At 63.6% G+C, this 56,360-nt stretch carries 57 protein-coding genes (2 of these 57 cut by a window edge); 39 read left to right on the top strand and 18 right to left on the bottom strand.

Annotated elements, in window-relative coordinates; translation table 11 throughout:
- Positions 1–270 carry the 5' portion of a 3'-5' exonuclease gene (locus U5822_RS17405; RefSeq protein WP_322856866.1) on the bottom strand. 438 nt of this gene lie to the left of the window's left edge, so only the first 270 of its 708 coding nucleotides appear in the window; the start codon lies at positions 268–270; the stop codon falls past the left edge of the window.
- Between the two features lie 16 nt (positions 271–286).
- Complete coding sequence (locus U5822_RS17400; protein WP_322856865.1) at positions 287–2,203, bottom strand: putative nucleotidyltransferase substrate binding domain-containing protein; 1,917 nt, start codon at positions 2,201–2,203, stop codon at positions 287–289.
- A gap of 167 nt (positions 2,204–2,370) precedes the next feature.
- On the opposite strand from U5822_RS17400, the gene smrA reads away from it, so the two are divergent.
- The 9 genes from smrA (at position 2,371) to U5822_RS17355 (ending at position 10,016) form a co-directional block, all read left to right on the top strand.
- On the top strand, positions 2,371–2,952 hold the full coding sequence (smrA, locus tag U5822_RS17395; protein ID WP_322856864.1) for a DNA endonuclease SmrA: 582 nt from the start codon (positions 2,371–2,373) through the stop codon (positions 2,950–2,952).
- Positions 2,953–3,040: 88 nt separating this feature from the next.
- Positions 3,041–3,238 (top strand): hypothetical protein, encoded by a 198-nt coding sequence (locus U5822_RS17390; protein WP_322856863.1) that lies wholly within the window; start codon positions 3,041–3,043, stop codon positions 3,236–3,238.
- Positions 3,239–3,325: 87 nt separating this feature from the next.
- Complete coding sequence (locus U5822_RS17385) at positions 3,326–3,808, top strand: (2Fe-2S)-binding protein (protein ID WP_322856862.1); 483 nt, start codon at positions 3,326–3,328, stop codon at positions 3,806–3,808.
- Between the two features lies 1 nt (position 3,809).
- Positions 3,810–6,014, top strand: coding sequence for a xanthine dehydrogenase family protein molybdopterin-binding subunit (locus U5822_RS17380; protein WP_322856861.1), 2,205 nt, complete (start codon positions 3,810–3,812; stop codon positions 6,012–6,014).
- Position 6,015: 1 nt separating this feature from the next.
- Positions 6,016–7,002: an XdhC family protein gene (locus U5822_RS17375; RefSeq protein ID WP_322856860.1), complete on the top strand. Its 987-nt coding sequence runs from the start codon at positions 6,016–6,018 to the stop codon at positions 7,000–7,002.
- A gap of 50 nt (positions 7,003–7,052) precedes the next feature.
- Complete coding sequence (locus U5822_RS17370; RefSeq protein ID WP_322856859.1) at positions 7,053–7,679, top strand: methylthioribulose 1-phosphate dehydratase; 627 nt, start codon at positions 7,053–7,055, stop codon at positions 7,677–7,679.
- A complete protein-coding gene (locus tag U5822_RS17365) occupies positions 7,676–8,236 on the top strand; it encodes a 1,2-dihydroxy-3-keto-5-methylthiopentene dioxygenase (protein ID WP_322856858.1) in 561 nt (186 codons plus the stop codon). The genes U5822_RS17370 and U5822_RS17365 overlap by 4 nt, the downstream gene beginning before the upstream one ends.
- Positions 8,233–8,925: an acireductone synthase gene (mtnC, locus tag U5822_RS17360; protein ID WP_322856857.1), complete on the top strand. Its 693-nt coding sequence runs from the start codon at positions 8,233–8,235 to the stop codon at positions 8,923–8,925. Before U5822_RS17365 ends, mtnC begins: the two co-directional genes overlap by 4 nt.
- Before the next feature lie 32 nt (positions 8,926–8,957).
- Positions 8,958–10,016: a DUF3080 domain-containing protein gene (locus U5822_RS17355; protein ID WP_322856856.1), complete on the top strand. Its 1,059-nt coding sequence runs from the start codon at positions 8,958–8,960 to the stop codon at positions 10,014–10,016.
- Positions 10,017–10,028: 12 nt separating this feature from the next.
- Here the strand turns inward: U5822_RS17355 and tfpB are convergent, their stop codons facing one another.
- Genes tfpB through arsC form a run of 4 tightly spaced genes read right to left on the bottom strand, consistent with a single transcriptional unit; the run spans position 10,029 to position 13,298 of the window.
- On the bottom strand, positions 10,029–11,846 hold the full coding sequence (gene tfpB / locus U5822_RS17350) for a type IV pilus assembly ATPase TfpB (protein WP_322856855.1): 1,818 nt from the start codon (positions 11,844–11,846) through the stop codon (positions 10,029–10,031).
- Between the two features lie 28 nt (positions 11,847–11,874).
- A complete protein-coding gene (locus U5822_RS17345; protein WP_322856854.1) occupies positions 11,875–12,234 on the bottom strand; it encodes a DUF2069 domain-containing protein in 360 nt (119 codons plus the stop codon).
- A 58-nt stretch (positions 12,235–12,292) separates the two neighbouring features.
- Entirely contained in the window at positions 12,293–12,898 is a 606-nt protein-coding gene (gene wrbA, locus U5822_RS17340; RefSeq protein ID WP_322856853.1) for an NAD(P)H:quinone oxidoreductase, read from the bottom strand.
- A gap of 46 nt (positions 12,899–12,944) precedes the next feature.
- Entirely contained in the window at positions 12,945–13,298 is a 354-nt protein-coding gene (gene arsC, locus U5822_RS17335) for an arsenate reductase (glutaredoxin) (RefSeq protein WP_322856852.1), read from the bottom strand.
- Between the two features lie 73 nt (positions 13,299–13,371).
- On the opposite strand from arsC, the gene U5822_RS17330 reads away from it, so the two are divergent.
- The 17 genes from U5822_RS17330 to U5822_RS17250 all read left to right on the top strand — a co-directional run bounded on the left by U5822_RS17330 (position 13,372) and on the right by U5822_RS17250 (position 32,157).
- Positions 13,372–13,839: a TlpA family protein disulfide reductase gene (locus U5822_RS17330; RefSeq protein ID WP_425259379.1), complete on the top strand. Its 468-nt coding sequence runs from the start codon at positions 13,372–13,374 to the stop codon at positions 13,837–13,839.
- Between the two features lie 44 nt (positions 13,840–13,883).
- On the top strand, positions 13,884–17,366 hold the full coding sequence (gene dnaE / locus U5822_RS17325) for a DNA polymerase III subunit alpha (protein ID WP_322856851.1): 3,483 nt from the start codon (positions 13,884–13,886) through the stop codon (positions 17,364–17,366).
- Between the two features lie 178 nt (positions 17,367–17,544).
- A complete protein-coding gene (gene accA, locus U5822_RS17320) occupies positions 17,545–18,498 on the top strand; it encodes an acetyl-CoA carboxylase carboxyl transferase subunit alpha (RefSeq protein WP_322856850.1) in 954 nt (317 codons plus the stop codon).
- Entirely contained in the window at positions 18,482–19,837 is a 1,356-nt protein-coding gene (tilS, locus tag U5822_RS17315) for a tRNA lysidine(34) synthetase TilS (RefSeq protein ID WP_322856849.1), read from the top strand. Before accA ends, tilS begins: the two co-directional genes overlap by 17 nt.
- Positions 19,838–19,924: 87 nt before the next feature.
- Positions 19,925–21,553: a CTP synthase gene (locus tag U5822_RS17310; protein WP_322856848.1), complete on the top strand. Its 1,629-nt coding sequence runs from the start codon at positions 19,925–19,927 to the stop codon at positions 21,551–21,553.
- Between the two features lie 2 nt (positions 21,554–21,555).
- A complete protein-coding gene (gene kdsA / locus U5822_RS17305; RefSeq protein WP_322856847.1) occupies positions 21,556–22,401 on the top strand; it encodes a 3-deoxy-8-phosphooctulonate synthase in 846 nt (281 codons plus the stop codon).
- 61 nt (positions 22,402–22,462) lie between these two features.
- Positions 22,463–23,758, top strand: a complete 1,296-nt coding sequence (gene eno, locus U5822_RS17300; RefSeq protein ID WP_322856846.1) for a phosphopyruvate hydratase — start codon at positions 22,463–22,465, stop codon at positions 23,756–23,758.
- A 200-nt stretch (positions 23,759–23,958) separates the two neighbouring features.
- Positions 23,959–24,231, top strand: coding sequence for a septum formation initiator family protein (locus U5822_RS17295; RefSeq protein WP_322856845.1), 273 nt, complete (start codon positions 23,959–23,961; stop codon positions 24,229–24,231).
- Positions 24,232–24,381: 150 nt separating this feature from the next.
- Positions 24,382–25,083 carry a 2-C-methyl-D-erythritol 4-phosphate cytidylyltransferase gene (gene ispD, locus U5822_RS17290; protein WP_322856844.1) on the top strand — a complete coding sequence of 234 codons (702 nt, stop codon included), beginning with the start codon at positions 24,382–24,384 and terminating at the stop codon, positions 25,081–25,083.
- 25 nt (positions 25,084–25,108) lie between these two features.
- Positions 25,109–25,588, top strand: coding sequence for a 2-C-methyl-D-erythritol 2,4-cyclodiphosphate synthase (gene ispF / locus U5822_RS17285; RefSeq protein ID WP_322856843.1), 480 nt, complete (start codon positions 25,109–25,111; stop codon positions 25,586–25,588).
- Entirely contained in the window at positions 25,585–26,685 is a 1,101-nt protein-coding gene (gene truD / locus U5822_RS17280) for a tRNA pseudouridine(13) synthase TruD (protein ID WP_322856842.1), read from the top strand. The genes ispF and truD overlap by 4 nt, the downstream gene beginning before the upstream one ends.
- Positions 26,686–26,696: 11 nt before the next feature.
- The gene (gene surE, locus U5822_RS17275; RefSeq protein WP_322856841.1) at positions 26,697–27,467 is read left to right on the top strand and encodes a 5'/3'-nucleotidase SurE; all 771 of its coding nucleotides are present in this window, start codon (positions 26,697–26,699) and stop codon (positions 27,465–27,467) included.
- Positions 27,464–28,120, top strand: coding sequence for a protein-L-isoaspartate(D-aspartate) O-methyltransferase (locus U5822_RS17270; RefSeq protein ID WP_322856840.1), 657 nt, complete (start codon positions 27,464–27,466; stop codon positions 28,118–28,120). Before surE ends, U5822_RS17270 begins: the two co-directional genes overlap by 4 nt.
- Positions 28,117–29,091, top strand: a complete 975-nt coding sequence (locus tag U5822_RS17265; protein WP_482194202.1) for a polyprenyl-phosphate transporter — start codon at positions 28,117–28,119, stop codon at positions 29,089–29,091. The genes U5822_RS17270 and U5822_RS17265 overlap by 4 nt, the downstream gene beginning before the upstream one ends.
- A 310-nt stretch (positions 29,092–29,401) precedes the next feature.
- Entirely contained in the window at positions 29,402–30,181 is a 780-nt protein-coding gene (locus U5822_RS17260) for a peptidoglycan DD-metalloendopeptidase family protein (RefSeq protein WP_322856839.1), read from the top strand.
- A 206-nt stretch (positions 30,182–30,387) separates the two neighbouring features.
- Positions 30,388–31,383 (top strand): RNA polymerase sigma factor RpoS, encoded by a 996-nt coding sequence (gene rpoS / locus U5822_RS17255; protein ID WP_322856838.1) that lies wholly within the window; start codon positions 30,388–30,390, stop codon positions 31,381–31,383.
- Positions 31,384–31,581: 198 nt separating this feature from the next.
- Complete coding sequence (locus U5822_RS17250; protein ID WP_322856837.1) at positions 31,582–32,157, top strand: chalcone isomerase family protein; 576 nt, start codon at positions 31,582–31,584, stop codon at positions 32,155–32,157.
- Positions 32,158–32,237: 80 nt separating this feature from the next.
- Here the strand turns inward: U5822_RS17250 and nth are convergent, their stop codons facing one another.
- Genes nth through metG form a run of 8 tightly spaced genes read right to left on the bottom strand, consistent with a single transcriptional unit; the run spans position 32,238 to position 40,481 of the window.
- Entirely contained in the window at positions 32,238–32,876 is a 639-nt protein-coding gene (nth, locus tag U5822_RS17245; protein WP_322856836.1) for an endonuclease III, read from the bottom strand.
- Between the two features lie 25 nt (positions 32,877–32,901).
- Complete coding sequence (locus U5822_RS17240) at positions 32,902–33,618, bottom strand: electron transport complex subunit E (protein ID WP_322856835.1); 717 nt, start codon at positions 33,616–33,618, stop codon at positions 32,902–32,904.
- A 2-nt stretch (positions 33,619–33,620) separates the two neighbouring features.
- Positions 33,621–34,322, bottom strand: a complete 702-nt coding sequence (gene rsxG / locus U5822_RS17235; RefSeq protein WP_322856834.1) for an electron transport complex subunit RsxG — start codon at positions 34,320–34,322, stop codon at positions 33,621–33,623.
- Between the two features lie 3 nt (positions 34,323–34,325).
- Positions 34,326–35,378, bottom strand: a complete 1,053-nt coding sequence (gene rsxD / locus U5822_RS17230) for an electron transport complex subunit RsxD (RefSeq protein ID WP_322856833.1) — start codon at positions 35,376–35,378, stop codon at positions 34,326–34,328.
- 21 nt (positions 35,379–35,399) lie between these two features.
- Positions 35,400–37,226: an electron transport complex subunit RsxC gene (rsxC, locus tag U5822_RS17225; protein WP_322856832.1), complete on the bottom strand. Its 1,827-nt coding sequence runs from the start codon at positions 37,224–37,226 to the stop codon at positions 35,400–35,402.
- Positions 37,226–37,804: an electron transport complex subunit RsxB gene (gene rsxB / locus U5822_RS17220; RefSeq protein ID WP_322856831.1), complete on the bottom strand. Its 579-nt coding sequence runs from the start codon at positions 37,802–37,804 to the stop codon at positions 37,226–37,228. Before rsxB ends, rsxC begins: the two co-directional genes overlap by 1 nt.
- Before the next feature lie 14 nt (positions 37,805–37,818).
- A complete protein-coding gene (gene rsxA / locus U5822_RS17215; RefSeq protein WP_322856830.1) occupies positions 37,819–38,400 on the bottom strand; it encodes an electron transport complex subunit RsxA in 582 nt (193 codons plus the stop codon).
- Positions 38,401–38,426: 26 nt separating this feature from the next.
- On the bottom strand, positions 38,427–40,481 hold the full coding sequence (metG, locus tag U5822_RS17210; RefSeq protein ID WP_322856829.1) for a methionine--tRNA ligase: 2,055 nt from the start codon (positions 40,479–40,481) through the stop codon (positions 38,427–38,429).
- Between the two features lie 140 nt (positions 40,482–40,621).
- Here metG and apbC point away from each other — a divergent pair, with 140 nt between their 5' ends.
- The 4 genes from apbC to U5822_RS17190 all read left to right on the top strand — a co-directional run bounded on the left by apbC (position 40,622) and on the right by U5822_RS17190 (position 44,476).
- The gene (apbC, locus tag U5822_RS17205) at positions 40,622–41,722 is read left to right on the top strand and encodes an iron-sulfur cluster carrier protein ApbC (protein ID WP_322856828.1); all 1,101 of its coding nucleotides are present in this window, start codon (positions 40,622–40,624) and stop codon (positions 41,720–41,722) included.
- Between the two features lie 235 nt (positions 41,723–41,957).
- Positions 41,958–42,524: a dCTP deaminase gene (dcd, locus tag U5822_RS17200; RefSeq protein WP_322856827.1), complete on the top strand. Its 567-nt coding sequence runs from the start codon at positions 41,958–41,960 to the stop codon at positions 42,522–42,524.
- Positions 42,521–43,120: a YjaG family protein gene (locus tag U5822_RS17195; RefSeq protein ID WP_322856826.1), complete on the top strand. Its 600-nt coding sequence runs from the start codon at positions 42,521–42,523 to the stop codon at positions 43,118–43,120. The genes dcd and U5822_RS17195 overlap by 4 nt, the downstream gene beginning before the upstream one ends.
- A gap of 78 nt (positions 43,121–43,198) precedes the next feature.
- Positions 43,199–44,476, top strand: coding sequence for a valine--pyruvate transaminase (locus U5822_RS17190; protein WP_322856825.1), 1,278 nt, complete (start codon positions 43,199–43,201; stop codon positions 44,474–44,476).
- Here U5822_RS17190 and U5822_RS17185 read toward each other — a convergent pair.
- The 3 genes from U5822_RS17185 to purM form a co-directional block, all read right to left on the bottom strand.
- A complete protein-coding gene (locus tag U5822_RS17185) occupies positions 44,473–45,231 on the bottom strand; it encodes a DUF3108 domain-containing protein (RefSeq protein WP_322856824.1) in 759 nt (252 codons plus the stop codon). The genes U5822_RS17190 and U5822_RS17185 overlap by 4 nt on opposite strands.
- 87 nt (positions 45,232–45,318) lie before the next feature.
- Positions 45,319–45,981: a phosphoribosylglycinamide formyltransferase gene (gene purN / locus U5822_RS17180; RefSeq protein ID WP_322856823.1), complete on the bottom strand. Its 663-nt coding sequence runs from the start codon at positions 45,979–45,981 to the stop codon at positions 45,319–45,321.
- On the bottom strand, positions 45,978–47,042 hold the full coding sequence (gene purM, locus U5822_RS17175) for a phosphoribosylformylglycinamidine cyclo-ligase (protein ID WP_322856822.1): 1,065 nt from the start codon (positions 47,040–47,042) through the stop codon (positions 45,978–45,980). The genes purN and purM overlap by 4 nt, the downstream gene beginning before the upstream one ends.
- 212 nt (positions 47,043–47,254) lie before the next feature.
- Between purM and U5822_RS17170 the strand changes: the two genes are divergently transcribed.
- From U5822_RS17170 to U5822_RS17150, 5 genes are all read left to right on the top strand, one after another.
- Positions 47,255–48,640, top strand: coding sequence for a DUF2066 domain-containing protein (locus U5822_RS17170; RefSeq protein ID WP_322856821.1), 1,386 nt, complete (start codon positions 47,255–47,257; stop codon positions 48,638–48,640).
- A 67-nt stretch (positions 48,641–48,707) separates the two neighbouring features.
- On the top strand, positions 48,708–49,268 hold the full coding sequence (locus U5822_RS17165; protein WP_322856820.1) for a CDP-alcohol phosphatidyltransferase family protein: 561 nt from the start codon (positions 48,708–48,710) through the stop codon (positions 49,266–49,268).
- The gene (gene hda, locus U5822_RS17160; protein WP_322856819.1) at positions 49,265–49,963 is read left to right on the top strand and encodes a DnaA regulatory inactivator Hda; all 699 of its coding nucleotides are present in this window, start codon (positions 49,265–49,267) and stop codon (positions 49,961–49,963) included. Before U5822_RS17165 ends, hda begins: the two co-directional genes overlap by 4 nt.
- Positions 49,964–50,010: 47 nt before the next feature.
- A complete protein-coding gene (locus tag U5822_RS17155; protein ID WP_322856818.1) occupies positions 50,011–50,808 on the top strand; it encodes a ParA family protein in 798 nt (265 codons plus the stop codon).
- A gap of 12 nt (positions 50,809–50,820) precedes the next feature.
- The gene (locus U5822_RS17150) at positions 50,821–51,156 is read left to right on the top strand and encodes a YqcC family protein (RefSeq protein ID WP_322856817.1); all 336 of its coding nucleotides are present in this window, start codon (positions 50,821–50,823) and stop codon (positions 51,154–51,156) included.
- A gap of 1 nt (position 51,157) precedes the next feature.
- Here the strand turns inward: U5822_RS17150 and nadC are convergent, their stop codons facing one another.
- Entirely contained in the window at positions 51,158–51,997 is an 840-nt protein-coding gene (nadC, locus tag U5822_RS17145; RefSeq protein WP_322856816.1) for a carboxylating nicotinate-nucleotide diphosphorylase, read from the bottom strand.
- Positions 51,998–52,218: 221 nt separating this feature from the next.
- Between nadC and U5822_RS17140 the strand changes: the two genes are divergently transcribed.
- From U5822_RS17140 to U5822_RS17125, 4 genes are all read left to right on the top strand, one after another.
- The gene (locus U5822_RS17140; RefSeq protein ID WP_322856815.1) at positions 52,219–54,504 is read left to right on the top strand and encodes a DUF1631 domain-containing protein; all 2,286 of its coding nucleotides are present in this window, start codon (positions 52,219–52,221) and stop codon (positions 54,502–54,504) included.
- A gap of 124 nt (positions 54,505–54,628) precedes the next feature.
- A complete protein-coding gene (ampD, locus tag U5822_RS17135) occupies positions 54,629–55,204 on the top strand; it encodes a 1,6-anhydro-N-acetylmuramyl-L-alanine amidase AmpD (RefSeq protein WP_322856956.1) in 576 nt (191 codons plus the stop codon).
- Positions 55,205–56,092 (top strand): histidine kinase, encoded by an 888-nt coding sequence (locus U5822_RS17130; RefSeq protein WP_322856814.1) that lies wholly within the window; start codon positions 55,205–55,207, stop codon positions 56,090–56,092. It abuts the gene before it with no gap.
- A gap of 106 nt (positions 56,093–56,198) precedes the next feature.
- A protein-coding gene (locus tag U5822_RS17125; protein WP_322856813.1) for a methyl-accepting chemotaxis protein crosses the window boundary here: on the top strand, positions 56,199–56,360 show its 5' end (the start). 1,869 nt of this gene lie beyond the right edge of the window; 162 of the gene's 2,031 nt are visible here — the first part of the coding sequence; its start codon is at positions 56,199–56,201; its stop codon lies off the right edge, out of view.

Below are 56,360 nucleotides of genomic sequence, written 5' to 3'. Positions count from 1 at the left end.
TTCGGTGATGTCCAGCTCTGGCCGCTTGAGGATCAGGTCGAACTGGTCGTCCAGGTGGATAACACCCCCGGTTACCGCCACGGCGCCGATGGCAATCACCTCGTCCTTGGCCGGGTTGAGGCCGGTGGTTTCCAGGTCCAGGACGATCAGCCGGGTGGCGGACAACAGCTGGTCGCCCGGGGTTTTCGGGTTGGGCAGGTTGTCCATATCCAGGTGGCCGGCGGGTCGGCCCCGACGCCGTTCCAGCCATTGTTTGATCTGCTCCAGCATGGTGCGGGCCCGGCGGTCAGAGTTGATAGGTCAGTTCCAGCTTCTGTTGCAGACGCTGGGCCTGTCGGAAGGATTCCCTCAGAATCCGGCGGTCCAGGGGGTTCAGGTCATCCGGATTGATGAAGTTGGTCAACTCCTCCCCCCGATTCAGCAGTTCCTGGTGCGAGCGCATACGAATGGCCTGGATCAGGCTGTAGCCCTCTTTCCAGGCATTGGCGTCCTTGGGGTCGAAGATGCCCTTGCGCGCCAGCGCATCCATCCGCTCCAGGGTGTTGGCGGTGTGCACCCCATTGGCCAGGGCGAAGACCCGCACGGACTCCACAAACGGCGCCAGGCCCTGGCGTTTCAGGTCCAGGGCATGCTTGTCGCCGTCCGACATGTAGCGGAAATTGCGAAACATGGTCAGCGGCGGTTTGCGCTGGAAGGCATTGCCGGCAAGCATCTTCTGGAACAGGGCGTTTTTCCGGATTCGGGTCAACACTGTGTCCAGCAGGGCCTCCAGCGGTTCGGTTGGCCCGAAGACCGCGCGCATGTCGAGGAAGATCGAGGAGTACACCAGGTTCTGTGGCGTCGACGCATCGATGAACCGGATAAACCAGTCGTCCCACTCCCGGTCGCTCAGGCAGAGTTTGGGGTTGCTGGCCATGATGTTGCCCTTGCACAGGGTAAAGCCGCACTCGGCCAGTTCCTGATTGACCGTCTGGGCAAATGGCAGCAGTTTCTCCCGCACCTGGTCTTCGGTCATGCCCTCGGGCGTTTGGAACAGGATGCCGTTGTCCTGGTCGGTGAGCAGGGTCTGCTCCTGCCGGCCTTCGCTGCCGAAGGTCAGCCAGGTGAACGGAATGCCCGGATCCTGTTTCTTGATGTTGAGCTCCAGGACCCGCCGCACGGTCACGTCGTTCAGGGTGGTGATGATCTTCACCACCTGGCCGGAGTCGGCGCCGTGCGCGAGCATGGTGTCGACCAGTCGGGACACGTCGGTGCGCAGGCTCACCAGGGTGCGCAGATGGGTGGCGGTGCCGATGGTGCGGGCCAGGTTGACCAGGTCGACCCGTTGCAGGGAGAACAGGTCGCGCTCGGACACCACACCGATCAGATGATGCTCGTCGTCCACCACGCACAGGTGCGCAAAATGATGCTCCGCCATCAGCATGGCCGCCTCGAAGGCGTCGGCGTGGGCTGGCAGACAGCAGGGCTGCGGTGTCATCACCTGGGAGATGGGCGTGTCCAGGGGCGCCTCCTCCTCGGCGATCATGGTGCGCAGGTCGCGCAGGGTGAAAATGCCGATCGGATGCCGGGTATTGTCGGTGATGACGATGCTGCCGACGCTGTTTTCGTGCATGCGCGCGACCGCCTTGCGAACCGGCAGGTCGGGGGTGCACACAATCGGATTGCGCAGGGCATAGCGCTCCAGCGGCGTATCCAGGGTGGTGTTGGAGCCGATTGAGGCCATGGCACTGGACTGTATGTGCCGGTTGACCTGGTCCAGCAGGCTGCTGACCCCGCGCAGGCAGAAATCCCGGAACGGCTCGCTTTCTGAAAACAGGGTCACGAAGGCGTCCTGCTCGATGCTCAGGCAGAAGGTGTCGCCGGCCGCCCGATGCAGGGTCCGGGTTGGCCGCTCGCCAATCAGCGCCGCCAGGGGAAAGCACTCGCCCAGGCTGATTTCGAAGGTGGTGTCGGTGCGGCCTTCCTTCTCGTTGTGACGTTCACCGCGAATCCGCCCCTGTTTGACCACGTAGAATCTCTTGACGGTGCCATCCTCGGGCGACAGCACCTCGTCGCCGTCGGCATAGAAGCGCAGGGTGGCGTGCTCGGCGAAATGGGCCAGGTGGGTGTCGTCCATGCTGGAGAACGGCGCATGTTCGCGGAGGAACGCCATGATGGCGCGGGTGTTGTGGGGACGGGCGCTGTCCGGGTTGGCTGCTGCCATAAAAAGTCCTGTCATTCCTGAAAATGCTCCGATTCCAGTGTAGTTCACCGGCCGGGGCGGGAATCCTAAGATTTTGGTCGAACCGAGGGAAGCGGTCGCCGCAATCTTTATGACAGGCAGGGCGGGTGGTAAAGTTTCCGAATTCTCACGTGATTGATAGCACTGCCATGACGACCAAAGACGAACGCCTGAGCTTTCTGGAAGAAATGAAAGACGTCCGGCGCATCAAGCAGCCCAACCGGGCCGAGGTCAAGACCCCCAAGGATCTGACCCCGGGCCATCTCGAGCGGCAGCGCTCGGCGGTGGCCAAAGCGGTCAAGGACAACAACCCGCTGACCTCTGACATGGTTGAGCCCCTCACGGCCCACGATGTGCTGACCTGGCAGCGGCCGGGCATCCAGCATGGGGTGTTCCGTAAGCTGCGCCTGGGCCAGTACCCGATTGAGGCCCGGCTGGACCTGCACCGGATGACGGTCGAGGAAGCCCGGCGCGAGGTGTTCTCCTTTGTCGGGGACTGCGTCCGGTACGGTCTGCGCTCGGTGATCATTCTGCACGGCAAGGGCGAACGCAACCCGGACGGCATTGCCCAGTTGAAAAGCTACCTCGCCAAATGGCTGCCGGAGCTCGACGACGTCATGGCTTTTCATTCGGCCCAGAAACACCATGGCGGCACTGGTGCCGTTTATGTCATGGTGCGCAAAAGCGATCGGGACAAGCAGCACAATCGCGAACTGCACGGCCGTCGTTGACGGCCTGAGTGCCCGAGGCTCCCTGATTTAACCGCGGCTGCGGTACGACACCACTGTTTTCGAACTTTCAGACAACGACCAGAGAGGTATGGGTGTGAAGAAGTTGAGTGTGATGATTGTTGCCGCCATGGCACTGGCAGGCTGCCAGGACCGGGTGATCTGGAACGACAACGGCAAGTTGAATGGCGCGACCGAGGGCCGGGAAGTCTGGGACTCCAACGGCCAGATGCAGTCCGGCGAACGCAAGATCTGGGAAAACAAAGACGGCGAAAAAGTCGTCAAGTAAACGCACTGGCCCGGAGACGCCCCGGGTATTGCATAGCAGAATAATAAGGCCCGGATAGGTCGGGACCGCGAGTGGGAGAGCTTGGTTATGGCGGTGCGTTTGACGGTCAATGGCGACGTACGTTCGCTGGACGTCGAGGGGGATACCCCTCTGTTGTGGGTAATTCGTGATGAGTTGGGGCTCAAGGGCACCAAGTTTGGCTGCGGTGCCGGCCTGTGTGGGGCATGCACCGTCCATCTGAACGGTCAGCCGGTCCGCTCCTGTTCCACACCGGTGGAGCTGGCGGCCGGCGGCGAGGTCACCACCATTGAGGGCCTTGGCAACCCGGATCGGTTGCACGCACTGCAGCAGGCCTGGATCGAACAGGGTGTGCCCCAGTGTGGCTATTGCCAGTCCGGCCAGATCATGAGCGCCGCGCACCTGTTGGACACCAACCCGTCGCCGTCCCGGGACGACATTGTGGCCGCCATGACCGGCAACATCTGCCGGTGTGGCACCTACTCCCGGATCATTGCCGCGGTCGAATCCGTCGCCGGCAGCCAGTCTTCGGGCCAGTCGGAGGGCGCGTAACATGACCATGAATCGACGCTCGTTCCTGAAAGTGGGCGCCGGCGCCTCCGGCAGTCTGATGCTGTCGTTGTCATTGCCCGGCTGCGCCGGCGTTCCAACCGGCTACGAGTCGGACACGGGAACCTGGACCCCCGACGCCTGGCTGGAAATTACCACCAGCGACGAGATCTACTTCACCCTGGCCCGGGTGGAAATGGGGCAGGGCACCTATACCGGCCTGACCACGTTGATTGCGGAAGACCTCGACGTGCCGCCCGAGGCCATCACGCCGCGCTTCGCCCCGGCGGCCTCGGAGTATCGCAACCCCCTGTACAAGTTGCAGCTGACCGGCGGCAGCACCAGCCTGGCGACCAGCTGGGAGCCGCTGCGGACCGCGGGCGCTTCGGCCCGCCTGATGCTGATGATGGCCGCAGCCCGGGTCTGGAAAGTGGACGCGCAGGCGTGCACCACCCGCCAGGGGCATGTGATTCATCCCAACGGCATTGATTCCATGCGTTACGGCAAGCTGGTGGAGCTGGCCTCCAAGGAAATCATCCGGGGCGAGGTCGAGCTCAAGCCGCGCAGCGAGTGGAAATACATCGGCAAGCAGAACCAGCGCCTGGACGCCGAGGCCAAAGCCACGGGCACGGCCGAGTACGGCATCGATGTCGAAGTGCCCGGCATGGTCTACGCCGTGGTGACCCGATCGCCCCGTTACGGTGGCCGGGTCCGCAGCTTCAATGCCGATGTGGTAAGCACCATGGCGGGGGTGATCGAGGTGGTCGAGATCGACCGCGGGGTCGCGGTCGTCGCCGACAAATACTGGCGGGCGCGCAAGGCCCAGGCCGCCCTGGTGGTGGATTGGGACTATTCCGAGGCCCTGTCTCTGTCCACCGATGAGGTGTTTGCCTCCTACCGCGAGGCCGCCGATACCGACCCGGGCGAGTCCGAGCGCAGCGAGGGAGATTTCAACGATGCGGTCGAGGCCGCCACCGACGTGGTCGAGGCCGAGTACGCCCAGCCCTACCTGGCCCACGCCACGCTGGAGCCGATGAACGCGACGGCCTGGGTTCGGGACGGTCGCGCCGAGGTCTGGGCGCCAACCCAGGCCCCGGACCTGGGACAGATTGCCGTGGCCCGGGTGACGGATTTGTCGCCCGGGGATGTGACCATCCACACCACCTTCCTGGGCGGCGGCTTTGGCCGGCGCCTGACCCAGGATTACATCGAGGAGGCCGCGGCCGTCTCGTTCAAGATCGGCAAGCCGGTGAAGGTCATCTGGTCCCGTGAGGAAGACACCAAACACGACCTCTATCGCCCCGCCATGCTACACCGGATGAAGGCCTCCCTGTCCGGCGGCGAGCTGACCGGCTGGCACCATCAGGTCGTCGGCCCCCAGATTCTGGACTGGTACGTGCGCAACGCGGCACCCGCCCAGTATCCCTGGGCGCCGAAGTTCATGTACAGCACCCTCGGGTCCATGGGCCTGCTGCTGGAAGGCGTGGCCACGCCCAAGGACATGTCCGCCATCGAGGGCGCAGTGGAGTACCCGTACGGGGTCGGCAACATCGACATCCGTCACACCCATACCGATCCCGGGGTGCCGGTGACCTGGTGGCGCTCGGTCGGCTTCTCCCACAACGGCTTTGCCGTGGAAACCTTCATGGACGAACTGGCCCACCAGGCCGGTGAAGATCCGTACCAGTTCCGGCGCCGGCTGCTCGCCAATGAGCCGCGGCATCGCGCGGTGCTGGACCGGGCCGCCGAGCTGGCGGGGTGGGGCGAGCCTCTGCCCCAGGGTCGGGGCCGCGGTATTGCCCTGTTCCGGAGTTTCGGTACCTTTGTTGCCCAGGTGGTGGAAGCCGGCATCGAGCACGGTGAAGTCCGGGTCTACCGGGTGTCCTGTGCCGTCGATTGCGGCCAGGTGGTGAACCCCCGCATCGTCGAGGACCAGATTGAAGGCGGCATCCTGTTCGGCCTGACGGCGGCACTGTTCGGGGAAATCACCCTGGAACAAGGCGAAGTCCAGCAAAGCAACTTCCACGATTACCGGCTGCTGCGCCAGTACGAGCGCCCGGAGGTGACGGTCGCGATCATCGACAGCAACGCCGCACCCACCGGCGTTGGCGAACCGGGCGTGCCGCCGGTCATTCCGGCGCTGGGCAATGCCCTGTTTGCCCTGACCGGCGAACGGCAACGCTCCCTCCCGCTCAAGGCCAGGGCCTGATATGGCAGACGACAGAGTACTGAATGCCGCTCACCGCTCGGTGCTGGCGAATGTGGCCGCCTGGCTGGCGGCTGGCGAGTCGGTCTGGCTCTGCACCATCGTCGAAACCTGGGGCTCCTCGCCCCGTCCCATCGGGTCCTGGCTGGCGGTGAGCGAGTCGGGCCGCTGGAGCGGTTCGGTGTCGGGCGGATGCCTGGAGGAGGACCTGCTGCGCCGAACCGCCAGTGATGGCCCTGCTCAACCGGTGCTGATCGATTACGGCATTACCGACGACGATCGGGACCAGTTCCAGTTGCCCTGCGGTGGCCGCATCCGGCTGCTGGTGGAGCCGCTGCAAAGTGCCGCGGCCCGGGCCCACATCAACGCCTTGAGCGAGTCGGTGGGGCGCCGGGAACCGGTCACCCGCCGGGTTTCCCTGCAGGGCCAGCCCGAACTGACCCACGGCAACGACCGGATGGCCGCGGCCGTTCGGGTCCAGGGCGACCTGATCGAACACACTCTGCAGCCGGAGTGCCGGCTGCTGTTGATCGGCGCCGGGGAGGTGGCCCGGTACGTAGCGGAGTTCGCCAGCGCGGCGGATTTTGAGGTGACCCTGTGTGAGCCCCGCGATGCCTTTGCCCGCGGATGGGGCCACGCCCATCTGCCACTCGACCGGCGGCTGCCTGATGACCTGATCGCCGAGTCCTTCAGCGACGCCTGGTCCGGCGTCCTGGCCCTGGCCCACGATCCGCGTATCGATGACATGGGGCTGTTAGCGGCGCTCACCGGCCCCGGTTTCTACATCGGCGCCATGGGCTCGGTGCGAACCTCCGCGGCCCGCCGGGACCGGTTGGCGTCCCTGGGGTTGCCGGAGGACGCCCTGGGCCGGCTGCGAGCCCCCATCGGGGTGGACATACCAAGCAAGACACCGGCCGAGATCGCCATTTCCGTGGTGGCGGATCTGATCGCGGCGCGACACCATTTGCGGGCGGCCCCTCCATCCCTATAATGGCGGCAATTGACCGCCCGAATGGCGTCTCGAATTCTGGGGGAGAATCCGTGTTTGACGTAACCCGCTACGCCGTCGCCGCCGATGCCATCGTCGAGGCCGGCCAGTTCCTGTACCAGCAGGGCTGGTCCCCGGCCACCAGCAGCAATTATTCGGCTCGCATTGACGACAACCACATTGCCATCACCGTGTCCGGTCGCCACAAGGGCAAGCTGGGCGCCGGCGATGTCATGGTGGTGGATCTCGCCGGCCGGCCGGTGCAGAGCAACTGTCGCTCATCCGCAGAAACCCGGTTGCACACGGTGCTGTACGAGGTGTTTCCGGAGGTTGGCGCGGTGTTGCACACCCACTCGGTCAAGGCCACCGTGCTGAGCCGATTGCTCGGCCCCGGTGAACCCCTGGTGCTGGAAGGCTACGAGCTGCAGAAGGCATTCAGCGGCGTGACCACCCACGAATCGGTGCTGTCGGTGCCGGTGTTCGACAACACCCAGGACATCGAGACCCTGGCCGACGACACGAGGGCCTGGTTCAGTGCCCATCCGGACCAGCCCGGCTACCTGATTCGCGGCCACGGACTCTACACCTGGGGTCGGACCATGGCGGACTGCTTGCGCCACGTCGAGGCCTTTGAATTTTTGTTCGAATGTGAACTTGAAACCATGAGGGTTCGCCCATGACTACCTTGAGCATTTTCCACCAGGACCAGCCGGAGACGGCCCACACGGTCACCGACAATGCCGCTGAGATTCGCGACCTGCTGGCCCGGCACGGCGTCCGTTTCGAACAGTGGCCAACCCGGGATCTGCCGGACGAAGCCACCCAGGACGACATCCTCGAGGCCTACCAGGGCGAAGTGTCCGCGCTGAAATCCGAATGCGGTTTCCAGACTGCGGATGTGATCAGCCTGAATCCGGATCATCCCGACAAGGACGCCTTGCGCAAGAAGTTCCTGGACGAGCACACCCACAGTGAAGACGAGGTGCGTTTTTTCGTGCGCGGGCAGGGGCTGTTCTACCTGCACTTCGGCGACCAGGTGCTGGCCGTGCTGTGCCAGAAGAACGACCTGATCAGTGTGCCGGACGGTACCCGGCACTGGTTCGACATGGGGCCAGAACCCCGGTTCACCTGCATCCGCCTGTTCAGCAACCCGGAAGGCTGGGTCGCCAACTTCACCGGTGCCGACATTGCCGGCCAGTTGCCGCGCTATGAGGCGCTGGCAGGAGCGGCCGGATGATCCGGGTAGTCCTGACCGACATCGAGGGCACCACCAGCTCCATCAGCTTTGTCCACGATGTGCTGTTTCCCTACGCCAGCGAACACCTGGACGCCTTCGTGCGGGCGCATCATGACAGCGACCCGCTGGTCAGCGAACAGTTGCAAGCGGTGGCGGAGAAAACCGGGGTTGCCGGCGACGATCTCGACGGCCTGATCGATGCCTTGCAGGGCTGGATTCGCGAGGACCGCAAGGAGACCCCGCTCAAGGCCCTGCAGGGCATGATCTGGGCCCGGGGCTATGAAACGGGCGAACTCAAGGGCCACATCTACGACGACGCCGCGGACTACCTGCAGCGCTGGCATGATCGCGGCCTGCGGTTGTTCGTATATTCTTCAGGCTCGGTCAAGGCACAGCAGCTGATCTTCGGCTACACCACCGCCGGGGACTTCACCCCGTACTTTTCCGGTTACTTCGATACCCGGATCGGTGGCAAGAAAGAGGTGGAGTCCTACCGCAACATCCTGGCGGAGCTTGGTGTCGAGCCAGCGACCGTGCTGTTCCTGTCAGACGTTGAGGCCGAGTTGGAGGCCGCCGAGGCGGCCGGTATCAAGACCGCCTGGCTGGTGCGCGAGGGCGAGCTGCCGGACACCGGCCGCATGGTCGCCCGGGATTTTTCAGAGGTGGACAGCCTGCTGCGCAAGCGGTGACCCACCCCTGCTGCAACCCTCAGGAGGTGTCGATGGCCGAGTCCGGATGGATCAGGATGTTGTGGCCGTGCCTGGCGCTGGCCATCCTGAGCGGTTGCAATCCCTTCTCTGAAGCCCGCCCGATGATGGACGAATACGTCGAGCGGGTGGCGCGGGTGCTGGAAACCGACCCGCAGTATTCCGATTTGCGCTCCCCACCGCAATTGCCCCGCCGGCGTGACCGGGTCCTACCCATGCCCGAGCTGGACATGGGCATGCTCGACTTTCTGTCCCTGTATGGCTGTGAACTGCAATTTGTCGTCGGCGAGAAAAACTCGGTGATGGGCAAGGTCATGCAGCCGTTGAACCGGTTGCGGTACGAAGTGCGTTTCGTCGAGGCCGCCCGGGACTGTGTGCCGGAAACCGAGGACGAGGAACTGGTGAAGGTGCTTGAGGAGGCCATCGACAGCAAGCGGGAGTCGCTGCCCATTGCGGTCTGGAACGCCACCTGGGGCGTGGAAGAGGTGGAGACCCTGTTTACCCTGGCCAAGGGTTACTATCCCGTGGCGCCGGAGGGCAATCCGGTGGCGGATCTGGCCCGCGATGCCGAGCGCATGAACGAGGCCATGTCGTCGTTGCTGGCGGGCCAGCTGGAGGTGTCCCTGGACTTTGCCGGCGGCGTGCACCAGCGGTGGCAGGCCGAGTACCGGGCCGGGCAGCTGATTAACAGCGCCGGCTTGCTGACCACCCGATTGGACGACGCCACCGCGCTGCTGCAGCAGCGGATTGAGGGTCGGCCCCTGTGCCTGGATGGCAAGCCCAACAACCAGTCTGACATCGTCCAGAGCATGTTCTTCAGCGTTTACATCGAGAAAATCCAGCCCTACATGAGCGCTGTGCGCCGCGCCAGGGTCGCGCTGATGGACCCGCTCGAAACCCTGGCCAGCCAACAGCGCGGCGTCATGCCGCCGGCGTTTGCCGCCTGGTACGAGGAGGTTCTGGCCCAAGACGCGGAGGGCGGCGTCTGGCAGCAGCTGGATCGCGCCATGGCGCGCCACACCCAGAGCTGGCAGGCACTGCTGGAGCAGTGTGGCATGCGCCCGGGTGCCTGAGCCGGGGCGCCGTCAGCGCTGGCTTTCCGGGGTCACCCGCAGAATTTCCTCGACCGTGGTCTGGCCGCTGGCAACTTTCTGGGCGCCGCTCAGCCTAAGGGATTTCATGCCTTCCTTGTAGGCGTCCAGGCGCAACTGCTCCAGTTCGCAGCGATCGTTGATCTGCCGGGTCAGTGCCCCGGACAGGCTCATGATCTCGTACACACCGGCCCGGCCCATGTACCCGGTGTTGCGGCATTCCAGGCAGCCGACCGGCTGGTAGAACTGCTTGGGCACCGGCGCCTTCCAGGGCCGGGTCAGGGTTTGCCAGGCCTGTTCGTCGGCCGGTCCCGGAGTCTTGCAGTGCGGGCACAGGGTCCGGGTCAGGCGCTGGGCCATGACCCCCAGCACCGTGGCCCGGATCAGGTAGGGCGGGATGCCCAGCTCCATCAGTCGGGTAATGGCGCTGGGGGCGTCGTTGGTGTGCAGGGTGGACAGCACCAGATGCCCGGTCAGCGCCGCCTGGACCGCCATCTCTGCGGTCTCCAGGTCCCGGATTTCCCCGATCATGATGATGTCCGGGTCCTGGCGCAGCAGCGCGCGCACTCCGGCGGCGAAGGTCAGGTCGATGTTGCTCTGGACCTGCATCTGGTTGAACGCCGGCTCCACCATCTCGATCGGATCCTCGATGGTGCACACGTTCAGTTCCGACGAGGCGATCTGCTTGAGGGTGGAGTAGAGCGTGGTGGTCTTGCCGGACCCGGTCGGTCCGGTCACCAGCACAATGCCGTGGGCCTGGCTGGTGATGGTCTGCCAGCGGTCCCGGTCTTCCTTGCCAAAGCCCAGTTGCTCGTAGGATTTCAGCAGCACGTCCGGATCGAAGATCCGCATCACCATTTTCTCGCCGAACGCTGTCGGCATGGTGGCCAGTCGCAGCTCCACCTCCCGGTTGTCCGGCTTGCGGGTCTTGATGCGGCCATCCTGGGGCCGTCGCTTTTCCGCCACGTTGAGCCGACCGAGTATTTTCAGGCGGCTGGTGACCGCCACCCCGACGTGCTCGGGAAATTCGTAGACGTTGTGCAGCACGCCATCGATCCGGAACCGAACCTGGGTCACCGCCCGTCGGGGTTCTATGTGGATGTCGGAGGCGCGCTGGTCGAAGGCGTATTGCAGCAACCAGTCGACGATCTTGACCACGTGCTGGTCGTTGGCGTCCGGGTTTTCCGTGGTGCCCAGATCCAGCAACTGCTCGAAGTTCTGGTTGCTGGCGGCACCGGCGGCCTTGCCGCCACCCGCTTTACTGACCGAGTTGGCGAGCTGGTAGAACTCCACGGTGTAGCGGCGGATGTCTTCGGGATTGGCCACCACGCGCCGGATGTCCTTGCGCGTGGCCTGGCGCAGGTTGCTTTCCCAGTCGCTCTTGAACGGTTCGGGGCTGGCGATCACGACCTCGTCCGGACCGATCGCTACGGCCAGAATGCGGTGGCGCTGGGCAAAGGCGTAGGACATCACCCGGGCGATCGCCGGGGTGTCGATTTTCAGCGGGTCGATGTGGAAATAGGGTTGTCCGGCCCAGTCCGCCAGCCACTGGGTCAGCCGGTCCAGATCCAGGACCCGGCCCGAATTCCGGCTGGTCAGGCCGGCAATGGCGACCAGTTCCAGCGGGTGGCGCCGTGCGCTTTGGCCCTGTTCGGTGGCGGCGCCCAGGTTGGCGGTCAGCACCCGCTCCGCGTCGTCCTGGCTGACTTCGCCGGTCGCCACCAGCGCGGCGCACACGTCCCTCAGGGTCAGCACGCTGTGGGCCGGCGGGGCCGGGCGAATCGGACGGTTGGCGGCATCGGTATCGGACATTTGCACTCGCTGTCAGTGGCGACGGGGGTTAGCCTGCCACCGGCCGGTTCACCTTGAGGTGGACCATGGCAACGGTAAAAAGCAGGAAGGTCAGAACGGTCAGTACCACAGGGCCGGCGGCGCCCTCGCTCAGCCAGGCCGACACCACGGCTTGAGTAAAGTAGAAGATGACCACGAACGCCATCCAGATGTAACCGCGATTGTGGCCACGAAACACCGGGACCGCAAAGGCCAGAAGCGGCAACAGCTTGACCGCGAGCATCAACGGCACCGAAACGCCTTCGACCGGCGCTGGAAAAAACGTGGTGGCCAGTAGGGTTGCCAGAACCGCCAGGTAAAGCGCGATGGTCAAACGGGCGGTGGTTCGGGCTTTGGGATTGTGCAGCATAGAGTGTGTCCGGGAAAAATGAAGGTTCAAAGGCATACGGGCCGGAGCCCGGGGCGTATCAGGCCGCCAGTTTCAGGGCCAGTCGGGCCAGGCGCTCGCCCAGGGCCTGGCAAAGCTGTTTTTCATGGTCGCTGACCGGTAACTGCTCGCCCGTGCCGGCCCAGTGGCTTGGCCCGTAGGGCGTGCCACCGGTGCTGGTCTCACCCAGCGCGTTCTCGGTGTAGGGCAGGCCGCTCAGCACCATGCCGTGGTGCAGCAGCGGCACCATCATGGTCAACAGCGTGCTTTCCTGACCGCCGTGCAGGCTGCCGGTGGAGGTGAAAGCTCCGGCCGGTTTGCCGGCGAGGGCGCCACTGAGCCAGAGATCACCGGTGGTGTCGAGAAAATGCTTGAGCGGCGCGGCCATGTTGCCGAACCGGGTCGGGCTGCCCAGGGCCAGGCCCGCGCAGTTGGCCAGATCGGCTTTGCTGGCGTAGGGGGCGCCGGCATCGGGTACGGCGGGCAAGGTCGACTCGGTAGCCGGGGACACCGGCGGCACCGAACGTAGCCGGGCATCAATGCCGGTAACCCGGGCAACCCCGCGCCCGATCTGGTTCGCCAGCTCCGCGGTTTGTCCGTTCCGGCTGTAGTACAGGATCAGAAGGTACGGCGTCTGATCGGTCATGGCTAGCTCCCAGGGCGTGGTTGCAGGTGGACAGTCACCGCCGTCATTAAAGAATCGACAGCACGTTTTCCGGTGGCCGGCCTACCGCGGCCTTGCCGTTGGCGAGTACAATGGGGCGCTCGATCAGCTTGGGGGTGGCCACCATGGCCGCAATCAGTTGCGCCCGGCTCAGTTCCGGCTGGTCGAGACCGAGTTCCTTGTACTCTTTTTCCTTGGTGCGCATCAGCTCGCGGGGCTCGACACCCAGCTGGGTCAGGATGCGATCAAGCTCTGCCTCTGTCGGAGGCGTTTCCAGGTAGCGTATAATCGTCGGTTCGATTCCACGATCTGTAAGCAGCTCAAGGGTTTGGCGTGACTTCGAGCAGCGGGGGTTATGGAAAATCCGGGTTGGTTCTGTCATCTTCGAGCCTGATTCTCAGTCTGAGTGGATACGGGAAATTTTCGTGGTCCGTAGTCTAACAGGAGGTTATTCCGTGCAGTACCCTGAAAACCGGAGGTTGGCCCGGCGCTTGGCGCCATGGTTGGCGGCGGCATTGGCCCTGGTGCTGGCCGGCTGTGAACAGATCGAGCTGGAGCGGGCCGACGGTCCGAAGCTGGGCTGGGACCAGCTGCGGGGGCAGTGGGTGCTGGTCAATTACTGGGCCGAGTGGTGCAAACCCTGCCTGGAGGAAATCCCCGAACTCAACGAGCTGGACAAGGCCCCGGACATCGCCGTTCTCGGGGTGAATTTTGACGGCATCCAGGGCGAGCAACTGATCGAGCTGGGTGAGCGCATGGGCATCGAGTTCACCATGCTGGCCAAGGACCCGGGGCCGGAATTCGGCTGGCAGACCCCAGTGGCCCTGCCGGCCACCTTCGTCGTCGATCCCGACGGCGAGTTACTGGAGGCCCGGTTCGGGCCCCAGACCGAAGCAGACATCCGGGCCCTGATCGGCGGCTGAACGCCAGGCCCAACAGACTTTACTAGCAGGAATTGCCCGACGTTATGGCGCAGACTTTTGTACACCTTCGCGTGCACTCCGAATACTCCATGGTTGATGGCCTGGTCCGGGTCAAGCCCCTGATTGGCCGGGTGGCGGAACTGGGCATGCCCGCCGTGGGGCTGACCGAGCAGTCCAACATGTGCTCGCTGGTTCGTTTCTACAAAGCCGCGACCGGTGCCGGGGTCAAGCCGATCATTGGCGCCGACCTGTGGCTGGACAACCCGGACGAGCCCGACAACCCGTTCCGGATCACCCTGCTGGCCCGCAACAACGACGGCTACCTGAACCTGACCGAGATTATTTCCCTGGGCTTTACCGATGGCCAGCGTTTTGGCAAACCGATCATCCAGCGCCAGTGGCTGGAAGAGCGGGCTCAGGGGCTGATCCTGCTGTCCGGTGCCAAGCTGGGTGATGTCGGCAAGGCCCTGATGGCCGGCAAGCCGGAGTTGGCGCGGGAGCGGGCCAGCTACTGGATGACTCTGTATCCGGGCGCCTTCTACCTGGAGCTGCAGCGCACCGGCCGTGACGGCGACGAGGATTGCCTGCATCTGAGCGTTGAGCTGGCGGGCGAGTTGGGCTTGCCGGTGGTCGCCACCAACGACGTGCACTTCCTCAACGCCGAGGATTTCGAGGCCCACGAGGCCCGGGTCTGCATCGGCGAGAGCCGCACCCTGGACGATCCCCGCCGGGAACGCCGGTTCAGTGACCAGCAGTATCTGCGCAGCGCCGAGGACATGATCGAGCTGTTCTCGGACATCCCGGAAGCCATCGAGAACACCGTGGAGATTGCCCGCCGGTGCTCGGTGAAGGTGCGCATGGGCGAGTACTTCCTGCCGAACTACCCGATCCCAGACGGCATGACCATGGACGAGTACTTCCGCAAGGTGTCCGAGGATGGCCTGGAGGATCGTCTCGCCAAGAGTCTGAGCACGGACGACCCGCAGTACGAGGAAAAGCGCGCCGCCTACTACAAGCGCCTGAACTTCGAGCTGGACATCATCATCCAGATGGGGTTTCCGGGCTACTTCCTGATCGTGATGGACTTCATCAAGTGGGCCAAGAACAACGGCGTGCCAGTGGGGCCGGGCCGGGGCTCCGGTGCCGGCTCCCTGGTGGCCTACGCCCAGCTGATCACCGATCTGGACCCGCTGGAATACGACCTGCTGTTTGAGCGCTTCCTGAACCCGGAGCGGGTGTCCATGCCCGACTTCGACGTCGACTTCTGCATGGAAGGCCGGGACCGGGTGATCGAGTACACGGCCCAGAAATACGGCCGTGAGGCGGTGTCCCAGATCATCACCTTCGGCACCATGGCCGCCAAGGCGGTGGTGCGGGACGTGGCGCGGGTGCAGGGCAAGTCCTACGGTCTGGCCGACAAGCTCTCCAAGCTGATCCCGTTCGAAGTGGGCATGACCCTGGAAAAGGCCATCGAGCAGGAGCCCCAGCTCAAGGAGTTCCTGGAGCAGGATGAGGAAGCCCAGGAAATCTGGGAGATGGCGCTCAAGCTCGAGGGGGTGTGCCGGAACGCCGGTAAGCACGCCGGGGGCGTGGTTATCGCGCCGACCAAGATCACCGATTTCTCGCCGCTGTACTGCGACGACGAGGGCGGCAGCCTGGTCACCCAGTTCGACAAGGGCGACGTGGAAGACGCCGGCCTGGTCAAGTTCGACTTCCTCGGCCTGCGCACCCTGACCATCATCAAGTGGGCCCTGAACATGATCAATCCGCGCCGTCAGCAGCGCGGTGAGGCGGATCTGGACATCAACGAGATCCCGCTGGACGACGTGCCGTCGTTCGACATGCTCAAGAAGGCCGAAACCACCGCGGTGTTCCAGCTGGAATCCCGCGGCATGAAGGACCTGATCCGGCGCCTGCAGCCGGACTCCCTGGAAGACATGATCGCCCTGGTGGCCCTGTTCCGCCCGGGCCCGCTGCAGTCCGGCATGGTGGACGACTTCATCGACCGGAAGCACGGCCGTCAGCCGATGTCGTTCCCGCACCCGGATTACCAGTACGAAGGCCTGAAACCGGTGCTGGAGCCCACCTACGGGGTCATCCTGTACCAGGAGCAGGTCATGCAGATCGCCCAGGTCATGGCCGGTTACACCCTGGGCAACGCCGACATGCTGCGCCGGGCCATGGGTAAGAAAAAGCCCGAGGAAATGGCCAAGCAGAAGCAGTTCTTCCTGGAGGGCTGCGAGAACAACGGCATCGACAAGACCCTGGCGGAGAACATCTTCGACCTGGTGGAAAAGTTCGCCGGCTACGGTTTCAACAAGTCGCACTCGGCCGCGTACGCCCTGGTGTCCTACCAGACCCTGTGGCTGAAGGCCCATTACCCGGCCGAATTCATGGCCGCGGTACTGACCGCCGATATGCAGAACACCGACAAGGTGGTCACCCTGGTGGAAGAGTGCCGGAACATGAAGCTGGACCTGCTGGTGCCCGACGTCAGCCGGTCCGAATACACCTTCACGGTCAACGACGACGGCCAGATTGTGTATGGCCTGGGCGCCATCAAGGGTCTGGGTGAGGGGCCGATCCAGAGCATCGTGGAAGGGCGCGGCGACGGCGAACCCTACCAGGACATCTTCGATTTCTGCCGCCGGGTCGACCTGAAGAAGGTCAACAAGCGGGCCATGGAAGCGCTGATCCGTTCCGGAGCCATGGACAAGCTCGGGGCCAGCCGGGCGCAGTTGATGGCCAGCATCGACAAGGCGGTGCAGCAGGCCGACCAGCAGTCCCGCAACGAATCCGCGGGCATGGTGGACATGTTCGGGGAGATGCTGCAGGGCGGTGACGGTGACGACACCTACGCCGATGTGGCGAATGTACGGGAATGGCCTGAAAAGCAACGTTTGAAGGGCGAGAAAGACACCCTCGGACTGTATCTTACCGGCCATCCGTTTGATGAATATGAGAAAGAGGTGCGCCGGTTCGTGCGTTCCTCCATTGCCGATCTGAAGCCGAATAAGTCGCCGCAGCGCGTGGCCGGCTTGGTGGTGGCCCAGCGCACCATGAAAACCCGGACCGGTTCAACCATGTGTTTCATTACCCTGGACGACCGCAGTGCCCGCATCGAGGCCACGCTGTTCTCCGAGGCCTTCTTCGAGAACCGTGAGCTGCTGCAGTCGGACCAGGTCATCGTGGTGGAGGGCCAGGTCAGCCACGATGACTACTCCGGCCAGATGAAGATGCGGGTCAGTTCGGTCATGGACGTGGGCACCGCGCGTCAGCAGTTCAGCCGGGGGCTGCAGCTGTCACTTCGTGCCGATCAGTTGCAGAACGGCCTGCTGGACAAACTCGACAGTACCTTGCGGCCGTTCCGTTGCGAGGGCAGTCCGGTGTGGATCGAATACGCCAGTGCCGATGCCAAAACCCGGATCGAACTGGGCGAATCCTGGCGGGTGCAGCCGGACGACAATCTGCTGCTGGAGCTGCGCTACCTGGTGGGCGACCAGTCGGTAGAACTGGTCTATGATTGAAGGTGTCCGGCAAGGTTCTGAGCGCAAATGCAGTCGAAATGTTGGGAAATGACGGTTTTCTTGAAAAGCGGACTCATACCAAGGTCCGCTTTAGCCCAGCTGCCCGCGCTGCTATCTTTGTCCCAAATTCTGGTTTGGCGGAGTCTTTCTCCACCTGGCAATCAAATGATGGAACATCATGAACCCTAACTATCTGGATTTCGAACAGCCTATTGCCGACCTGGAAGCGAAGATCGAAGAGCTTCGCATGGTCGGTAACGATACCGACATCAACATCACCGATGAAATCACCCGGCTGAAGAAGAAGAGCGTCAGTCTGACCGAGAGCATCTTCTCGAATCTCCAGCCCTGGGATGTGGCGCGTCTGGCCCGGCACCCACGCCGGCCTTACACGCTCGATTACATCGAGACCATTTTCGAGGATTTCGACGAGCTGCACGGTGACCGTCGCTACGCCGACGATCTCGCCATCGTCGGTGGCACCGCCCGCCTGGACGACAAGCCGGTCATGGTGATTGGCCACCAGAAGGGCCGCGAAGTCCGCGACAAGGTCAAGCGCAATTTCGGCATGCCACGGCCGGAGGGCTACCGTAAGGCCCTGCGTCTGATGGAAATGGCGGAACGCTTCAAGATGCCGATCCTGACCTTCATCGACACCCCGGGGGCCTACCCGGGCATCGGAGCCGAGGAGCGGGGCCAGAGTGAGGCCATCGCCTTCAATCTGGCGGTCATGTCCCGCCTGAAAACCCCGATCATCTCCACCGTGATCGGTGAGGGCGGCTCCGGTGGCGCCCTGGCGATCGGTGTCTGCGATCAGCTGAACATGCTCCAGTACTCCACCTACGCGGTCATCTCACCCGAAGGCTGCGCCTCGATCCTCTGGAAGAGCGCCGAGTTCGCGGCCCAGGCCGCCGAGGCCATGGGTGTCACCGCCGATCGCCTGAAGGACCTGGGGCTGGCGGACAACGTCATCCAGGAACCGCTGGGTGGTGCCCATCGCAGCCCTGAGAAAATGTCAGCCTCGCTGAAAGAGGTGCTGGCAAAGGGCGTGGCCGAACTCAGTCGCCTGCCTCTGGATGAGTTGGTCGCGCGCCGGTACGAGCGTTTGACCCGCTATGACAACGGGCGCTGAGCCCGGCTCCGGATTTGCCTGGCCGGATCTGCTGTGCGATCCGGTCAGGTCGCTCCCCGAACATGCCCGCCTCTGGGTCGCCCTGAGTGGCGGCCTGGACTCCGTTCTACTCCTGCATCTCGTCACCGCCTGCCATAAAAACCGGGTTCCGGTCGGTGCCATACACGTCAATCATCAGCTTCAGCCCAACGCCGGCACCACCGAAGGTTTCTGTCGCCAGCAGTGCCAGGCCCTGGGCATCCCGCTTCGGGTTGAGACCGTCACGGTCGACCGGGGCCGGTCCGGTGCCGGCGTCGGGGGAATCGAAGAGGCCGCGCGCAAGGCCCGCTACCGGGCTTTTGAGGCCCTGGTCCAGGCCGACGATCTGCTGCTGATGGCCCACCACGCCGACGATCAGGCGGAAACCGTGCTGTTTCGGCTGATTCGCGGCAGTGGTGTGGCCGGGCTCGCCGGCATGCCCCGCTTCCGGTCCCTGGGGCGGGGCCATCTGGTCCGCCCCCTGCTGGCGTTGGAGCGGTCGGAGCTTGAGTACTGGGCCCGAAAGGCGTCCCTGACCTGGGTCGATGATCCCAGCAACGACGATCAGGGCTACGACCGCAATTACCTGCGCCACGCCATCTTGCCCGGCTTGCGTGCGCGCTGGCCCGGACTGATCCAGCGTCTGCGCCACAGTGCCGGTGCCTGCGGCGAAAGTCAGCAGCTCAACGACCGCCTAGCGGCGTTGCAGTGGCAATCCGTGGCTGACGGCCAGGGGCGGGTTTCGGTGACCGGGCTGCGGGCGCTGTCGCTGCCGGAACAGAAAAATCTGGTGCGCTGGTGGGCCCGGGAGCACGGCTACCCGGCGCCGGTGGTGGCCGACTGGCAGCAGGTCATGACCGATCTGCTGGCGGCGGGAGTCGATCGGGAGCCGGAGCTGCGCGCAGACGGGTTCAGTCTGCGCCGGTTTCAGGGGCATGTGTATCTGGTGCCGACCCCGTCCGCGCTTCCGGATGAGTCGGTCGAGCTGTTGCCCGGCCGCCCGGTGAGCTGGGGGCCATGGCAGTTGCAGCTGGAGCCGGTCGCTAACCCAGAATCGGCCCGCCCGCCAATACGGGTATCTACGAGGCGAGGGGGGGAGCGCCTGCGCACCCACCCGGATCGGTCGTCAAAAACCCTGAAGAACTGGCTGCAGGAGCAGTCGATACCGCCCTGGGAAAGGGCCCGTCTGCCGTTGGTTTTTGCGGGTTCCGAAGCCGATGGCGAACTGATTGCCGTGGCCGATCTGTGGTGCTCGGATCGGTACTCGGGAAGCGCTCCTGCCGCCGGCTGGCGGCTGATCGTGACGCGGGAATGTGATTGAGTCAGGGGGGGGATTCTGGTAGTCTGGCGTCCCATCTTGAGATGACAATCTCCCTCCTTCACCGAACCAGACAATCATGGAATCTGCATGACGCGTTATATTTTCGTCACCGGCGGTGTCGTGTCCTCCCTGGGGAAAGGTATCGCATCGGCCTCGCTGGCTGCGATCCTCGAGGCACGCGGCCTGAAGGTCACCATTCTCAAGCTGGACCCGTACATCAACGTGGACCCCGGCACCATGAGCCCGTTCCAGCACGGTGAGGTTTTTGTCACCGACGACGGCGCGGAAACCGACCTCGACCTGGGCCACTACGAGCGGTTTATCCGCACCCCGATGACCCGTCGCAACAACTTCACCACCGGCCGGGTCTACGAGGAAGTGATCCGCAAGGAACGCCGGGGCGACTACCTGGGCGGGACCGTACAGGTCATTCCGCACATCACCGACGAGATCAAGCGTCGGGTGGTGGAAGGTGCGGCCGGTGCCGACGTGGCGCTGATCGAGATTGGCGGTACCGTGGGTGACATCGAGTCCCTGCCGTTCCTTGAGGCCTGTCGTCAGCTGAAGGTGGAAGTCGGCGCGCAGCGTGCGCTGTTCATGCACCTGACCCTGGTTCCGTACATTGCCACCGCTGGCGAGATCAAGACCAAGCCGACCCAGCATTCCGTGAAGGAAATGCGCTCCATCGGCCTGCAGCCGGACATCCTGCTGTGTCGCTCCGAGCACGAGGTCGATGCCAGCTCCCGCCGCAAGATTGCGCTGTTCACCAACGTTGAAGAGCGCGCGGTCATTCCGCTGCAGGACGCCAAGTCCATCTACGCCATCCCGCGCATGCTGCACGAGCATGGCCTGGACCAGCTGGTAATCGAGCGCTTCAACCTCGATGCCCGTTCCGCTGATCTGTCCGAGTGGGACAACGTGGTCGAGTCACTGCTCAATCCGGAAGGTGAGATCACCGTGGCCATGGTCGGCAAGTACATGGAGCTGCTCGACGCCTACAAGTCCCTGATCGAGTCGCTGCTGCACGCCGGCATCAAGACCCGGACCAAGGTCAACATCAATTACATCGACTCCGAAGACATCGAGCGCGATGGCACCGGTGCGCTGGAAAGCGCGGATGCCATCCTGGTTCCCGGTGGCTTCGGGGAGCGTGGGGTTGAGGGCAAGATCCGCACCGTGCAGTACGCCCGCGAGAACAAGGTTCCCTATCTCGGGATCTGCCTGGGTATGCAGGTGGCGGTCATTGAATACGCCCGTAATGTGGCTGGCCTGAACGACGCCCACAGCACCGAATTTCGCGAGCACACCCCGGAGCCGGTGGTCGGCCTGATCACCGAGTGGCTGGACGCCAGCGGCGAGAAGGAAGAGCGCACCGAAGCGTCCGACCTGGGCGGTACCATGCGCCTGGGCGCCCAGGACTGCGTGCTGACCGAGGGCACCACCATCGCCGGTTGCTACGGTCGCAAGACCATCCGCGAGCGCCATCGTCACCGCTACGAGGTGAACAACCATTTCCTGCCGAATCTCGAGGGCGCTGGCCTGACCATTTCCGGCCGCTCGGGCGACGGCAAGCTGGTGGAAGTGGTCGAAGTGAAAGACCACCCCTGGTTCGTGGCGTGCCAGTTCCACCCGGAATTCACCTCCACCCCGCGCGACGGCCATCCGTTGTTCAAGGGCTTTGTTGAGGCAGCGCTGGCGCGCAAGCAGGGAGACTGATCATGGCACGGCACACCGTTAAGGTTGCAGACATCGACATCGCCAACGACCAGCCGTTTGCGCTGTTCGGTGGCATGAACGTGCTGGAGTCCCGGGAACTGGCGTTCGAGGTGGCCGAGGCCTACGTCGAGGTGTGCACCAAGCTGGGCATCCCGTACGTGTTCAAGGCCTCCTTCGATAAGGCCAACCGGTCGTCGGTGAATTCTTTCCGGGGGCCGGGACTCGATGCCGGGCTGCAGATTTTGGCGGACATCAAGAGCAAGTTCGGTGTGCCGATCATTTCCGACGTGCATGAGCCGGCCCAGGCCGCGCCTGCCGCGGAGGTCTGCGACATCATCCAGCTGCCGGCGTTCCTGAGCCGACAGACCGATCTGGTGGTGGCCATGGCCCGGACCGGAGCGGTGATCAACATCAAGAAAGCCCAGTTCCTGGCGCCCCAGGAAATGAAGCACATCATCACCAAGTGCGAGGAAGCGGGCAATGACAAGCTGATCCTGTGTGAGCGGGGCAGCAGCTTCGGGTACAACAACCTGGTGGTCGACATGCTCGGGTTCGGCATCATGAAGCAGCTGAACGTGCCGGTGTTCTTCGACGTCACTCACGCCCTGCAGATGCCCGGTGGCCGTGCCGATTCGGCCGGCGGGCGCCGTGCCCAGGTGACTGACCTGGCACTGGCGGGCATGTCCCAGGGTCTGGCCGGCCTGTTCCTGGAAGCGCACCCGGACCCGGACCAGGCGAAATGCGATGGCCCCTGCGCCCTGCGCCTGAGTCAGCTCGAGCCGTTCCTGTCACGGGTCAAGGCCGTGGACGACCTGGTCAAGAGTTTTCAACCTATCGACACCGCCTGACCGGCGGTGTTCTTCGTTTCGTCATCCTTTGATTACCTGAATACTTTGGAGATTCCTCACAATGACAAAGATTGCCAACATTAAGGCGCGCGAAGTTCTCGACTCCCGAGGCAACCCGACCGTTGAGGCCGACGTTGTCCTGGCAGACGGCACCCTGGGCCGTGCCTGTGCGCCCTCCGGCGCCTCCACCGGCTCCCGTGAAGCGCTCGAGCTGCGTGATCAGGACGCGTCCCGTTACCTCGGCAAGGGCGTGCGCAAGGCGGTTGAAGCCGTCAATGGCAAGATCCGTGATGCCCTGGTGGGTAAGGACGCGGCCGATCAGCGCGCCCTGGACACTCTGATGCTGGAGCTGGATGGCACCGACAACAAGGCCAACCTGGGCGCCAACGCCATTCTGGCGGTGTCCCTGGCCGCCGCCAAGGCCGCGGCCGAGTCCCTGGGCAAGCCGCTGTACGCGCACATTGCCGATCTGAACGGCAGCGCCGGCCAGTTCAGCATGCCGGTCCCGATGATGAACATCCTGAACGGCGGTGAGCACGCCGACAACAACGTCGACATCCAGGAGTTCATGATCCAGCCGGTGGCGGCCAAGGACTTCGGCGAAGCCCTGCGCATCGGCGCGGAAATCTTCCACAGCCTGAAGAAAGTGCTGAAGGCCCAGGGTCTGAACACCGCCGTGGGCGATGAGGGTGGCTTTGCTCCGAACCTGCCGTCCAACGAAGCGGCGCTGGCGGTGATCAAGGAAGCGGTTGAGAAGGCCGGCTACGCCCTGGGCTCCGACGTGACCCTGGCGCTCGACTGTGCCTCGTCCGAATTCTACAAGGATGGCCAGTATCAGCTGACTGGCGAAGGCAAGAGCTTTGATTCCGAAGGCTTTGCCGATTACCTGGCCGGTCTGTGCGAGCGCTACCCGATCGTCTCCATCGAAGACGGCATGGACGAAAGCGACTGGGATGGCTGGAAGGTGCTGACCGACAAGCTGGGCAGCAAGGTCCAGCTGGTGGGCGACGATCTGTTCGTGACCAACACCCGTATCCTGAAGCAGGGCATCGACAAGGGTGTGGGCAACTCCATCCTGATCAAGTTCAACCAGATCGGCAGCCTGAGCGAAACCCTGGACGCCATCAAGATGGCTCAGGACGCCGGCTACACCGCGGTGATCTCCCACCGCTCCGGTGAAACCGAAGACACCACCATCGCCGATCTGGCCGTGGCCACCTGCGCGGGCCAGATCAAGACCGGCTCGCTGTGCCGCTCTGACCGGGTTGCCAAGTACAACCAGTTGCTGCGCATCGAGGAAGCGCTGGACGGCAAGGCACCTTACCGCGGTCTGGCGGAGATCAAAGGTCAGGGCTGATCCCGACCTTTCATTTTGAGCCACGATCCTTATGATTGTGGCCCAAGAATGCAAAAGGCCATCGTGCGCTGAATGAGAATTCAGTCACGATGGCCTTTTTACACAAGTGCTTAGAAGAACTTGTTGGTAATCTACTCAAAGGTCTATACTCGACAAACGTCGTTGAATTTTTGATCGGTTAATTCGTTACGGAATCGGCAATGAAGTTGCTTTGGACCACGATGATCGTGCTGATACTCCTGCTGCAGGTGCGCCTGTGGGTCGGGGAGGGCAGCTTCGCGCAGGTCTGGGCCCTGGAACAGTCCATTGCCGAACAGCGTGAGGAAAACGCCGAGCTGGCGACCCGCAATGAGCGGCTCTATGCCGAGGTGCGCAATCTGCGCAATGAGCAGAGCGCCGTGGAGGAGCGGGCCCGGATGAACCTTGGGTTGATTCGTGAGGACGAGACCTTCTTCCTTGTGGTAGAGAACTGAGCTTCGGATCCGGAGCACAGAGCGGCAAGGGCGCCCTGCCCGGGAACCGCTACGGGCACGTCCCTGTGCGCTTGACTGTGGCCATCCGTGGCCACAGACATTCCCGGGCAGGGCACCCTCGCCGCTCTCCAGACCTATGACAGGCCACCCATGACTGCACCCAGACTCTGGCTTATTGTGCCTGCCGCCGGCATCGGCCGCCGGATGCAAGCCGAGCTTCCCAAGCAATACCTCCGTATTCACTCCCGGTTCATTCTGGACATCACCCTGTCACGCCTTCTGGAATCGCTTCCGTTGGCCGGATGTATGGTGCCACTGAGCCCGGACGACCGCTGGTGGCCGGATTCCGAGGCCAGTCGGGAAGGGCGGGTGCAGACCTGCACCGGCGGCGACGAACGGGCCGATTCGGTGCTGGCGGCGTTGGCCGCCTTGGCAGGGCAGGCGAGTGCCCACGACTGGGTTCTGGTGCACGATGCGGCCCGGCCTTGTGTCCACCCGGATGACCTGGCGCGTCTGGTCGATACCCTCATCGAGCATCCGATCGGAGGACTGCTGGCGTCGCCGGTGGCGGATACCTTGAAGCGGGCTGACGGGGCGAGTGAGCCTGAGGTCCGGGAGACGGTGGACCGGGGCGGGCTCTGGCGGGCGTTTACCCCGCAGATGTTCCGGTACGGTGCCCTGGCTGACGCCCTGCAGAAGGCTGTTGCCGCCGGGCAGCCGGTCACGGATGAATCCTCAGCCATGGAGTTTTCCGGTAACATGCCAGTCCTGGTGGAGGGCCGGCCGGACAACATCAAGGTGACGGTGCCCGCCGATCTCGAATTGGCGAGTTTTATCCTCGGCCGTTTCTGATTTTCCACGTTTCCCGGAGTCGAATATGCGAATTGGTCAGGGCTTTGACGTCCACGCCTTTGGTGAGGGCGATTCGGTGGTGCTCGGTGGGGTCTCGATTCCTCATTCCCAGGGTCTGAAAGCCCACTCCGATGGCGATGTCCTGTTGCATGCGCTGGCGGACGCGCTGTTGGGGGCGGTGGCACTCGGCGATATCGGACACCTGTTCCCGGATACCAGCGATGAGTGGGCCGGAGCCGACAGTCGCGATCTGCTGCGTCGGGTGGTGCAGCGGGTGCGAGACGAGGGTTATGGTGTGGTCAACATCGACAGCACGATCATTGCCCAGGCCCCGAAGATGGCGCCCCACGTCGAGGCCATGCGTCTGAACATTGCCGAGGACCTCGGTATCCCTGCCAGTCGGGTGAGCGTTAAAGCCACCACCACGGAAAAACTGGGTTTTACCGGCCGTGGCGAAGGCATTGCCTGTCAGGCCGTGTGTCTGCTGGAGCCGGTGACGGCATGAGTGAGTCCGGTCAGTCTCGGCGACACTGGCGGCTGGACTGGCCAACCTCCGGCGGCGGCCGGCTGGCCCAGGCCCAGCTCAAGTCCTGTCCCGAGGATTTTCAGGTGGACGAGCAACTCGACGGTTTCCCGGATCGGTCGGAAGCCCTGGCGGTAACCGGCGCGGGCGAACACCTGTGCCTGCGGCTGGAGAAAACCGGTGACAATACCGACTATGTCGCCCGGGAACTGGCGACTTTGTCCGGCTGCCGGTCCTTCGATGTTGGTTTTTGTGGCCTGAAGGACCGTCATGCGGTGACCCGCCAGTGGTTCAGTATTTATCGTCCTGGCCTGGAGCAGGACGATCCCGCCTTTATTCGGGCGGTGTCGGAGCGCTGGTCCGTGCACGCCGTCTGCCGCCATCCGCGTAAGCTGCGCCGGGGCGAGCACCAGCGCAACCGTTTCCTCATTACCCTGCGCCAGGTTCGTGGCGACCGTCCTGAACTGGAGGCGGCGCTGGTGCGCCTGCAGCAGCAGGGAGCGCCCAATTATTTCGGGCCTCAGCGCTTTGGCCACCACGGCGCCAATCTGGATCGGGCGGTGGCCATGGATCCCTCGGCCATGGACTCCCGGCGCCGTCAGGGAGGACGGGGTCGCAAAGGCAAACACCGCGCTGGCAGAGACGCGTCTAAAAACGTATTGTACTTTTCGGCGGCACGTTCCTGGTTGTTCAACGAGGTGCTGGCCAGCCGGGTCGAGGATGGCAGTTGGCTGACCCCCATGGCCGGTGACCCGGGGCTGACCCTGGACGAGCCGGTTCCAACAGGCCCGCTGTGGGGAGACGGTGGCACCGGCGCTGAGCCCCCCCTGGGGGACGTCGAGCGCGAGGTGGTCGACCAGTGGCCAGAGGTGCTGGCCCTGTTCGCCACTACCCGGATGAAACCGGAGCGTCGCCCGCTGGTGGTGCAACCCCGGGCACTGACTTGGGATTGGCTGGGCGACGGTAGCCTGCAGCTGGGGTTCAGTCTGGCCCCGGGCCAGTACGCGACCACCGTGTTGAGTGATATTTTTGAGCTGGAGGACCTGAGCCTCGGCCGTGATAACAAAGAACGAAGCTAGCGGAGAACACTGTGCGTATTCTGTTGTCCAACGATGACGGCGTCCATTCGCCGGGGCTGGTGGCCCTGAAAGAGGGGCTGGAAGGGCTGGGCGAGCTGGCCGTGGTGGCCCCGGACCGGGACCATAGCGGGGCCAGCAACTCGCTGACGTTGAACCGGCCGCTCACCGTGGAGCAGCACCCGAACGGCTTCCGCTCCGTCGACGGTACCCCTACCGACTGTGTGCATCTTGCCGTCAATGGCCTGTTCCCGGAGGCTTTCGACCGGGTTGTGTCCGGCATCAACACCCACGCCAATCTGGGCGATGACATTATTTATTCCGGCACCGTGGCCGCGGCCATGGAGGGCCGGCACCTGGGCCTGCCCGCCATCGCCGTGTCCCTGGTCAACGATGGCCATTTCCACTATGAAACCGCGGCCCGAGTGGTGCGCCAGTTGCTGGAGAGTCCGCGGCCGCTGGCGCTGGGGCCGCGATCCATCCTTAACGTCAATGTTCCGGATCTGCCCTGGAATCAGTTGAACGGATTCCGGGTCACCCGCCTGGGCCATCGTGAGCGCGCTGAGGGTGCCGTGCCCATGACCTGTCCCCGAGGCAAGGAGCGCTATTGGATTGGCGCCGCCGGTGCCGGTGGCGATGCCGGTCCCGGCACCGATTTTCACGCCGTTCGGGAAGGGTTTGTCTCCATCACCCCGGTGCACATCGATATGACTCGCCACGACGCCCTGGTTTCGCTCCGGGAGTGGGTGGAGGGTCTGGGTGCCAACGGGGAGGGGCCGGCATGACCGCTCAGCTTCAAGGCATTGGCATGACCTCCCGGCGCACCCGCCTGCGTCTGGTGCAGCGGCTGCGCGAGGCCGGGATCGAATCGGACCGGGTGCTGGAGGTGATTGCCGATGTGCCCCGCCACATCTTTCTCGATGAGGCCCTGTCGCACCGAGCGTATGAGGATACCTCCCTGCCCATCGGTCATGGCCAGACCCTGTCCCAGCCTTACATCGTGGCGCGCATGACCGAATTGCTGCTGGCCCATTCGCCCAAACGGGTCCTGGAGCTGGGTACCGGCTCGGGTTACCAGACCGCGGTGCTGTCCCAGCTGTTCGAGGAGATCTACAGTGTCGAGCGAATCCGCCCACTGCAGGATCGGGCCCGGGACCGGTTGCGCCAGCTGAACGCCCGCAATGTGTTGCTCAAGCACGCCGATGGCGGCATGGGCTGGCCCGACCGGGGGCCGTTTGATGGCATCATCGTGACCGCCGCGCCGGTGGAAGTGCCCAAGGAACTGCTGGCCCAGCTCAGTGACGGCGGCGTGCTGATCGCGCCGGTGGGTGAAGAACAGCAGACCCTGGTCCAGGTCGTGCGCCGGGGCGAGCGTTTCGATTTCAAGGAGCTGGAGCCGGTGCACTTCGTGCCCCTGCTGGGTGGGGTGATCCGTTGAGCGAGCATCAGCAGCCCGGTGACGAGACCAGTCGCCGGCACCACCCGGCCGCGGTGTTCCTGCGCGGCATGGCCATGGGCGCGGCGGATATCGTTCCCGGCGTGTCCGGTGGCACCATCGCCTTCATCACGGGCATCTACTTCCGCCTTCTGGAGGCCATCAACCAGGTGCCTGGTGCCTTCGTACAGCAGTTGCTGAGAGGGCAGGTGGTCGGCTTCTGGCAGCGCTGTGACGGCACCTTCCTGGTGTGCCTGCTGGCTGGGGTCCTGACCAGCATTGCAACGCTCGCCTCTGCCATCAGCTATGCACTGGAGACCTATCCAATCCTGATCTGGAGCTTCTTCTTTGGGCTGATTGTTGCCTCGGTCTGGCATGTCGGGCGGCAGGTCCGGCACTATCGCTGGCCCCTGGCAGTGCCGCTGGTGCTCGGCATTGTGTTGGCCTGGTGGATCACCACCCTGCCGGCCGGGCAATTGGGGGTGTCGGCCCCTGCGTTCTTCGGCGCCGGGGCGCTGGCCATCTGCGCCATGATCCTGCCGGGTATCTCGGGAAGTTTTATCCTGGTGATCATCGGCATGTACGCGCCGGTACTCGACGCCATCAAGTCCGCGGACGTTGCTGTGTTGCTGCTGTTCATGGCCGGTTGCGTGCTGGGCCTGTTATCCATTGCCCGAGTCATCACCTGGGCCTTTAATCACTTCCACGACCTGGTGCTGGCGTTGTTGACCGGCTTCATGATCGGTGCGCTGAACAAGGTCTGGCCCTGGAAACAGACTGTGAGCTGGCGCACCAACAGCGCCGGTGAGCAAGTGCCTTTGAACGAGAGCAGCATCAGTCCGTTTGCGTTTTCCGACCTGACCGGGCAGGACCCGCAGGTGCTGATGGCGGCCCTGATTGCCGTGGCTGGTTTTGGCCTGGTGCTGGTGGTCGAGTGGTTTGGCGCTCGTCACGCCCGTCATCAGGTGTCGTGATGAGCCGCCAGGTTACCTGTTCAAAAAGTGTTACCTAACGCACAAAACGGGTGTTTCCGCCGGTAACAACCATGGCAGGTGAGTAACTTGGATTGTGTAATAAATTGTGCAATATATTAGCAAGTTAGTTTTGAAAGCTTAGATTTCAAATCAGTAGGCCAAACGCTTTATACGGATTTTTCATAACTGGACAGTTTTTATTCTTGTGAGATTTTTGCGTGGGTTCATCAATGCCGCCCAGACGGCGTCCCCGCGGTTCCCTCCCGGTGCCCAGGCTCTGGGCCGTGCCTCAAAACAATCTGGCCGCCGCTTGCTGCTGGTGGTTCTTCTGGCCCTGACCGCCCTGGTCTCGGGCTGTAACACCCCCGCGCTCTATCAGGACGACATCTACAACCCGCCAGTCTACTGGGGACGGCACGTGGTGAAGCCGGGCGAAACCCTGTACAGCATTGCCTGGCGTTATGGCCGTGACTACCGCGAACTGGGCAGTGCCAATGGCATCAAGCCACCCTGGCATCTGAAAGCGGGCCAGGTACTGCGGCTCGACCTTCGCGGAACTGTCACATCCGGCAGGCAGACTAAAGCAGTGGCCAGCAAGGCGCCGCCGACACGCACGGCACGGGCACCCGCGCCGACCGCCAAGTCCGCGCCCAAACCCACGGTCACCCGGGCGCCGGACAAGGCGGCCCCGCTGGCGTCCCAGAACCAGACCGTCGCCAGGGTCAACTGGCGCTGGCCACACGTTGGCACCGTAATTGCTGGATATTCATCATCCGGAAAAGTCAACAAAGGTATTGATATTGCCGGAAAAGCCGGTGATGCTGTGAGAGCGGCCGCCAGTGGAAACGTGGTGTACGCCGGCAACGGGTTGCTTGGGTATGGCAACCTGATTATCGTGAATCATAACGAGCACTATCTCAGTGCTTACGCCCACAACCGGAAGATTCTGGTGCAGGAAGGGGAGGATGTGAAAGCCGGTCAGGTGATCGCAGAGCTCGGTAGCAGTGGCGCTGAACGACCCATGTTGCATTTCGAAATCCGAAAGAACGGCAATCCGGTTGATCCCGCGCACTACCTGCCAAGACGCTAGCGACGATACAGACAGGACGCTGTGATCTCTCACCCCCGGCACTGACAGAAAAAACCGCAGTCAAAAAAGAACAAGAAAACGGTTACCCAGGTAACCGGCCAACCAGAAGATGTCCTGAAGAAGAAAAGTAGGATTACGAATAACGTCCGCAAGAACAAGAAGTAGGGGACGAACATCCAGGATTATTGAGAGGCGGGGCAAGAATCATGTCAGCAGACCAGGAAGAAATCATCATTGACCGTGTTGCGGACGAGGACGAGTCCGAGGATCAATTGCTCGCAGAGGAGAAAGTCGACAAGGCGTCCGCCAACGACAGCTCCGATGCCGACGAAGAAATTCCCACCCAGGGTCGCTACTTCACGAGCCAGAAGCAGCTAGACGCCACCCAGCTATATCTTAACGAAATCGGGTTCTCCCCGTTGCTTACGCCGGAAGAAGAGGTCTATTTCGCCCGACTCGCGCGTAAAGGCGAGGAATCCGGCCGCAAACGCATGATTGAGAGTAACCTGCGACTGGTGGTGAAGATCGCCCGCCGGTACGTGAACCGCGGCCTGACGTTGCTGGACCTGATCGAAGAGGGCAACCTGGGGCTGATTCGCGCGGTGGAGAAATTCGACCCGGAGCGCGGTTTCCGTTTCTCAACCTACGCCACCTGGTGGATTCGCCAGACCATTGAGCGCGCCATCATGAACCAGACCCGGACCATCCGGCTGCCGATTCATGTGGTCAAGGAACTCAACCTGTACCTGCGCGCGGCCCGGGAGCTTACCCAGAAGCTGGATCACGAGCCCTCCGCGGAAGAAATCGCCCGTATGGTCGACAAGCCGGTGGCCGACGTCAAGCGCATGCTCGGGCTGAACGAGCGGGTCGCGTCCATGGACACCCCGATCGGTTCCGGCGGCGAGAAATCCCTGCTGGATACGGTCGCCGATGAAGGTGCGACGGACCCGGCAGACCTGCTGCAGGACAACAACATGTGTTCCTGCCTGGAGAAGTGGATCGACCAGCTCAGCGACAAACAGCAGGAAGTGCTGTCCCGCCGATTCGGTCTCCGGGGTTACCCGGTCAGTACCCTGGAAGAAGTGGGCCAGGAGATTGGCCTGACCCGGGAGCGGGTGCGCCAGATTCAGGTGGAGGCGCTGCGCCGTCTGCGCGAGATCCTGGAAAAAGAAGGCCTGTCCGGAAACCTGCTGTTCAAGTAACCGATCCAAGATCCTTCCAATAAAAACCGGCTGGGGAAACCCCGCCGGTTTTTCTGTTTCAGTGTCACCGCAAATGAGAACCAGGTTCCGACTGGTGGTTCCCCGTCGTTGATAGAATGCGCGGACCGGGCTGGGATAAGGGTGTCGACGCCCGGTGACGAATGAACACTCAATAATAACGACCAAAAGGAAAGGACTATGAAAAAGGCTCTCTCAACCGGTGTATTGTCTCTGGTGCTTGGCGCTGCCCTGTGCGCGCCGGCGTCGGCCCTGACGGTGGAAGGTGTGGATGTTCCGGAAACCTATTCCGCCATGAACACCGAGCTCAAGCTCAATGGCGCCGGTACCCGGTCCAAATGGTTCATGGACCTGTACGTCGGTGGCCTGTACGTGCCGGAAACCATCAACGACGGCCAGGCGGTGATCAACGCCGATGAACCCCAGGCCATCACCCTGCACATCATCTCCGGCATGATCACCAGCGAGCGCATGACCGAAGCCACGCTGGAGGGGTTCCAGGCCTCCACCGGTGGTGACATGGCCACCATCCAGGCCGACGTGGACCAGTTCATGGCGGTCTTCGCGGAAGAGATCAAGGAAGGCGACGTGTTTGACCTGGTGTATCTGCCCGGGGAGGGCGTAAAGGTCCTGAAGAATGGCAAACACAGGGACACGGTCGGTAGCCTGGCCTTCAAGAAGGCTCTGTTTGGTATCTGGCTGTCGGACAAGCCCGCCCAGGAAGACCTGAAGGAGAAGATGCTGGGCCAGCGCTGAGCCGTTGCCTCGCAGCAAAAAAGCCGGCACCCAGTGCCGGCTTTTTTATGGCCACTGTCGCCCGGCGATGGGCCGACCGGTTACTGATAGTCCCGCTTGTCCTTGAACTCGCACAGGTCTTCAATCATGCAGGCGCCGCACTTGGGCTTGCGCGCGGTGCAAGTGTAGCGCCCGTGCAGGATCAGCCAGTGGTGCGCGTCCAGCAGAAACTCCCTGGGCACCAGGCGCATCAGCCGTTTTTCCACGTCCAGCACGGTTTTGCCAGGGGCAATGCCGGTCCGGTTCGAGACCCGGAAGATGTGGGTGTCCACGGCCATGGCCATGTGCCCGAAAGCGGTGTTCAGCACCACGTTGGCGGTCTTACGGCCGACTCCGGGCAGCGCTTCCAGAGCCTCCCGCTTGTCCGGCACCTGGCTGCCGTGTTGTTCGATCAGAATGCGGCAGGTCTTGATCACATTTTCGGCCTTGCTGTTGAACAGGCCGATGGTCTTGATGTACTCCTTCAACCCGTCGACGCCCAGGGCCAGGATGGCCTCGGGGGTGTTGGCAACCGGGAACAGCTTGTCGGTGGCCTTGTTCACTCCCACGTCGGTGGCCTGGGCCGACAGGATCACGGCAATCAGCAGCTCGAACGGGGTCGAGTAATTCAGCTCAGTCGTCGGGTTGGGATTGGCATCCCGAAGCCGGGTGAAGATCTCAGTGCGCTTCTGTTTGTTCATAGGGTCGATAACCTGTTCGCTGCCGTCAGGACACGTTGCCGGTAACCCGCACGCGCTTGCTGCCCGACGTGGTGGGCGCCGGCTCGGCGGCCTTGCGGCGTTGTTCCAGATGGTTGTCGATGCCGTTTTTCAGGGCGATGAGCAGGCCGAGGCCGACAAAGGCGCCCGGCGGCAGCACCATGAACAGCACATCCGGGTAGGTGTCGAACGGCCGGATCACCCAGTCGGCGGCGCCCGGGCCCAGCAGCAGGTTCATGTCCACGAACAGGGTACCCTGGCCCAGCAGTTCCCGCAGGCCGCCCAGCACCACCAGGACGGCGAGGAAGCCCAGGCCCATCATTGCGCCATCCAGCAGGGCCGGCATGGGGCCGTTCTTGGAGGCGAAGGCGTCCGCCCGGCCCAGAATGGCGCAGTTGGTCACGATCAGGGGGATAAAGATGCCCAGAATCTGGTACAGCTCGTAGGTGAAGGCCTGCATCAGCAGCTCGGCGCAGGTGACAAAGGATGCGATGATCATCACGAACGCGGGCAGCCGCACCGATTCACCGACGAAGTTGCGGATCAGCGACACCGCCAGGTTGGAACCCATCAGCACCAGCAGGGTGGCCAGGCCAAGACCGATGGCGTTGACCACGGTGCTGGTCACCGCCAGCAGCGGACACAGGCCAAGCACCTGCACCAGGGCCGGGTTGTTGGTCCAGAGACCGTCGCGGATGATTTCCCGAGAGGTTTTGGTGGCCATGATTACGAATGCTCCGGGCTGGATGAGTGGCCGGCAAGGGCGTCCGGGGTGATGGCTTTCTGGCCAGGGACGGGGGGCGCGTTCAGCAGTTCCCGAATGGCCGGGCGGTGTTGCTCAAAATAGACCAGGGCTTTCTCCACCGCGTTGACGACGGCCCGTGGTGTGATGGTGGCACCGGTAAACTGGTCGAACTCGCCGCCGTTTTTCTTCACGTCCCAACCGCTGGCCGAGGGCTGCTCCAGGGAGCGGCCGTCAAAGCTGGTGATCCAGTCCGATTTCCGTCGCTCAATCCGGTCGCCCAGGCCGGGGGTTTCCTTGTGGCTGGTCACCCGAACCCCAATGACCGTGCCTTGCAGATCCACGCCCACCAGCAGGTGGATGTCGCCGGAGTAGCCGTCCGGCGCCGTGATCGGCATGATCAGACCGATCGGCCGGTCATCGCGGCGGGCCACCCAGACCGTCAACGGCCCCTCGGTGCTCAAGCGGTCGCTGGCCGGCAACTGGACCGTGTCGCGCAGCAGGTTGTTGTCGTGGGCCGACTCCGGAATGATCTCGAACAGGGCCTTGGCCTCGGCCCGCGCTGCCTGGGTCTGAATCCGATCCTTGGTAAGCGCCTGGGTCATGGCGATGGTGCCGCCGGTAATGACCGCAAACAGCCCCAAACCAATGGCGCTGCGACGAATGGAGTGTGCAAGTGCCGCCATGACTTACCCCTGGGTCCTGCCGGGCACACCGCGGCGGGCCTTGTGGTGGCCGTAGGTGCGCGGTGGCGTGTAGTGATCGATGAAGGGCACGGCGAAATTCAGCAGCAGGACGCTGAACGCCACCGCATCGGGGTAACCGCCCCAGGTGCGGATGACGTAGATCAGCACGCCGATGCCGGCGCCGTAGATCAGTTTGCCCTGGTGGCTGGTGGCCGCGGATACCGGGTCGGTGGCAATGAAGAAGGCGCCGAGCATGGTGCCGCCGGCGAGCAGGTGCAGGGTCAGGGGCGCGTACAGGTCGGCGTTGCTACCAAACGCCAGGCTCATGATGACGAGTCCACCCAGCACCCCGGCCGGAATGTGCCAGGTGATGATGCGCAGGCCGATCAGCACCAGGCCGCCGGCCAGGAACGCGCCGTTTACCCACTCCCAGCCGCGGGCCACGCCGTCACCGAAGGTCGGGTGCTGAACGACTTCCTCGGCGGTGAGGCTGACAATCTTGTGCTTGTACTCATCCAGGGGGGTGGCCATGGTCCAGCCATCCACCGTGGTCTGCTGCACCGAGGCAATGGCGGCCAAGGTGTCGCCGAAGCCGGGCGCTCCGTCCCAGAGCAAGGCCGGCTCGGCCCAGTTGGTGGTCATGGCCACCGGAAACGAGATCAGCACCAGGGCGTAGCCCACCATGGCGGGATTGAACGGGTTGGAACCCAGGCCGCCATAGAGCTGCTTGGCGACGACGATGGCGGAGACAACGGCAATGGCCGACACCCACCAGGGTGCGAACTGGGGCAGGGACAGGCCCAGCAAAAGGCCGGTCAGGGCCGCAGTGTTGTCCTTGAGGAAGAACGCCACGGGCTTCTGCCGCAGTTTCAGAATCGCCGCTTCACTGGCCAGGGCCACGGTCACACACCAGACCACGTTGATCAAATTGCCCCAGCCAAAGAACAGGGTCTGTGCCAGCAGGCCCGGCAGGGTGGCGACGATCACCCACAGCATCAGCCGCGACGTGGGCCGGGCCCGGCGGGCATGGGGTGAGGACTGTTGAACGAATGCCATGAAATTGAGGCCTGAAGTCGGTTAGTCGGTGGTCGGGGATTCGGCGGCCAGCTGCTGGCGAGCCTCGGTCAGGGCCGTCTCGGCGCGCTGCACCCGATCATGGTTCTTGGCAACCGCGCGCTCGAGCTTGTCCACGTTGTCGGCTTGCTGGGCTTTGGCGTCTTCCAGCATGCCCTGCATGGTTTCGAGTTTGGACTGGGCCTGGGTCAGCTGTTTTTCCAGCGCCTCCAGGTCCGGTTTCTCCGGTGTCGGCGCCGGGACTTCGGCCGAGGCGGCCGGCTTACCGGCGTCGGCCTTGGCCTTTTTCCGGGCCAGGGCCTGCTCAACCAGTGCGGCCTTGGCGGCGCGTTCGTCCACCGCGGATCCTTCGGCGGCGGCTCTCTCCGCTTCCGCCTTCTTCTTGGCCTGGGCTTCGGCGGCGGCCTGAGCCCGCTCCTTGCGGCGCTGTTCCTTTTCCTGCTGCTCCCGTTCCAGGCGCTGCTGGCGGGCCTCAAAGCGCTCTCGGGCACGGTCGGCCTTGAGCTGCTCCGCGCGCTGCACCCGGATTTCGCCCTTGGCGTAGCGGTAGTATTGGACCAGGGGAATGGAGCTCGGGCACACGTAGGAGCAGGCCCCGCATTCAATGCAATCGAACAGGTTCAGGTGCTCGGCTTTCTCGAACTCGGTGGCCTTGGCGTGCCAGAACAGTTGCTGCGGCAACAGCTCCATGGGACAGGCCTCGGCACACTGGCCACAGCGGATGCAGGGCTGCTCCGGTGGCGGTGCCGGCAGTTCGGTGGCGGTGGCGGCAATCACGCAGTTGCTGGTCTTGATCACCGGCACCGCGGTGGTGGTCAGGGTGTAGCCCATCATCGGGCCGCCGAGGACCAGGCGGTTGACCTGCTCCGGCATCAGGCCTGCCTGCGCCAGCAGATGGTCGATGGGGGTGCCGAGCAGGGCGTCGAAGTTGCCGGGCTCACGGACCGCCTCGCCAGTGATGGTGACCACGCGGGAAATCAGGGGCTTGCCTTCAAGGACCGCATGGCCCACGGCGACCGCAGTGCCGACGTTCTGGCACATCACGCCGATATCGGCGGGGATGCCACCGCTGGGCACCTCCATGCCGGTGAGGATCTGGATTAGCTGTTTCTCGCCGCCGGATGGGTACTTGGTAGGAATCACCGCCAGTTCGATCTGGGTGCCCTCGATGGCAGTCCGCAGGGCCTCGACGGCTTCCGGCTTGTTGTCTTCGATGCCGATGATGCAACGGCCCGGGCGCAGGATCCAGGCCATGATCTTGAGCCCGGCGACAATGTCGTCGGCGCGCTCGCGCATGGTCATGTCGTCGGCGGTGATGTAGGGCTCGCATTCCGCGCCGTTGAGAATGAGGGTATCGACCTTGCGCTCTTTCGGCGGCCGCAGCTTGATGTTGCTGGGAAAGCCGGCCCCGCCCATGCCGGAGATGCCGGCGTTGCGGATCAGCTCCAATACCTCGGTGCGCTCGCGTTCGCGGTAGTCGGTGGCCGGGTGTAGCTGGATCCATTCGTCCTCGCCGTCCGGGCGCAGGACAATGCAGCGGTCGGTCATGCCGGAGGGGTGCGGCACCGGCAACTCGCTGATGCTGTCGATCACGCCGGACGTGGGGGCATGTACCGGCACCCCGAGGCCGTCGGCGACATCGGCGATGACCTGACCCTTGAGCACCCGGTCACCAGCCTCGACCACGGCGGCCGCGGGCTCGCCGATGTGCTGTTGCAGTGGCAACACCAGCCGTTCGGGCACCTCGGCGGTACGAATCGGCCGGGCGGTGGACTGATGCTTGTTTTCCGGGGGGTGAATGCCGCCGGCGAAATCCCACAGTTGCGTCATCAGGCGCTGGCTCCCTGTCGGTCGGTGGCGATCAGGCCGGATTTGGGCGGCGTCCAGGTCCAGGTGCGGATGTCCGGCTCGACTGTGACCATGTCGATGCAGTCGACCGGGCAGGGCTCAACGCACAGGTCGCAGCCGGTGCACTCGCTCTCGATGACGGTGTGCATGTGCTTGGCGGCGCCAAGAATCGCGTCCACCGGGCAGGCCTGGATGCACTTGGTGCAGCCGATGCACTCGTCCTCGCGGATCACGGCGACGCGTTTGGCCTGCTCGACCCCGTGCTCGGCATCCAGCGGTTGGGGCTCGACATCCAGCAGGTCGGCCAGGGCCTTGATGGTGGATTCGCCGCCGGGCGGGCACTTGTTGATGGCATCGCCCTCGGCGATGGACTCGGCGTAGGGCCGGCAGCCGGGAAAACCACACTGACCGCACTGGGTCTGGGGCAGCAGGGAATCAATCTGCTCCACGAGGGGGTTGCCCTCAACCCGGAAGCGCTCCGCGGCAAAACCGAGCAGGCCGCCAAAGACCACGGCCAGGGCCAGCAAAACCAGAACAGCGATGACAATGCCTGTCCACATACAGCGAGCCTCCCCTACACACTCACCAGGCCGGTGAAGCCCAGGAACGCCAATGACATCAGACCCGCGGTGACCATGCCAATGGCCGCGCCGCGAAAGGCCACAGGCACGTCCGCCACCGCGATGCGCTCTCGCATGGCGGCGAACAGCACCAGCACCAGGGAGAACCCGGCCGCCGCACCAAAGCCGTAGAGCACCGACTCCACGAAATTGTTGTTGCGGTTGAGGTTCAGCAGGGCCACGCCGAGCACGGCGCAGTTGGTGGTGATCAGCGGCAGGAAAATGCCGAGCACCCGGTACAGCAGGGGGCTGGTCTTGCGCACCACCATCTCGGTGAACTGGACCACCACCGCGATCACCAGGATGAAGGTGATGGTCTTCAGGAACGCCAGGTCCAGTGGCGCCAGCAGGTAGGTGTAGGCCAGGTAACTGCACACCGACGACAGGGTCAGTACAAACGTGGTGGCCAGGGACATGCCCATGGCCGTTTCCAGCTTGCCGGACACACCCATGAACGGGCACAGCCCGAGGAACTGCACCAGCACGAAGTTGTTCACCAGAATGGTGCTGACCAGGATCAGCAAATACTCGGTCATCGGAGCTCTACCGCCTTGCTCGTCGCTTACATGATCCGCATGCCCGGTGTGGCACCGGAATCGGGGGACAGAATGAAGATGTCCTTACCACCGGGGCCGGCGGCCAGCACCATGCCCTCAGACAGGCCGAACTTCATCTTCCGTGGCTTCAGGTTGGCGACCATGGCCGTCAGCCGGCCTTCCAGCTCTTCCGGCTTGTAGGCGGACTTGATGCCGGCAAAGACATTGCGCTCGCCGTGGCCGATGTCCAGGGTCAGGCGCAGCAGCTTGTCGGCACCTTCAACGTGTTCTGCTTTGACAATCTTGGCGACCCGAAGATCCACCTTGGCGAAATCGCCAAACTCGATTTCGTCAGCCACCGGCTCCAGGTCCTGGGCTGGCTTGGCCTCTTGCTGCTGGGCCGCGGGCTGGCCGGTGGCCGCCGGCAGCTCTTCCTTGGAGGCGTCCAGCATCTTTTCGATTTGCGCCATGTCGACCCGGCTCATCAGCGGTTTGAACTTGTTGATGCCGTGGTTCTCCAGGCGCTGCTCGCGGTCATTCCAGTCCAGAGTGGCGTTCAGGAAGGCTTCGGAGGCCTTGGCGGTTTCCGGCAGCACCGGTGCCAGGTAGGTCATCAGCAGGTGGAACATGTTGATGGCGTTGGTGCAGATGGCCTGCAGGTTCTCCTCCTGGCCCTCCTGCTTGGCGATCACCCAGGGCTGCTCGTCGTTCACGTACTGGTTGGCGATGTCCGCCAGTTCCATGATCCGGCGCATGGCCCGGCCGAATTCCCGGGCCTCGTAGAACTCTTCGATTTCCTGGCCGGCCTCGATGAATTCGCGGATCTTGCCGTGCTCGGTCACCTGACCCAGCTGGCCGTCGAAGCGCTTGGTGATGAAGCCGGCGCTGCGGCTGGCGATGTTCACCACCTTGCCCACCAGGTCCGAGTTCACCCGGGCCGCGAAGTCCTCAAGGTTCAGGTCCATGTCGTCGACACCGCCGGTCAGCTTGGCGGCGAAGTAGTAGCGCAGGTACTCCGGATTCAGGTGATCCAGGTAAGTGCGGGCCATGATGAAGGTACCGCGGGACTTCGACATCTTCTTGCCGTTGACGGTCACAAAACCGTGGGCCCAGACCGCGCTCGGTGTCCGGAAGCCGGCGTCGTGCAGCATGGACGGCCAGAACAGGGCGTGGAAGTTGATGATGTCCTTGCCGATGAAGTGATAGACCTCAGCGGTGGAATCGGCCTTCCAGAAGTGCTCGAAGTCGATGCCTTCGCGGTTGCACAGGTTCTTGAAGCTGGCCAGGTAGCCGATGGGGGCGTCCAGCCAGACGTAGAAGTACTTGCCCGGCGCGTCCGGAATCTCAAACCCGAAGTAAGGCGCATCCCGACTGATGTCCCACTCCTGCAGGCCGGCGTCCAGCCACTCGGAGAGCTTGTTGGCGACCTGCGGCTGCAGGGTGCCACTGCGGGTCCAGTTGGCCAGGAAGTCGGCGAAATCCGGCAGCTTGAAGAAATAGTGCTCGGACTCTTTTTCGATCGGCGTGGCGCCGGAGACCGCGGAGCGCGGGTTGATCAGCTCGGCCGGGGTGTAGGTGGCGCCACAGGCTTCACAGTTGTCCCCGTACTGGTCCTCGGTCTTGCACTTGGGGCAGGTGCCCTTGATGAACCGGTCCGCCAGGAACATGTTCTTTTCCGGGTCGTAGGACTGGGTGATCTTGCGGGTGGCAATGTGCCCGTTTTCCTGCAACTGACGGTAGATGTACTCGGAGAACTGGCGGTTCTCCTCCGAGTGGGTGGTGTAGTAGTTGTCGAAACGGATGTGGAAACCGGCAAAGTCCTGCTGATGCTCGTCGCGGATCCGGTCAATCAGCTGCTCGGAAGAGATGCCTTCGCGCTCGGCACGCAGCATAATGGCGGTACCGTGGGCATCGTCGGCGCAAACGTAATAGCAGTTCTGGCCCCGCATGTTCTGGTAGCGCACCCAGATGTCGGTCTGAATGTATTCCAGCAGATGGCCCAGGTGAATGGGGCCATTGGCATAGGGCAGGGCGCTGGTGACCAGAATGTCGCGCTGTTGCTTGGGACTCGCTTGCGTCATGGTGTGTCCGAACCTTTCTTCAAAGTAGGGGTTGTGTGGTCAGAAACGGGCACAGATGATACCTTCCGGGCAGAAATTTTTCACCCGAATCCCCTGTTTCCGTGCTTAAAATCAAGCATGAGCTTATTCCGGAGAACCCGATGACACAGATTTCTGAGCAGGCCCTGCAAACGGCGATTCGCGAGTACCGCGATCCGTACCTCCAGAAAGACCTTTACGAACTGGACGCCGTGAAGGCCCTCAACACCGACGATGACGGCAAAGTGACCCTGATGGTCGAGCTGCCGTACCCGTCCAAGGGCATTGCCGGAGCCCTGAAACAGCTGGTGACCGTGGCCCTGGAGAACGTCGATGGCGTCGAGAGCGCCGAGGTCCACGTTGGTCAGAAGATCCACTCCTACAAGGTCCAGAAAGACCTGCCATCGGTAGCGGGCGTGAAAAACATCATCGCTGTGGCTTCCGGCAAGGGCGGCGTCGGCAAATCCACCACCGCCGTCAACCTGGCTCTGGCCCTGCACGCCGAAGGCGCCCGGGTCGGCATCCTCGACGCCGACATCTACGGCCCGAGCATTGGCATGATGCTGGGCGTGCCCGAAGGCAAGCGCCCGGACACCCGCGAAAACAAATACTTCGTACCCATGGAAGCCCACGGCCTGCAGGCCAACTCCATGGCCTTCGTGGTCACCGACAAAACCCCCATGGTCTGGCGCGGCCCGATGGTCAGCGGCGCCGTCATGCAGTTGCTGCAGCAGACCCTGTGGAACGAACTCGACTACTTGGTGGTCGACATGCCCCCGGGCACCGGCGACATCCAGCTCACCCTGGCCCAGAAAGTCCCGGTGACCGGCGCCGTCATCGTCACCACGCCCCAGGACATCGCGTTGCTGGACGGCAAGAAAGGCATCGAAATGTTCCGTAAAGTCGACATCCCGGTGCTGGGCGTGGTCGAGAACATGAGCGTGCACATCTGCAGCAACTGCGGCCATGAAGAACCGCTGTTCGGCCAGGGCGGCGGCGAACGCATCGCCGACGAATACGACACCACCCTGCTGGGCCAGCTGCCGCTGCACATGACCATCCGCGAGCAAACCGACGGCGGCCAGCCTTCGGTGGTGGCCGAGCCAGACTCCGAAGTGGCCCGCCGATACCGGGATATCGCCCGTCGGGTTGGGGCCGAGCTGTCCACCCGGGAGCGCAACCTGACTGGTTCCATCTCCAGCGTCTCGGTGACAGAGCACTGATCGAAGGGGGCAGGCTGCCGAAGGCTTGATCGCGGTTGCAGGCACCACCGGCCAAAAATTTTGGAGGCCAGGGATGGCCGGAGACAAGCGCACATGGATGTGCTTGTAGCGGTTTTTGGCCGGTGGTGCCTGCAACCGCAGCCCCCACTGACTGCCACTTGCCGGGCTTCGACACAACCCAAGCGACAGGGTAAACTACGCCCCAATTTTTCCCAGTGGATACGAGACTTCACCCATGAGCATCAAATCCGACAAGTGGATTCGCCGGATGTCCGAAGAACAGGGCATGATCGAACCGTTCGAAAGCGGTCAGGTCCGTGAATCCGAAAAGGGCCGTGTGATCTCCTACGGCACCTCCAGCTACGGCTACGACGTACGCTGCAGCAACGAGTTCAAAATCTTCACCAACGTCCACTCCGCCACCGTGGATCCGAAGAACTTCGATGAGAACAGCTTCGTCAACTACACCGGTGACGTCTGCATCATCCCGCCGAACAGCTTTGCCCTGGCGCGCACCGTCGAGTACTTCCGCATTCCGCGCAGCGTGCTGACCATCTGCCTCGGCAAGTCCACCTACGCCCGGTGCGGCATCATCGTCAACGTCACCCCGCTCGAGCCGGAGTGGGAAGGCCAGGTGACCCTGGAGTTCTCCAACACCACCAACCTGCCGGCGAAAATCTACGCCAACGAAGGCGTGGCGCAGATGCTGTTCTTCGAATCGGACGAAGTCTGCGAGACCAGCTACAAGGACCGCGGCGGCAAGTACCTGGGCCAGACCGGCGTGACCCTGCCCCGGACATGAACGCCAACCAGTTCCTGAAAGCCATTGCCCAACTCCAGGGGTGGCGCGAATGCGCCTTCCTGCTGGCGCTGGCCGAGCGTTCCTTCCCGAACTACGCGCTGTTTGCCGACGCCGTGGGCCTGAAAACCGGCGGCAAGATGCGGCAGATGCTGGATCTGGGCTGGGACATGCTGCAGAAGGATGTGGCCGAATCGGCCATCCCGCAACTGCTGGCCAAGCTGGAAACCCTGTCACCGGATGTCGAGGCCTACGACGCCTACGGCGTGTACCCGGCCTTTGATTTCTGTCAGCTGCTGGAGCAGGCGCTGCTGAACCGGCTGAATCCGGCCAAGCACCGGGCCACCGAGGCCTCGCAGATGGCCACCGGCACCGTCATGAGCTTCGTCGAAGTGTCCGAGGGTGAGGGACTGGACGAAGACGAACTGGTGCGGCTGCTTGACCAGCATCCGCTGATGAAGGAAGACAAGGCCTTTCAGCGCGACCTGGTGCTGGCGCTCAAACGCCAGCGCACTCCAACCGAGCAGTTTGTCGAGCGGCTCCAGGCCGACGCCGCCAACGAGGGCGTCAGCAACCTGGGCATCTCCCTGTCCGAATAAACCGCTCGGCCCGGGCAGGCTAAACTGTCCCCAGTGCTGACGGTTCAACCCACTTGGTGCAAAGACGGATTTATCGCCATGAAACTCTCCGCATTTGGTCGCAAGTTCACCGCCGACGCCGGCATCACCTCATTGATGGACGACCTGGGTAACGCCATGGCGTCCGGCGACGACATGATCATGATGGGCGGGGGCAACCCCGGCCATGTGCCCGAGGTCCAGGCCCGGGTGCAGGAGATTCTGGCGGACATGAGTCGCAGCGAAGGCGACGTGCGGCGGTTGGTGGGTATCTACGATCCGCCCCAGGGCGAGAAACAGTTCATCGCGGCGCTCGCGGAATTGCTGAACCGGGAGTACGGCTGGGGCCTGGAGCCGGAAAACATCGCGCTGACCAACGGCAGCCAGGCGGCGTTTTTCATGCTCTTCAACATGTTCGGCGGCGATTTCGGCAACGGCCAGCGCAAGCACATCCTGCTGCCCCTGGCGCCCGAGTACATCGGCTACGCCGACGCCGGCATCGAGCCGGATCTGTTCCACGCGGTGCAGCCGGACATCTCCTTCACCGACGCCCACGAGTTCAAGTACCGGGTCGATTTCGACGCCGTCGAGGTCACCGGCGAAACCGGCGCCATCTGCGTGTCCCGCCCGACCAATCCCACCGGTAACGTGATCACCGACGAGGAACTGGCACGCCTGGAGGGGCTGGCGCGGGAGCACGATGTGCCCCTGATCGTCGATGGCGCCTACGGAACTCCGTTCCCGAGCCTGCTGTTCGTGGACGCCGAGCCGACCTGGAACGAGCAGGTCATCCTGTGCCTGAGCCTGTCCAAACTGGGTCTGCCGGCGGCCCGAACCGGTATCGTGATTGCGGCCAAGCCGGTGATCAAGGCCTTGTCGGGCATCAATGCCATCATGAACCTGGCCACCGGCAGCTTCGGTGCCATGGTGGCCGACCCGCTGGTGCGCTCCGGCGAAATCCTGTCCCTGAGCCGGGAGGTGGTGTGCCCGTTCTACAAGGCCAAGATGGAAAAAGCGGTGGCGGCCTTCCGGGCGGCCATGGGCGAGGACAGCTGTCGCTGGTACATCCACAAGCCCGAGGGCGCCATGTTCCTGTGGCTGTGGTTCCCAGACCTGCCCATCACCAGCCTGGAGCTGTACCAGCGTCTGAAAGCCCGGGGCGTGCTGGTGGTGTCCGGTCACTATTTCTTCCCGGGACTGCCGGACGACGACTGGCGTCATCGCCACGAGTGCCTCCGGGTGACCTATTCCCAGGACGACGACCGGGTGGCTGAAGGGTTGCGCATCATCGCGGACGAAGTGAAGGGGGTCTGGGCCGAGGCCGGCCTCGACCGCTAGCGGCTGCTGACCTTGGCCCGGTTCAGCCGCAGCTCGTAGCTGCTGCCATCGGGCTCCACCTGGCGCAGGCGAACCAGCAGGTAGTCCTGGCCGGGAGCAAACCACATTAGAGTTTCGCGCTTGGAGGATTGGTCCCGCACTTTCTCCGCCTTCAGGGTGTCCACGTCGCCCCGGTCCGTGGTCAAGGCCTCCTCGGCGATCACGGCGAAGCGGTCGTTGTCGTAGTCGCCGCCGTCGATGACCTGGTACGCCATCTCCCGTTTGCCGGCTTTGATGTCCTGGCTTAATTGCAGCTGGAAGCCCAGCGGATCCAGTGCCCCTTCCTCCAGGTCCAGCTTGAACGACTTGCCCCGGTATTTGCCGGTCGCCACCCCGGCGTCCCAGTCAAAATCGATACTCTGTTCCCGGTCCTTGATCAGGAAGCCGGACAAGCGGTATCGGTAGCGGAGCGGAACCACTCGGTTGTTCTCCCATTTCAGGATCAGGGATTCGTCGATGTCGGCGATGAACGAATCCACATCGGTGCGGTACAGCCAGACGCCTCCGCTTTTTTCGCTGAGGGTGCGGGTGGCGGTGCCATTCAGGGAGATGCCCTTGTCCATTGAGGCCGTGTAGGTGACTTCGTAGGGAGTCAGCTCGGAGATGGGCGCCGGCACCGGCTCCTGGGCCAGCACCGGGTGGGCGAGGGCGCCCAGCAGCAGCCCGGCAAGCGCTGGCCGGACAAGTTCCTTGGTGGTCGTTCGATTGAAATGCATATCGGGTAACCTAAAAAGCCGTCCTGTATGGCGACAGTCTAGCGGGTTACCCGGGAAGGGGAGATGACAATCCGTTCAGGGTGCGACTCAGTTATCGGGCAGGCGCATGGGTTGCTTGAGCAGCTCGCCGTCAAACAGCACATAGTCGCTGCCCAGCTTGATGCGGCCTTCGCAGAACCAGCGCACGACGATGGGATACAGGATGTGCTCCTTTTCCTGGACCTTTTCCGCCAGCGACTCGGCGGTATCGTCCGGAGCCACTGCCACTTCGGCCTGGGCGATGACCGGGCCGCCGTCCAGCTCCTCGGTGACAAAGTGCACCGACACCCCGTGCAGATGGTCGCCAGCGTCCAGGGCGCGCTGATGGGTGTTCAGCCCGGTGTACTTGGGCAGCAGCGACGGATGGATATTGAGCAGCTGGCCGCGCAGGGCCCGGACAAAGTCCGTGGTCAGGATGCGCATAAAGCCGGCCAGCACCACCAGGTCCGGGTTGTGCCGGCGGATCTCGGCCATCAACGCGCCGTCGAATTCCTCGCGGGACTCGTATTTGGTGTGGTCCACCACGAAGGTCTCGAGGTGCGCCTGGGCGGCCCGCTCCAGGGCAAAGGCATTGGGGCGATTGCAGCCAACGGCGCAGATCTGGCCCGGGAAATCCCGATCCCGGCTGGCTTCGATCAGCGCTTGCAGATTGGTGCCGCTGCCGGAGGCCAGGACCAGGATGCGGGGCAGGGGAGCTTGATCTGCCTTCATGCCGACAGCAGCCCCGGGGCGTAACGCACAGACGGCTCAGCGTCTGCGTCGTCGTCGCTTTCAATCACACCCACCTGCCAGGCGGTTTCGCCCAGCGCGTTCAGGGTGTCCATGGCGAGCGCCTTCTGCTCGGCCGGAATGCAGACAATCATGCCGATGCCGCAGTTGAAGGTGCGGTACATCTCTTCGCTGGCGACGCCGCCGGCCTCCTGCAGCCACTGGAACACCGGCGGCAGGGTCCAGCTGGTGGTGTCGATGGCGGCCACGGTGCCGTTCGGCAGGACCCGGGGAATGTTTTCGGGCAGGCCGCCACCGGTAATGTGGGACAGGGCGCGGACATCCACTTCGCGGATCAGCTTGAGCAGGTTCTTGACGTAGATGCGGGTCGGGGCCATCAGGGCGTTGGCCAGGGTGGTGTCACCCAGCGGCTGGTCCAGGTCGGCGTTGCTGACGTCGAGGATCTTGCGGATCAGCGAGTAGCCGTTGGAGTGCGGGCCCGAGGAGCCCAGTGCCAGCAGGATGTCACCGCTCTGGACCCGGCTGCCGTCGATGATTTCGCTGCGTTCGGCCACACCCACGCAGAAGCCCGCCAGGTCGTAGTCTTCACCTTCGTACATGCCGGGCATCTCGGCGGTCTCGCCGCCGACCAGGGCGCAACCGGCCTGCTCGCAGCCCTCGCCAATGCCGGACACCACCTGGGCGGCCACGTCCACGTTGAGCTTGCCGGTGGCGTAGTAGTCCAGGAAGAACAGGGGCTCGGCACCGCCGACCACCAGATCGTTCACGCACATGGCGACCAGATCGATGCCGATGCTGTCGTGTTTCTGCAGCTGCATGGCCAGTCTGAGCTTGGTACCTACGCCGTCAGTACCGGACACCAGCACCGGCTCTTTGTAGCCGGCCGGAATCGACACCATGGCGCCGAAGCCGCCGAGGCCGCCCAGAACCTCCGGACGCTTGGTGCGTGCCGCCGTCTGCTTGATGCGGCTTACGAGTTCGTTGCCTGCGTCAATATCAACGCCGGCGTCGCGGTAGGTCAGGGAAGGCTTCTGTTCGCTCATGGGGTAGTTTAAACCGTTGGCCAGTGGGTCAGGCGGCGGATTTTAACAGGTGCGCTGTGGTGCTCCAAATGTAATTCCCCCTACGCCAGCGGGTGTCAGGCGAAGCCCGGCAAGCGCTTGGCAAGATTGCGTTTCTGAAACCTGGCGCTGCTACTCACACTCTGGGCCATGGTGTATCCTATGCGCCATTCATGCGAACTGCAGGGTGTTTCATGTCAGTAACAGGAGCAAAGTCGGCGTTCCGGTCCGGACCGGTGAAATGGATGGCCTTGTTGGGGCTGTTGATCGCGTCCCTCTGGATGCCCGCTTCGGCCGTGACCGTTTCCGGCCTCTATTCGGTGGAAGTGCCCGTCGCCGGGTCGTCGCCCAATGAATTGGCGGTTGGCTACGCCGATGGCCTGGCGCGGGTCTTCGTGCGTGTGTCCGGTTCCCGGGATGTGCTGGAGCGGGAGGGCGTTGAGCCTCTGCTGGCGGACGCGGAATCCCTGCTGCTGTCCTACCAGTACCTGCGGGGCGAATCCGGTGATAACCGCTTGCGCATGGCGTTCGGCGCGGTCGGCGTCAACCGCGCCCTGGCCTCCATCAACGCGCCGGTGTGGGGCGCCAACCGGCCGCTGACCCTGGCCTGGGTGGCCGTGGAGGATCGCGGCACCCGCACCCTGATCACGGAGCGCTCCGATGACGCCGGTGGTGTTGGCCAGCAGGTCAGCGCAGTCTGGCAGCGGGCGTTCGACCAGGCGGCCCGGGATCGTGGCCTGCCGATGGCGTTGCCGCCGGCTCGATATGCCGGAGACCGGGAGCTGTTGTCGGACCTCTGGGGGCAGTTTGTGAACCGTCTTCGAGGTGCCTCGGATCGTATCGAGCACGATGTCATGGCGCTGGTGCGCGTCAATCGCAGCGGCGGTCAGTGGCGCGCCGGCTGGGTCTTCGAGGGGATGGCGATGGATGGCGGCGAAGAGTCGGTGACCGCACAAACGCCCGAGGCCCTGGCCCAGATGGTGGTCAACCGATGGGCGGAGCGCTACGCCAATCGGTACGCCGTGGCCGCGGGCGAGGTCGGTGAATCGCCTCAGGTGGACATCGTCCTGCGCGGCGTGTCCTCGCTGGAGGACTATGGCACCATCAGCCGGGTGCTGGAAGGCCTGACCCCGGTGGTCAGTGTTGGCGCCTCCCGGGTCAAGGGTGAACAGCTCACCATGCGCGTGGCGTTTTCCGGGGAACTGGACCAGCTCAAGGAATACATCGCACTGGATCCGCGGTTTGTGGAGCTGGAGTCCAAGCCGGTGGAACAGGCACGGACCCGCCCGGAGTCGGGCAGCTCGCTCGAGTCCGCTTCCGAGCCGGCGCCGGAGGCCGGTACCGACGGGGCCGTAGCTACAGCCGCCGCAACACCAGTCGAAAATGCGCCTGAAAGCGCGGCTGAAAGCGCAGCCGATGCCGGTGAGTCAGCGCCGGCGGACGAGGAATCGTCCATGTTCAGCTACCAGCCGGTCCAGGTGGACGAGCAGGAGGCCGAACAGGCGTTCGAATCCCTCTATCAGGTCCTGTATTATCGTTGGCAAACGGCGCCCGCCATTGGAGACGATGAGGGCGCGTGACCGCGAAATCAGCCGAACAGGTCGCGGAGCGAGAGACGGTGATTAGGGCGCTATCGGAGGGAGCCTTGTGAGTTTGGAACGCTGGCGTTGGATTCCCAATGCCCTGACGTTTTTGCGCATTCTGCTGATCGCTCCCTTCGCCGGCGGCCTGCTCACCGAGAACTATCGCCTGGCGCTGCTCATTTTCGTGGTGGCGGCGGCCACCGATGCCTTTGACGGCTACCTGGCGCGGCACTTCAACTGGCGTTCCCGGTTTGGTGCGGTCGCCGATCCCCTGGCCGACAAGGCGTTGTTGCTGACCGCCTACCTGGTGCTCACGGTCACCAGCGTGTTTCCGGTCTGGCTGTTTGCGGTGGTTCTCGGCCGGGATCTGCTGATCGTCGGCGGCGCACTGGCTTATCATTACGGGATCGGACGTTTCGACATGCAGCCCAGTCTTCCGGGCAAACTCAACACCTTCATCCAGATTCTGGTGGTCTTGGCGACCATCGTCCTGCTGGCGGGTCTGCCGATGCAGCCGTGGGTCCGGGACGTGGGGATCTGGCTGGTCACCGTGTCCGCCGTGGTCAGCGGTGGTCATTACCTGCTGATCTGGGGGCTTCGGGCCTGGAGGGCAGGCCGGCCATGAGCACCCCGCAGCTGTCTCTGGGTATCAAGCTCCGGGACGATGCCCGTTTCGATAACTTCCACGGCGACCGCAACGCCGGGGCCGCATCCCGGCTCAAGGTCATCTGTGACCGTCCGGAGACGGTGCCGGTGGTGGTGATTTGCGGCGACTCGGACACCGGCAAGAGCCATCTGCTTCAGGCCGTCTGTCACGACGCCGAGAACCGGGGGCGGATTTCGGTCTGCATCAGCATCGCCGAGCTCGAGCGATTCGGTCCGGATACCCTGTCCGGCCTGGAAGATGCCGATGTGATCTGCCTCGACGATCTGGATCGGATCAGCGGCCAGCCGGCCTGGGAAGAGGCGGTGTTCCACCTCTACAACCGGGTTCAGGACCGGGGCGGCCTGCTCATGGTCAGCCTGAGCGACGTGCCGTCGGCGGCGGCCTTCCAGCTGCCGGACCTGGTGTCCCGGCTGTCCCACGGCCTGCTGCTGCAGCTGGGCATCTATCGTGACGACGACCGCCTGCACATCCTGATGGCCCGGGCCGAGCAGCGTGGGCTGGTGATCGCTGACGATGTGGCCAGCTTCATCATGCGCCGGGCGCCTCGTCGACTGGGCGATCTGTTGGCAATTCTGAACACGCTGGACGAAAATTCGCTTCAGGCCCAGCGTCGGTTAACCATTCCGTTTGTAAAAACCGTGATGGGTTGGTAAACGGAGCATCAACCCCACAATGATAAAATCCGCAAGGGAGAGACGACATGAGACGGGTTGTATTCAATCAGAAAGGCGGCGTTGGTAAGTCCAGTATCACCTGTAACCTGGCGGCCATCAGTGCCGCGCGTGGCAAGCGCACCCTGGTGGTGGACCTGGATCCCCAGGGCAATTCCACCCACTACCTGCTGGGCAAGCCCGCTGCCGAACTGCGCGACACGGTGGCCGACATGCTGGAGCAGACGGTTGCCTTCACCGTGTTCAACCGGCGCCCGGACGAATTTGTCCATGCCACGCCTTTTGACAACCTGTTCGTCATGCCGTCCAGCCCGGAGCTGGATTTCCTCGAGCGCAAGCTCGAAGCCAAGCACAAGATCTACAAGTTGCGCGAAGCGCTCAAGAAGCTTGGCGAAACCTTCGACGCGATTTACATCGACACCGCGCCGGCCCTGAACTTCTACACCCGTTCTGCCCTGATTGCCGCCCAGCGTTGCCTGATTCCCTTCGATTGCGACGACTTCTCCCGTCAGGCCCTGTACAACATCCTGAATGAGATCCGCGACCTTCAGGAAGACCACAACGAGGACCTGGTGGTCGAGGGCATCGTCGCCAATCAGTTCCAGCCGCGTGCCAGCCTGCCCAAGCAGTTGGTTCGGGAGCTGACCGAGGAAGGCCTGCCGGTGCTGCCGGTCCGGTTGTCCAGTTCGGTGAAGATGAAGGAGTCGCACCAGGCCCGGCAGCCACTCATCCACATGGCGCCCAAGCACGCGCTGACTCGCCAGTACGAGGACCTGTTTGGTGTCCTGCACGGGGAAGCCGTCGAGCTGGAGCCATTGGCCGACTAGAGACGCACAGTTATGAGCAAATCCGAGACCGATCTGGGGCAGGTGGCCGACAGCCTGCTTCAGATCGAGATTGAACTTCGTCAACTGGGACTGTGGGAGGCCGAGCCGCCTTCACCCGAGGCCCTGAAAAGCACCCAGCCGTTCTGCATCGATACCCTGGAGTTCACCCAGTGGCTGCAGTTCGTGTTTGTGGCGCGGATGAAGGTGATCATCGAAAACGATCGCCCCTTGCCCGCGGTGTCGGGCATCGCGCCCATGGCGGAGGAACATTTCCGCACCCGCCCGGAATCGGGCTCTGGCCTGATCCGGGCGCTGGAAGAGGTCGACCGGCTACTGTCCGGTCAGTGAGTCAGTCCAGGCGCATGGACAGGTCAATCGCCTTGATGTCCTTGGTCAACGCCCCGATCGAAATGTAGTCGACGCCGGTTTCCGCAACCGGCGCCAGGGTCTGGTCGGTGATGCCGCCAGACGCCTCCAGGCGCGCCCGGCCCTGGGTCAGGGCTACCGCCTTGCGCATATCCTCCAGCGAAAACTCATCGAGCATGATGATGTCGGCCCCGGCGCTGAGCGCCTGTTCCAGCTCGTCCAGGGATTCGGTCTCCACTTCCACCGGCCGGCCCGGTGCAATGCGGTGGGCTTCGCTCACCGCCTTGGCGATAGAGCCGCAGGCGGCAATGTGATTTTCCTTGATCAGGAACGCGTCCCAGAGTCCGATGCGGTGGTTGAAACAGCCGCCGCACGTGACCGCGTACTTCAGGGCCAGCCGCAGTCCCGGTAAGGTCTTGCGAGTGTCCAGCAGTCGCACCCCGGTGTGGGCGACCTTGTCGGCGTAGCCGGCGCACACGGTGGCAACACCGGACAGGGTCTGCAGCCAGTTCAGTGCCGCCCGTTCCGCCGTGAGCAGACTGCGGGCCGGACCACGCATCTCGAACAGCACCTGATCGGGGCCGACCCGGTCGCCGTCCTTGACCCGCCACTCCAGCACGACCTCTGGGTCGACCTGGCGGAACACCTCGTTCACCCAGTCACAGCCGGCAATGGTGGCCCGCTCGCGGGTGATGACCCGGCCGGTTGCCTGTTTGTCCGCCGGAATCAGTTGCGCGGTGATGTCGCCGTCGCCAATGTCCTCACGCAGGCTGTGCGCAACGGTTTCAACTCGGGATTGGCGAAGTAGTTCTGCAGGAATCATGGCATCGGGTCCGGTTGGGTCAGGGTAAGTCTCAGTGAGGGGAGGATTCTAATGGCCCCGCCCGGATTCAACAAACCGTCGCGTCCGGACTGCTAAACTGTGAACAGGGTCTGATCTACACAAAAGGTGACAAATTCTGACACAAGCTGACGTTGGCAGCTCGTATCATGCTAATAACGAAAGGTTTCCTGTCCTCGCGTGATCAGACCCGGAGCAGCTCCATGGCGCACGATACCAAGATTGTCAGTCTCGCAGGCCAGCGGCCCATGCAGCGGTTTTCCCTGCCTCAGGCTCTGGTCCGCCTGCGTGACGCGTCGGGTCAGTCGCTGCAGAGAGTGCTGGCGACTTTCTTTGACCGCGCCGACGACGCCCTGTTCGAGCTGGCCGACCGCGCCAGCACCAACCTGGACCAGACCGCCTACTTTGATGCCATGCGTGAGCTCCGGCTCCGGCGCAAGGCCATGAGCCTGTCGGTGTTGCAGTACGTCAGTCAGGCGTTCAACGACATTGGCAAGTTCAAGCCGCGCCAGACCGAGGGCGCCCTGGGTGACGTGGATCAGGATTCCCTGTCCCTGCTCGATCACGCCCAGCTTGAACAGCAGGTGGCCGTCGACAACCTGATCAACAAACTGCGCAACCGCTACATCGAGCAGATCCGCCTGCTGGCGGTGCGGGTCAATCACGTGGTGCCGTCGATCACCCTGGCGGACAGCCAGATGCCTCTGAGCCCCGAGGTAATCTGTGGCGGCGTGGCCGAGGCCTGCGGCGATCTGGACATCGATATCCGCGCCAAGCTGGTGGTGCTCAAACTGTTCGATCGCCTGCTGGCGGACAGCCTGGGGGACTTCTACCAGGAGGCCAACCGGACCCTGGTGGCCGAGGGTGTGCTGCCGGACATGAAGCGGCCACCGGTGGGGCCGACCAGGGCCGGGCGGGGTTCCCCGACGCCGGGCCCGGCGCCCAACGCCGGCCGGGCAGACTCATCGCCGGCTGGGCCGGAAGGTGACGTACTCCCGGGTGACCATGGCGGGCTCCAGCCGACGTTTTCCGAACTCAGCGCCTTGCTGCATCCGCCCGGTCAGCCGGCCAGTGCGCCGGCGGCCAGCGGCGCGGGCTATCTGGATACGGTAACGCTGATGGCCCGGTTGCACGGCTTGCAGGCGGCCAGCGGCCACTGGCAACCGGATCAGGTGGTGACTCTCAACGAACAATTGGGTCCGGTGCTCACCGCCGAGAACGGCGCTTCCTACAACCTGGGGCAGGTCGACAACGACGTCATCAACCTGGTGGCGATGCTGTTTGATTTCATCCTCGAGGACCGACAGCTGCACCCGATAATGAAGTCTCTGATCGGGCGCCTGCAGATTCCCGTGCTCAAGGTCGCCCTCAGCGACAAGAACTTTTTCAACCGGGGCGGGCACCCGGTTCGCAAGCTGCTGAATGAGCTGGCCCTGTCCGCCATGGGCTGGAGCGAAAAGCGGGCCGGTCAGCGTGATCCGCTGCGCGACAAGATCGAGTCGGTGGTCGAACGGGTCCTGACGGACTTCACCGACAACCTGGAGTTGTTTGAGGACTTGCTGGCGGAATTCCGTCACTTCATGGATCTGGATCGGCGGCGCCGTGAGCTGGTGGAGCAACGCCTGCGCGATGCCGAGGAAGGTCGGGCGCGGCAGGAAACCGCCGCCCAGGCGGCAGAAGGGCTGGTGCAGGACCTGTTGCGTAACCGGGACGTGCCGGCGCCGGTGGGCGAACTGCTGCGGGACGCCTGGACCCGGTACCTGCAGTGGATCGTACTGCGGGAAGGGGAGGCCAGCGAGCGCTGGGCCGAGGCCTGCGAGCTGACCCGGCGCCTGGTCTGGAGCGTGGATCCGCGGCCGGTCTCTGATACCACCCGCAGCGAACTGTTGCGCGCCATTCCCTCGGTGGTCGACGGGGTGCGCCGGGCCATGCAGGAAATTTCCTGGGACCCATTCGCCACCGACGCCGCGATCCGGGATTTGGAGCTGGCCCACGTGGACGTGTTCCAGCGTCTGGTGACCCAACCCCAGCGGGCGGAACCGGCCATGGATGAGCCCAAAGCCGTGCCGGTCGAGTCGGAAGCAGCGGCCCCTAACCTGGCTCCGGAGCCTGTCAGTGCGCCGTCCGAGCAGGGTGTCGAGGCCAACGCGGAGGCCGAGGCCCCGGACCGGCTCGAGTCGACCGCGGCCGGGCAAGCCCCAGCCGTCGGGCCCGAGTGGCTGGCGCAGGCCGACGGGCTGCGCGTGGGCTCCTGGATTGAAATGACCCGTGAGGACACCAAAGTCCGGTGCAAGCTGGCCGCCTTCATCAAGGCCACGGGCAAGTACATTTTCGTCAATCGCAGCGGCGCCAAGGTCGCTGAGTACCTCCGTGAGGAGCTGGCAGGGGCCATGGCCGCCGGCGAAATCGGCATGCTTGATGACGGACTGATCTTCGATCGGGCGCTGGAGTCGATCATCGACAACCTGCGCAGCAGTCGCAAGGATTGAAGGCGTAGCAACGCCGCGCACTTTGTGCTTCAATCAGGGCATTCTGTCGTGCCCTGACCCCTTTGGATGTACCTTGTCCCATTCCAATCCCGAACCAATCCGCCACGCCGTCACCGCCGAAGACATCAGCACGCTCCGTGCCACCGGCCGACTGCCGGGCGCCCGCTGGGCGCCATCGCCCAATTTCGGTCCCCGCCCCGAGGGCGCGCCCATCAGCCTGCTGGTGGTGCACAACATCAGCCTGCCTCCGGGGCAGTTCGGCGGTCCCGAGATTGAGGATTTCTTCTGCAACCGACTCGATCACCGGGCGCATCCATACTTTCGGGAGATTGAGGGCATGCAGGTCTCAGCCCACGCGCTGATTCGCCGCGATGGCGAACTGGTGCAGTTTGTCAGCCTGCTGGATCGGGCCTGGCACGCTGGCCGCTCCAGTTTCCGGGGCGAACAGGAGTGCAATGACTTCTCGATCGGTATCGAACTCGAGGGCACCGATGACCTGGCCTACACCGAGGCCCAGTACCGCCGCCTGGCGGACACCGGCGAACTGATCATGACGGCTTGGCCGGCAATTACCCCCGAGCGCATGACCGGGCATTGCGACATCGCCCCGGGCCGCAAGACCGACCCGGGGCCGGCTTTCGACTGGTCGCATTTCCGCGGCTTGCTGGCCGACCGCCGGACCGAGGGGGAGTGTGACTGAATGGTTCTGATCGTCTTTCTGCTGGCCTATATCCTGCGCCGTCAGCTCGATGCCCACAATCGGCTGGTCAGTGATGCCCTGTGGCGCCAGTGGTTCCACAGCGCCAGTAAGGTCGAAGCCGGGCGGGAACCCGGTGTATCCGCCGGTCTCGCCCTGGTGCTGGTGCCCGCGTTGACGCTGGCGCTGGCGATGGTCGGGCTGGACGCCATCGGCTGGCGCTTCGCCGGTTACCCGCTGGAGATCCTGGTGCTGGTGCTGATGATGGGCGCCCCGGGCTGGGGCGCGGTTTTGCGCGCCTACTCTGCGGCCTGGAGTCGTGGGGATATGCAGGGTGCCTGGTGGAGCATCGAGCCCCGGCTGCCCGCGGCCGAACGCGGGGCGGCCATGTCACCGGATTCTATGCACCTGGTGCTGTCCCGAGTGCTGCTGTCGACCGTGTTCCAGCGCTTTTTCCTCATTGGCTTCTGGTACGTGGTCGGCGGTATCGGTCTGGCGGTCCTGGCCCGTGGGCTGGTGGCCCTCGCCGAACAGTGGCCCCAGGCAGCGGCCCGTGCCCGGTTCCAGACCCTGGCCAACCTGGTGGCCTGGCTGCCGGTGCGACTGTTGTCCATGACCTTCGGGATCGCCGGCGATCTGGCCGGCTGGCTCCGGGAATTTCCCGGAAATTTCACCGCCCGCGGAAAAAAACCGGCGGAAATCCTCATGATTTCCGCCAACGGGTCGTTAACCGGGTATGCCCTGGATCCTGCGAGATTCTCGCAGCTGCATCCGGAGGACTGGGCCGAGTTCGGAGGACGTAGCCTGAACGCCGTTCGGGACCTGCTGAACCGGAGCATGCTGGTTTGGATCTGCGCGCTGGCCCTGTTGGTGATTTTCGGCGTGATCTGATCGGCCCCGAGGAGGGCCAGCCAGTAACGAATTTCGGTGTGCGGACGAAACCTTTTAATAAGAAACGACGTTCAGTTGTTCTCCTTGCCAACAAGAAGAGTGGACCATGAAGCAACTCATTTATCCTGCCATAGCTCTGATGAACCGGCTGCCGATGGTGTACAAGTTCAGTCTCATCAGCATCCTGTTCCTGTTGCCCATTGGTGGCCTGTCCTGGCTGGTGATGTCGCAGTTGAACCAGTCGGTGCAAACCATGACCCGGGGTGTG

Origin of the sequence: Marinobacter qingdaonensis (genome assembly GCF_034555935.1) — a bacterium.
GTDB classification, from domain to species: domain Bacteria; phylum Pseudomonadota; class Gammaproteobacteria; order Pseudomonadales; family Oleiphilaceae; genus Marinobacter; species Marinobacter qingdaonensis.
The sequence above is the reverse complement of the archived record's forward strand: the minus strand, read 5'-3'. Positions and strand labels throughout refer to the sequence as shown.

Coding starts and splice junctions, on each gene's coding strand:
- U5822_RS17400 (WP_322856865.1), bottom strand. CDS start 2,203: ATGGCAGCAGCCAACCCGGACAGCGCCCGTCCCCACAACACCCGCGCC.
- smrA (WP_322856864.1), top strand. CDS start 2,371: ATGACGACCAAAGACGAACGCCTGAGCTTTCTGGAAGAAATGAAAGAC.
- U5822_RS17390 (WP_322856863.1), top strand. CDS start 3,041: ATGGGTGTGAAGAAGTTGAGTGTGATGATTGTTGCCGCCATGGCACTG.
- U5822_RS17385 (WP_322856862.1), top strand. CDS start 3,326: ATGGCGGTGCGTTTGACGGTCAATGGCGACGTACGTTCGCTGGACGTC.
- U5822_RS17380 (WP_322856861.1), top strand. CDS start 3,810: ATGACCATGAATCGACGCTCGTTCCTGAAAGTGGGCGCCGGCGCCTCC.
- U5822_RS17375 (WP_322856860.1), top strand. CDS start 6,016: ATGGCAGACGACAGAGTACTGAATGCCGCTCACCGCTCGGTGCTGGCG.
- U5822_RS17365 (WP_322856858.1), top strand. CDS start 7,676: ATGACTACCTTGAGCATTTTCCACCAGGACCAGCCGGAGACGGCCCAC.
- mtnC (WP_322856857.1), top strand. CDS start 8,233: ATGATCCGGGTAGTCCTGACCGACATCGAGGGCACCACCAGCTCCATC.
- U5822_RS17355 (WP_322856856.1), top strand. CDS start 8,958: ATGGCCGAGTCCGGATGGATCAGGATGTTGTGGCCGTGCCTGGCGCTG.
- tfpB (WP_322856855.1), bottom strand. CDS start 11,846: ATGTCCGATACCGATGCCGCCAACCGTCCGATTCGCCCGGCCCCGCCG.
- U5822_RS17345 (WP_322856854.1), bottom strand. CDS start 12,234: ATGCTGCACAATCCCAAAGCCCGAACCACCGCCCGTTTGACCATCGCG.
- wrbA (WP_322856853.1), bottom strand. CDS start 12,898: ATGACCGATCAGACGCCGTACCTTCTGATCCTGTACTACAGCCGGAAC.
- arsC (WP_322856852.1), bottom strand. CDS start 13,298: ATGACAGAACCAACCCGGATTTTCCATAACCCCCGCTGCTCGAAGTCA.
- dnaE (WP_322856851.1), top strand. CDS start 13,884: ATGGCGCAGACTTTTGTACACCTTCGCGTGCACTCCGAATACTCCATG.
- accA (WP_322856850.1), top strand. CDS start 17,545: ATGAACCCTAACTATCTGGATTTCGAACAGCCTATTGCCGACCTGGAA.
- tilS (WP_322856849.1), top strand. CDS start 18,482: ATGACAACGGGCGCTGAGCCCGGCTCCGGATTTGCCTGGCCGGATCTG.
- U5822_RS17310 (WP_322856848.1), top strand. CDS start 19,925: ATGACGCGTTATATTTTCGTCACCGGCGGTGTCGTGTCCTCCCTGGGG.
- kdsA (WP_322856847.1), top strand. CDS start 21,556: ATGGCACGGCACACCGTTAAGGTTGCAGACATCGACATCGCCAACGAC.
- eno (WP_322856846.1), top strand. CDS start 22,463: ATGACAAAGATTGCCAACATTAAGGCGCGCGAAGTTCTCGACTCCCGA.
- U5822_RS17295 (WP_322856845.1), top strand. CDS start 23,959: ATGAAGTTGCTTTGGACCACGATGATCGTGCTGATACTCCTGCTGCAG.
- ispD (WP_322856844.1), top strand. CDS start 24,382: ATGACTGCACCCAGACTCTGGCTTATTGTGCCTGCCGCCGGCATCGGC.
- ispF (WP_322856843.1), top strand. CDS start 25,109: ATGCGAATTGGTCAGGGCTTTGACGTCCACGCCTTTGGTGAGGGCGAT.
- truD (WP_322856842.1), top strand. CDS start 25,585: ATGAGTGAGTCCGGTCAGTCTCGGCGACACTGGCGGCTGGACTGGCCA.
- U5822_RS17270 (WP_322856840.1), top strand. CDS start 27,464: ATGACCGCTCAGCTTCAAGGCATTGGCATGACCTCCCGGCGCACCCGC.
- rpoS (WP_322856838.1), top strand. CDS start 30,388: ATGTCAGCAGACCAGGAAGAAATCATCATTGACCGTGTTGCGGACGAG.
- U5822_RS17250 (WP_322856837.1), top strand. CDS start 31,582: ATGAAAAAGGCTCTCTCAACCGGTGTATTGTCTCTGGTGCTTGGCGCT.
- nth (WP_322856836.1), bottom strand. CDS start 32,876: ATGAACAAACAGAAGCGCACTGAGATCTTCACCCGGCTTCGGGATGCC.
- U5822_RS17240 (WP_322856835.1), bottom strand. CDS start 33,618: ATGGCCACCAAAACCTCTCGGGAAATCATCCGCGACGGTCTCTGGACC.
- rsxG (WP_322856834.1), bottom strand. CDS start 34,322: ATGGCGGCACTTGCACACTCCATTCGTCGCAGCGCCATTGGTTTGGGG.
- rsxD (WP_322856833.1), bottom strand. CDS start 35,378: ATGGCATTCGTTCAACAGTCCTCACCCCATGCCCGCCGGGCCCGGCCC.
- rsxC (WP_322856832.1), bottom strand. CDS start 37,226: ATGACGCAACTGTGGGATTTCGCCGGCGGCATTCACCCCCCGGAAAAC.
- rsxB (WP_322856831.1), bottom strand. CDS start 37,804: ATGTGGACAGGCATTGTCATCGCTGTTCTGGTTTTGCTGGCCCTGGCC.
- rsxA (WP_322856830.1), bottom strand. CDS start 38,400: ATGACCGAGTATTTGCTGATCCTGGTCAGCACCATTCTGGTGAACAAC.
- metG (WP_322856829.1), bottom strand. CDS start 40,481: ATGACGCAAGCGAGTCCCAAGCAACAGCGCGACATTCTGGTCACCAGC.
- apbC (WP_322856828.1), top strand. CDS start 40,622: ATGACACAGATTTCTGAGCAGGCCCTGCAAACGGCGATTCGCGAGTAC.
- dcd (WP_322856827.1), top strand. CDS start 41,958: ATGAGCATCAAATCCGACAAGTGGATTCGCCGGATGTCCGAAGAACAG.
- U5822_RS17195 (WP_322856826.1), top strand. CDS start 42,521: ATGAACGCCAACCAGTTCCTGAAAGCCATTGCCCAACTCCAGGGGTGG.
- U5822_RS17190 (WP_322856825.1), top strand. CDS start 43,199: ATGAAACTCTCCGCATTTGGTCGCAAGTTCACCGCCGACGCCGGCATC.
- U5822_RS17185 (WP_322856824.1), bottom strand. CDS start 45,231: ATGCATTTCAATCGAACGACCACCAAGGAACTTGTCCGGCCAGCGCTT.
- purN (WP_322856823.1), bottom strand. CDS start 45,981: ATGAAGGCAGATCAAGCTCCCCTGCCCCGCATCCTGGTCCTGGCCTCC.
- purM (WP_322856822.1), bottom strand. CDS start 47,042: ATGAGCGAACAGAAGCCTTCCCTGACCTACCGCGACGCCGGCGTTGAT.
- U5822_RS17170 (WP_322856821.1), top strand. CDS start 47,255: ATGTCAGTAACAGGAGCAAAGTCGGCGTTCCGGTCCGGACCGGTGAAA.
- hda (WP_322856819.1), top strand. CDS start 49,265: ATGAGCACCCCGCAGCTGTCTCTGGGTATCAAGCTCCGGGACGATGCC.
- U5822_RS17155 (WP_322856818.1), top strand. CDS start 50,011: ATGAGACGGGTTGTATTCAATCAGAAAGGCGGCGTTGGTAAGTCCAGT.
- U5822_RS17150 (WP_322856817.1), top strand. CDS start 50,821: ATGAGCAAATCCGAGACCGATCTGGGGCAGGTGGCCGACAGCCTGCTT.
- nadC (WP_322856816.1), bottom strand. CDS start 51,997: ATGATTCCTGCAGAACTACTTCGCCAATCCCGAGTTGAAACCGTTGCG.
- U5822_RS17140 (WP_322856815.1), top strand. CDS start 52,219: ATGGCGCACGATACCAAGATTGTCAGTCTCGCAGGCCAGCGGCCCATG.
- U5822_RS17130 (WP_322856814.1), top strand. CDS start 55,205: ATGGTTCTGATCGTCTTTCTGCTGGCCTATATCCTGCGCCGTCAGCTC.